Source organism: Serratia nevei (genome assembly GCF_024160145.1).
In the GTDB taxonomy this organism is placed as follows: domain Bacteria; phylum Pseudomonadota; class Gammaproteobacteria; order Enterobacterales; family Enterobacteriaceae; genus Serratia; species Serratia nevei_A.
On the sequence record NZ_JAMYWQ010000016.1, the window covers coordinates 1 to 57107 of the forward strand.

Genomic DNA, 57107 nt, shown 5'->3' on the forward strand with positions numbered 1-57107 from the left:
AGCAGGTGCGGACTTCATCGTGGCGCGGGTAACGCAGTGTTACCCATCAGACGCCGTATAGATTTAAGCAAGCCCATCATAAATCAAAATCGGTGTTGCAAAAACGGGGGTGACCATAGATTTTTTTTTTGCCTGCGAATTATCGGGTGGCTAAGCAAAATGTTTATTTCAGGTTAATAGGTTAACCAGGTGATTAACATCGGCGGGCGGCGTTGAAATAACGGCGGTTATTAAACTAAAGAAAGTCATTTTTTTATTTACCCTTGCCGCCGGCTGCGGGTATTTTATTTGCTTTAAGGAGAAAGCCATGACATGCCGTTATTGGGCTACGATATCGTTATTTTTGTTGAGCGGCTGCAGCGCGATTCAGCCGACGTCGACGTCACCAGACTGGTCTCAGCCGCAGCCGGCCACGCGAGAGCAGCGGCAGCGCATCATGGCGGGCGAGTCCGCCTCCTCGGTATTGCACGAAGGAAATGTCGGCATTGGCGGCACCTTCGATGGCTCGAAAATATTCGATCGTTAAGCCGCTAAATATATTCAGCCAAATTAACGCGCGCATTCTGCCGATATTGTCGGAGGGTTTACCTTTCCTGCGTTATTCTGCCGTAGTTCGACCATTCATTACGTTAACAGACAATTCGTTTTCCATATAGGGAGCCGCCGGTTTATTTCGGTGTAATCAAAGGAGTTGCCCATGACGAAGGACATGGCCGCGATCTTTCTCTTTCTCTTGCTGTTGCTGCCGCTGAGCCAAAGCGCCGATGCGGCGCGCTACGACAGGCCGTGTGACGGGATGTCGCCGGTGCTGTTTCAAAAGCGGCTGAAAGCGCTGGTGCAGGATCTGCGGCAGGAAATGAGCGAGGAAGCGCCGCCGGCAGAGCGCGATGCGGAAGAGCTGGCGCGGTTGGCGGAGTGCGGTATCGAGCCAGGCAAAGCGCCCGTCACCGGCGGGCAGCGCGCGCCCCGTTCAGCGGAAAAGCCGGCGGCATCGCCGAACGGTTGCTGAGCCGGCGTGCGCGCAGAGTAAACGATGTAAAAGGAGTCATTGATGAAAAGGATAGTGTTGGCCGGCGTGGCCCTGTGTTGCGCCAGCTTCGCGCAGGCGCGGGTGGATTTGGAATACCATGCGGCGGCGCCGAAGGACAGCAAGGTCACCGAGGAGTACCAGAAAAAGCGCGACGCATTGCGCCACAAGGTGTGGAATGTCGATAATCTGACGCTGGCCAACGAGCAGGCGATTGCGCGCGAACAGCAGCGCGAGGCGGCAGAGAGCGCCAAGCGGCAGCAGCATCACCTGGAACAGCAGCAGAAAAAGCAGCGCTGCCTGCGGATACACTCGAAAGATCCTCACCGCGAGGCGAAGTGTTACATGCACAGCTTCTAACCTTAACCGTCCGGGCGCCATCCGCGCCCGGCGTCGTTTAGGCCGGGCGGCAATGCTCCTTCAGCATGGCGATCGCGTCCGGTTTCAGCTGATACAGATAAACCGGTCGGCCGGTGGCGCCGTACAAAATACGGGTGGCGAGAATACCACTCTCCGCCAGGTAGATGAGGTACTTGCGGCAGGACACCCGCGAAATGCCGATGGCGTTGGCCAGGTTGTCGGTGGAGAATTCGCTGTCGTGCTGCTGTTCGATCCACTCGCACACCGTGCTCAGGGTGATGCTGGTCAGCCCTTTCGGCAGCTTCTTGCTCTCCTGGCCGCCGGGTTGGCGGCGCAGCAGGCTGTCGACGTCGGCCTGCGAAAACTCGCGCTGCGCCAGAATCTGCGACTGTTGTCGGTAGTGGCTCAGCGCCTCCTTGAAGCGGCTGAACTGGAACGGCTTGATCAGGTAATCCACCACGCCGTAGTGCAGCGCCTTTTGCACCGTATTCACGTCGCTGGCGGAGGAGATGATGATCACATCGGTCTTCTCGCCGAGCTCGCGCAGGCCGGGCAGCAGATCCAGCCCGTTCTCCTGCTGCATGTAGATATCCAGCAGCACCAGATCGATGCTGACGTCGGCATCGGCCAGCAGGGCGCGCGCCTGGCTCAGGGTGGCGACCGTCGCCTGGCAGTGAAAACCGCTGACCTGGCTCAGGTAGTATTTGTTCAGCTCTGCCACCATCGGGTCGTCGTCGACAATCAGTACGTTAATCATGGGTTCTGCTCTTGGCCTGATAGGGAAGGTGCACGAAAAATTGGGTCAGCTCGCCCGGTTCGGATTCGAAATCGATGCTGCCGCCCAGCTTCTCCAGATGGCTGCGGATCAGCGCCAGGCCAATGCCGCGTCCCGTTCCCTTGGTAGAAAATCCGTGTTCGAAGATGTGCGCGCCGATCGCCGGATCGATGCCGGGGCCGTCGTCGCTGACGATACAGTGTAATTGATCGTCGTGATGATGAAAGCTCAGGCCGATCTCGTGGCCCTCGACGCCGTCGATGGCGTCGATGGCGTTTTCGATCAGGTTGCCGAGCACGCTGATCAGCACGTGGGTGGTTTCCGCGTCGTCGGTTTCCGGCAGCAGGCTGGTTTCCTCGATGGTCAGCTCGATGCCGGCTTCGTGGGCGCGGCTGATCTTGCCGATGAAGAAGCCCGCCACTTCCGGCGAGTGGATCTTGCGCAGCAGCGCGCCGATCTCTTCCTGATAGTTGCTGGCGGTATTGATGATGTAGTTTTCCAACTGCTGGTAGGCCTTCATGTGCAGCATGCCGAGTATCACGTGCAGCTTGTTCATAAATTCGTGCGACTGCACCCGCAGCGCATCGGCGTAGTGCGCCATGCCGCTCAGGCGCTGCAGCAGGCGGCTGACCTCGGTCTTGTCGCGGAAGGTGGCGATGGCGCCGGTCACCTGGCCGTTGACGATCACCGGCACGGTATTGGTCAGCAGTTCGCTGCCGTTGAAGCCTATCTGCCTGTCGCGCAGCGGTTTGCCGCTGGCCAGCACCTCCGCCAGATGCAGCTGCGCCGGCCAATGCTTGCTGGCGGCTTCCAGCAGTAGGTTTTCCACCGGGCCGCTCTGGCGCAGCAGGCGCTTGGCTTCGTCGTTGACGATGGTGATGCGGGATTCATTATCGACCGCGATCACGCCTTCTTTAATCGATTGCAGCATGGCGTTGCGCTGTTCGAACAGGTTGGAGATTTCGTAAGGCTCGAAACCCAGCATGATGCGCTTGAGCGCGGAGACCAGGAAGAAGGTGCCCAGGCTGCCGACCAGCGCGGCGAAGGCGATGGTCCAATAGATGATCCAGCGGCTCTCCGCCACCACCCGCTGCACGGTGTCCAGCGCGATGCCGAGCGCCACCACGCCGATTTGCTGTTTCTGCGCGTCATACACCGGCACGAACACCCGCAGCGCCGGGGCCAGCGTGCCGCGGTTGATGGCGCTGTTGACGCTGCCTTGCAGCGCGGGCGCCAGATCGTCGCCGATAAAATGCTTGCCGATCAGCCAGGGTTTGGGGTGCGAATAGCGGATACCCTGCATATCCACCACCACCACGAACAGCAGCTCGTTTTGATGGCACACCTGCTCGGCGAAGCGCTGAATGGCGCCGCTTTGGTCGCGCTGCTGCAGGCCGTCGACCACCGTGCTGGAGAGCGCCAGCGTATTGGCGATGGCGATGGCTTTTTGCTGCAGCTGATCTTGCCCCTCGCGGCTCATCTGCACGAAAAACAGCGCGAACACCACCAGCAGCACCGAAGCGATGATGGCGGACACCATCAGCGTGATGGAGGTGCTCAGCTTGAGCGGCACCCGTTGTTTTGGCATGGCGGTTCTCCGAATGGCGATATCACGGCGTATTCTAGCGAGGAATGAGGCAAGCTGCAGTTACCGGCAGCAGGTTATAGCATGCTGCCGGGGAGCGGGGGGCTTATTTTAGTTACAAAAGCGGGTCACTGCTGGTGGTAGATCTCCAGCGCCTGTTGGCCGCTGGCGCCCTGGTGGATGATTGCCATCAACGCGCGCACCACCTGCGACGGATTGCTGTGTTGATAGACGTTGCGGCCGTAAACCATGCCGGAGGCGCCCTGGGCCATCAGCGCGGCGGATTTCTCCAGCACCGGCCCCAGCTCCCCCTTGCCGCCGCCGCGCACCAGCGTCGGGCAGCGCGCCGCTTCCACCACGCGGTGGAAGTCTTCCACCCGCTCGGTCGGATCGGCCTTGATGATGTCGGCGCCCAGCTCGCGCGCCAGCCGCACCAGCGGCACGATCTTCTCCACGTCGCCGAGCGAGCCGTAGGCGGCGCCCTGGCCGGCCGGGGCCATCACCAGCGGTTCGATCATCAGCGGCATGGCGTATTGATCGCAGGCGTGGCGCAGGCGGCCGATGTTCTCTACGCACTGGCGGAAAATGCCGGGCTCATCCGGGATCATATACAGATTGACCACCACCGCGGCGGCGTCCATTTGCAGCGCCGCGAGGATCGGCGCCTCCGGGTTGTGAAGCACCGCCCACATTTCGCGGTGGCGCGCGGCGTTATAGGCGTTGCCGACGTCGGTGCGCATCACCAGCGCCGGTTTTTCGCGCTGCGGCGCGCGCTGCAGCAGATCCGCCTGGCCGTAGTTGACCTGAATGGCGTCGGGGCGCGCGGCGATCAGGTTGCCCATCACCCGTTCGATATCTTCCAGGCCGATCAAGAAATCCGGTTCGTTGGCGATGCCGTGATCGATCGCCACATCCAGGCACTTGCCGTTGTTGAACAGGCGGTTCATCCGCACCTTACTGCTGAGCTGCATGTCAGGTCCTCCTGAGATAGGGATATGTCCATTATTATTGCCGAGTAAGGATGGTCGGGAAACGCGGAAACCGCAAACTGCGTGGCCGCTCGCAGTTTTTGCCGGCGCACGAAAGGGGGACCTTTCCCGGCGGCTTTCATTTCATTTGTTAGATCCGTGTCATGTTTTTGTTAATAAGCCATTCCAAAATGCATGTTTCGCTTGTTTGGGTTAAAAAGTTTCAATAACCTCAATTATGAAATAAACATTTAAAAACGCGCTAAAGGTGCCGTTTGCTGTGCCAGGGGTTTATTTCAATTGGTTGTTTTTAATCTGTTTTGAGATATTGATCACCATTTTTCCAATGGCCTTTATACGGCGATAACGCGGTAAATTCGCCGTATCAAAGGGATAACACCGACCGTATTGTTGTTTGAATGTAAAAAATATTTTTCATTAGCTGTCAACCAACAGACCTCTTCATTCTAACGATTAAAGGGTAACGAACATGAAGCTGAAGAAACTGATCGCCGCCTCGGTACTGATGTGCATGCTGCCGGCCAGCGTGTTGGCGAAAGACATCAAGATCGGCGTTTCCATGGCTTACTTCGATGACAACTTCCTCACCATTCTGCGCCAGTCGATGCAAAACAAAATGAAAGCCGACGGCAACGTCAGCGGCCAGTTCGAAGACGCCAAGGGCGACATCGCGCAGCAAATTCAACAAATCGAAAACTTCGTCAGCCAGGGCGTCGACGCCATCATCCTGAATCCGGTGGATACCCAGGGCGTCAAGCCGATGATCAAGCTGGCCGAGAAGGCCAAGATCCCGCTGGTGTTCGTCAACCGCAAGCCGGAAGTGGCGCTGCCGGCCAGCATGGCCTACGTCGGCTCCGACTCCAGGCTGGCCGGCAAGCTGCAGATGGAAGCGTTGGCCAAGCTGATGAACGGCAAGGGTAACGTGATGATCCTGATGGGCGAGCTGTCGAGCGAAGCCACGCGCGACCGCACCCGCGGCGTGGAAGAGGTGGCGGCCAACTATCCCGGCATCAAAATAGTCGACAAGCAAACCGCCAAGTTCTTCCGCAAAGAGGCGGTGGACGTCACCACCGACTGGATTTTGTCCGGCCAGCAGATAGACGCCATCGCCGCCAACAACGACGAAATGGCCATCGGCGCTATTTTGGCGCTGAAGCAGGCCAAGAAAGCCGGCGTGCTGGTGGCCGGCGTTGACGGCACCCCGGACGCGCTGGAGTTCATCAAGAAGGGCGATCTGGCGCTGAGCGTGTTCCAGGACGCCAAAGGCCAGGGCGAAGGCGCGGTGCAGACCGCCGTTCAACTGGTGAAAGGCGAGAAAGTGGAGAGCAACGTGCTGATCCCTTACCAGCTGATCACCCAGGCCAATTACCAGCAATTCGCCGATAAAAACAAAAAATAAGCCTTGAAGCCCGCCGCGGCGCCGGGTGTGGGGCGAGCGCGGCGGAAAACGTGGGTCAGTGCGGAGGTAGGCAGTATGTACCCTTATGTTCTTGAGGCCGAAGGCATCAGCAAGCAGTTCCCCGGCGTCAAAGCGCTGGATAAGGTCTCGATTAAAATCAAGCCCGGCAGCGTGCACGCGCTGATGGGGGAAAACGGCGCGGGCAAATCGACGCTGATGAAATGCCTGATCGGCATCTACCACCCGGACGAAGGTTCGATCAAAATCAAAGGCCGCCCGGTCGCCTTCAGCGACACGCTGCAGGCGCTGCATGCGGGCATTTCCATGATCCACCAGGAGCTGAACCTGGTGCCCGACATGACGGTGGCGGAAAACATCTGGCTGGGGCGCGAGCCGGCGCGGCTGGGGTTCGTCAACCACGAACAGCTGAACGAACAGACCCGCGAACTGCTGGCGCGGCTGAACATCAAACTGCAGCCGGACACGCTGGTGGGCGATCTGAGCATTGCCAACCAACAGATGGTGGAGATCGCCAAGGCAGTGTCCTACAACGCCGACGTGTTGATCATGGACGAACCGACCTCGGCGCTGACCGAAGGCGAAGTGGTGCACCTGTTCGCCATCATTCGCGAGCTGCGCGAGCAGGGCAAAGGCATCATTTATATCAGCCACAAGATGGACGAGATCTTCGCCATCACCGACGAAGTGAGCATCTTCCGCGACGGCACCTTCATCGCCTGCGACAAAACCGAAAACCTGACCAAGCAGTCGCTGATCACCATGATGGTGGGGCGCGAACTAACGCAGATGTTCCCCAAATTCAACAACAATATCGGCGAGGAAGTGCTGCGGGTGGCGGGGCTGCGCCGCAGCGGCTGGTTCGAGAACGTGTCGTTCAGCGTCAAGCGCGGTGAGATCCTCGGCGTCGCCGGGCTGGTGGGGGCCGGGCGCAGCGAAGTGATGGAAAGCCTGTTCGGCATGCACCCGGCGGACGGCGGCGAGATCTTTATCGAAGGCCAGGCGGTGAAGGTGGACTCCCCGGCGAAGGCGATCGAGAGCGGGCTGGCGTTCCTCACCGAAGACCGCAAGAAATCCGGCCTGTTTCTGGTGCTGTCGGTGGTCGAGAACATGAGCATCGTCAACCTGTCGGAATACATCGGCAAGAACGGTTTCGTCAGCCACGTGCAGATGGCCAAAGACTGCATGGATCAGATTAAAAAGCTCAACATCAAAACGCCGACCATGGATCAGATCATCAATAACCTCAGCGGCGGCAACCAGCAGAAGGTATTGATCGCGCGCTGGCTGCTGGCGCAGCCGAAAATCCTGATCCTCGACGAACCGACGCGCGGCATCGACGTGGGGGCGAAAGCGGAAATCTACCGCCTGATCAGCGAGCTGGCCAACCGCGGCGTCGCCATCATTCTGGTCTCCTCCGAGCTGCCGGAGATCCTCGGCATGAGCGACCGGGTGATGGTGATGCACGGCGGTCGCATCACCGGCATTTTGGACAAAGACGACGCGGACCAGGAGAAAATCCTGGCGCTGGCCTCAGAATAACGAAGGGTGAACATCATGAGTAACGTAAAGATTGAGAAGCCGCTCTCCGCCGATGCAACGGGCAAGGGAGGGCTGTTCTCCGGGCTGAGCGGCAAAATGCCGAAGGATACCGGCATCTTCATCGTGATGATCGGCATCGCGCTGATCTTCGAAATCCTCGGCTGGTATATGCGCGATCAGTCGTTCCTGCTGAACCCGAACCGCCTGCTGCTGATCGTGCTGCAGGTGGCGATCATCGGCATCATCGCGGTGGGTGTCACCCAGGTGATCATCACCACCGGCATCGATCTCTCCTCCGGCTCGCTGATTGCGCTGACGGCGGTGGTGGCGGCCAGCCTGGCGCAGACCCCGGACAGCATCTCGCCGATGTACCCGGGGCTGCTCGATCTGCCGGCGGCGATCCCGATCGGCGCGGGGATCGGGGTGGGCATCGTCTGCGGCTTTATCAACGGCTTCCTGATCACCCGCACCGGCATTCCGCCGTTCATCGCCACGCTGGGGATGATGGTGTCGGCGCGCGGCCTGGCGCAGTACTACACCAAGGGCAACCCGGTCAGCTTCCTGTCGGACGGCTTCACGTCAATCGGCCAGGGCGCGATGCCGGTGATCATCTTCCTGGTGATTGCGGTGATCTTCCATATCGCGCTCAAGCACACCCGCTACGGCAAATACATCTACGCCATCGGCGGCAACATGACCTCGGCGCGGGTCTCCGGCATCAACGTCAATAAGTACCTGGTGACGGTGTACACCATCGCCGGTGGCCTGGCGGGGTTGGCGGGCGTGGTGCTGGCGGCGCGCGTCAGCAGCGGCCAGTCGAGCATGGGGATGTCCTACGAGCTGGACGCCATCGCCGCAGCGGTGATCGGCGGCAGCAGCCTGATGGGCGGCGTCGGGCGCATCACCGGCACGCTGATCGGCGCGGTGATCCTCGGCCTTATTAAAAGCGGCTTCACCTTTATCGGCGTTGACTCTTACATTCAGGACATCATCAAAGGCGTGATTATCGTCGCCGCCGTGTCGATCGACATGCGGCGCAACCGCAAAAAACACTGATTGCCGTGAATGGCCGCCGGCGCCAGGGTTGGCCGGCGGCGTTTTTTTACCCGGAGCATCATCATGAGCGGACTGACGGTGTCGGCCAATCGGAAACAATACGCGAACCCTGAGTTAACCGTCAGATTCGCGTTGCCGGGGCGCTGCTTGCAGCGCCTTTTTTATTGGCGTCAGTTACATGTCCGCTTGTGGCCAGCGCGGCGCGGGATCTTGCCTCACACTGAGGATCTTTAAACCGCGTGAGGATGAACGATGAACGCATTAAACGGCAAGGTGGCGGCGATCGGCGGCGCCAGTTCGGGGATCGGCAGGGCGGCGGCGCTATTGTTCGCCCGCCAGGGCGCAGCGCTGGTGTTGGGCGCCCGGCGTGAACAGCTGCTGGCTGAGCTGGTGGAGGAGATTCGGCGCGAGGGCGGCCGGGCGCTCGCGGTGGCGGGCGACGTGCGCGATGAAGCCTTCGCCGAACGGCTGACGGCGGCGGCTGTCGATGAGTTCGGCGGACTGGATATCGCCTTCAACAACGCCGGCACCTTGGGGCCGCTGGGGCCATCGCTGGCGTTGAGTGCCTCAGAGTGGCGCGACGTGCTGGAAACCAACCTGTCCAGCGCCTACTATGGCGCCAAATATCAAATTCCCGCCATGCTGGCGCGCGGCGCGGGCTCGGTGATTTTTACCTCCACCTTCGTCGGCCATACCGCAGCGTTTCCCGGCACGGCGGCCTATGCGGCCGGCAAGTCGGGGCTGATCGGCCTGACGCAGGCGCTGGCGGTGGAATTCGGCGGGCGCGGCATTAGGGTGAACGCGCTGCTGCCGGGCGGCACCGATACGGCGATGGGCCGACAGATGAGCAATACCCCGGAGGCGCTGGCGCAGGTGGCCGATCTGCACGCGCTGAAGCGGCTGGCGATGCCGGAAGAGATCGCGCAGGCGGCGCTGTATCTGGCATCCGACGCCTCCTCATTCGTCACCGGCACCGCGATGCTGGTGGACGGCGGCGTGTCCATCCAGCGCGGCTGAGGCCACGGGTGCCGTGGCCTCAGCGGGCGTCAGAAAGCGGACAGGTGGCGGCGCACGATCTCGCGGCCGATCTCCAGCGAGGCGGTCGCCGCCGGAGAAGGGGCATTGCACACGTGCAGCGAGCGTTTACCCTGCACGAAGTGGAAGTCGTCCACCAACTTGCCGTCGGCGGTCAGCGCCTGAGCGCGCACGCCGGCCGGGCCGGGCCGAATATCCTGCTCCTGCAGCGCCGGGATCAGCCGACGGGCGTTCTCGGCAAAGCGGCGGCGCGACAGCGAACGGCGCATTTCCGCCAGCCCTTCGCCGAGGTAGTTGCCGGCGATTTTCCAAAAGCCGCGATAGCCGAGCACTTCGCTCAGATCGCGCAGGCTGAAGTCGCATTTGCGGTAGCCTTCGCGTTTGAAGGCCAGCACCGCATTGGGGCCGACGTCGCGTTTGCCGTTATACATGCGGGTAAAATGCACGCCGAGGAAAGGGAAATCCGGGTTGGGCACCGGGTAGATCAGATGGTTGACCAGGTGGTTTTTCGCGTCGTCCAACACATAGTATTCACCGCGGAACGGCACGATCTTCATGCCGGTTTCGTAACCGGCCAATTTGGCGATGCGATCGCTGAACAGCCCGGCGCAGTTGATCAGCAGCCGTCCCTCGAAGGTGTCGCCGGCGGCGGTGACGGTAACGCCGGCGGCGTGCTCGCGGATGGCCTCAACCTGATGGCCGTAGGCGATCTCGCCGCCGCGCCGCACAATGACCTCCGCCAGCCTGGCGGCCACCTCCGCGTAGTTGACGATGCCGGCGTCGGGCACCAGCAGCGCTTCAAGGCCATTGACGTGCGGTTCGCGCTCCCGCAGCTGCGCCTGTGACAGCCGGGTGACCTGCAGGCCGTTTTGCAGGCCGCGTTGATAGATGTTCTCCAGCCGCTCCAGTTCGTTTAGCTGGGTGGCGACGATCACCTTGCCGCATTGGTCGTGATACAGGTCGTGTTCGCGGCAGAAGGCGAACATGCTGCGGTTGCCCTGTTTTGCCAACCGCGCTTTCAGGCTGCCGGGCGTGTAGTAAATGCCGGAATGCACCACGTTGCTGTTGTGGCCGCTTTGGTGCGCCGCCGGGCCGCGTTCTTTTTCCAGGATCAGAATGCGCCGCTGCGGATCCGCTTCCTGCAGCGCATTCACCACGCCGAGCCCCACCAGGCCGGCACCGATCACGATCGCGTCGTACATCACGGCTCTTGCTCCTCGTTTTCCAGGCGGCGTAATTTGCCGCGTACGTTGTTCAGGTGGCTTTGCATGGCGGCGGTGGCCGCCGCCGCATCGCCGTCGCGAATGGCGATAAACACCCGCTCATGTTCGTCGATCACCCGCTGGCGCTCGGCCTGCCGCCCTAGGTTTTTGCTGAGCGAGTACACCAGCACCCCCAGATACAGCTCGTGCATGTTATCGAGGATCTGCACGAAAAACGGGTTATGCGAAGCCTGCATGATGGTGCGGTGGAACAGGTAGTCCTGCCGATAGCCGATCTGGCCGTCGTTCAGCGTACAGTGACGAAAGGCGAGGTGCGCCTGTTCGATCGCCTGCAACTCCTGTTCGGTACGGCGCTCGGCGGCCATGCGCGCCGCCTGCTGCTCCATGACCTCGCGCATTTCCAGCAGCGCTTCCACCTCGCGGCGGTCGGCTACCTCCATCACCAGCGGTTCGTATTTGCTCAGCAGCGAATGCTGTTCCACCCGGTGGCCGCCGCCCTGGCGTGAGGAGATGATGCCGCTGACCTCCAGCACGCCGAGCGCCTCGCGCACCGGTACCCGGCTGACGCCGAACGCGTCCGCCAACACGTTTTCCGACGGCAGCTTCTCGCCGACCGGAAAGGTGCCGTCGTTGATGCCGGCTTTCAGCTGCGCCAGCACCTGATGAGAGGCTTTCTGGCGCGTGACCTTGCGGATCATGACGCGCCTCCCGGCAGCGCGGCGCGCTGTTTATAGCGCAGCAGGTGCATGGCGGCGGCGGCGGCGATCAGGGCCGCACCGCCCAGATCGGTCATCAGGCCCGGTTTGATCAGTAAAATCGCCGCCGCGGTAAACAGCACCCGCTCCAGCCAGTGGGTCTTCATCAGCCAGAAATTGGCGCTCGCGATCGACAGGGCGTAGATCCCCACCAGCGCGCTGATCACCATATGCAGCACCGACAGCGGGTTGAGATCGTCACCCTGCATCAACAGCATCGGGTTGTAGACAAGAATGAACGGGATGATAAAGCCCGGCAGCGCCAGGCGCACCGCGTCCCACGAGGTTTGCATCGGATCGGCGCGGGCGATGCTGGCGGCGGTGTAGCTGGCCAGCGCCACCGGCGGCGTGATGTTGGACAACGCGCCGAACCAGAACACGAAGAAATGCGCCGCCAGCGGCAGCACGCCGGCTTTGATCAGGATCGGCGACACGGTGACCGCCACCACGATGTAGAGCGCGGTCGAGGGCAGCCCCATGCTGAGCACGATGCACACCAGCATCACCACCAGCAGGATCATCCACAGGGTGTTGTCGGTCATGGCGACGATGTTGAACGCCAGCGTGGAGCCGATGCCGGTCATGGTCACCACGCAGATGATCACGCCGATGGCGGCGCAGGCGATGGTGACCTGGATCGAGCCGCGCGCCGCGTCATTCAAGGCTAGCGCGATTTTTTTCGGCGTCATGCGCACCGAACTGTCGGGGGTGAGCCAGCTGGCGACGATGATGGCAATGATGCCGAGGAAGCCGGCATAGATCGGCGTTTTGCCCAGCAGCAGCGTGCCGATGACGATGACGAGCGGCAGCAGCAGCAGCCCGCGCGCCTTCAGCACCGCGCGCACCTGAGGAATGTTCTCCTTGTTGATGCCTTTCAGGCCCTGTTTTTTGGCTTCCAGATCGATGGCCATGATCAGCGCGGCGTAATAGAGCAGCGCCGGCACGATGGCGGCGATGACGATGGTGGTGTACGAGATGCCGAGGAAACCGGCCATGATAAACGCCGCCGCGCCCATGATAGGGGGCATGATCATGCCGCCGGTGGAGGCGGTGGCTTCCACGGCGCCGGCGAAACGGGGCGATAGCCCGATGCTTTTCATCAGCGGAATGGTGAAGGTGCCGGTGGTGGCGACGTTGGCCACCGCGCTGCCGCTCAATGAGCCGGTCAGTGCCGACGAGATCACCGCCACCTGGGCCGGGCCGCCGCGGCGGCGTCCGGCGGCGGCCAGCGCCAGATCGTTGAACAGCGCGGTTGCGCCGCTGACGCTGAGAAAGGCGCCGAACAGAATAAACACCACGATGGCCGTGGAGGCGGTGGACAGGGTGATGCCGAAAATCCCCTCGCCGGTCATGAACAGCCGATACAGCAGGCGTTCTACCGAGAACCCCCCGTGGCCGAAGATGCCCATGAAGTATTGCCCGAACAGCGCATAGAGGATAGCGAAGCTCGCCAGGCCGGGGATGAAATAGCCGGTGGTGCGCCGCGCGGCTTCGAACAGCACGCCGATACCGATCGCCGCCATCACATAGTCGGTGGCGTTGGGGATGCTCTTGCGCACCACGTGCAGATCGACGTAGTTAACGTAGAAATAGCCGTAGCTGACCAGCGTCAGGATGATGAACAGATAGTCCCAGCGGTTGAAGCTGCGGGTGGCGTACCGGGCCGAGAAGGGGAACAGGATAAAGCCCAGGATCAGAATGCCGCTCAGGAAAGTGGTGTTGCGGTAGAACTCCTGCGTGTTGGACAGCGCGTTGGCGTAGATGGCATAGGCGGAGATGGCGATCGCCAGGACGGTTGCCAGCTGCAAATAGATGCCGCTCAGCGGCCGGTTGCCGGCGCCGGCTTCTTTGTCCAGATCGACGGCGGGCTGCGGTGAAGAAGAGTGAGTGCTCATACGTCCTCCTGGATTAGGGGTTGGCGGCCAGCGCGGCAGCTTCCGGCGGGATCAGATAATCGGGGATCTCGACGCCGGCTTCGCGGTAGTAGCGATAGGCGCCGAGGTGCAGCGGCACGGAAACGCCTTTCAGCGCATTTTCCAGCGAGATGTATTTGGCCGAGCTGTGTACCTGGTGCACTTCCGGCAGGTTCTCGAACATCGTTTTGGTCAGGTCGTACACCAGCTTTTCATCGAGCCGGCTGAGGGCCACCAGAATATTGGGCTGCGCGATGGTGGCGATCGCCTTGGGCTGGCGCGGGTAGGTCTCCGCCTTGATGTCGAAGCGGAACCAGGAGTTGGCGATGGCGTTGATGCTGGCCAGCTGTTCGTCGGTGACTTCCAGGATGCGTGCCGGCACGCCGCTGGCATACATATCGGTGACGGCGGCGGCCGGCACCCCGGCGGGCAGGGCGCCGCCGTCCAGGCGCCCGTCGCGCATCGCGGAAACCGTGTCGCCGTAGCCGAGGTACTCCGCCGACAGCGACTTCTTGGTCAGGTTGACGCCCTGCAGGATGATCATTGTCGACTGTTCGGTGCCGCTGGCCTGCGGCCCGACGGAAAAGCGCGTGCCGGCGATATCGTTCAGCGTGCCGTCTTTCACCCGGCTTTCCAGCATCACGAAGTGTTCGACGTTGGGCCACAGCATGGAGATGGAGCGCAGATCGCCGTAGGCGCGGCCGTTGAAGTTGCGCACGCCCTGATAGGCTTCGACGGCGATCAGGCTTTGTAAAATCGCCAGCTGCGCCTCGTCTTTTTGCAGCAGGTCGATATTCTCGATCGAGCCGGCGGAGGATTGGCCGGTGACCTGTATCCCCTGGTGTTTCAGCCGGTTGCTCCAGACGTTGGCCAGCCCGACGCCCATCGGGTAGTAGGTGCCGCCGGTGGAGGCGGTGGCGACGGAGAGGAAGGTTTTATCGGCGTTTTCCGCTTTGCCGGCGATGGCCAGCAACGCGGCGCCGACCACGGCGCAGGTAACAAGCAACGTTTTGATTTTTCTATTTTTCATTATTTTCCCCAGCGGTTTTTTGAAACAAATAGAAAACATTTACGCAAACTTGTATACAACATGGCAGCTTTATTCACCTAAAGCGCAGTGCTTGATTTGTGATCTAAGTGGGCGAAAATTGAACGGTGCGGCAGAGGGCGGAAATGAAAAACCCGTGGCCGGGCGCCACGGGCATGCGGGGGAGGGTTACCAGCCTTTGACGGCGTCGCCCTTGTAGATGTCGGCGGCGCTGGCCGCCACTTCGTCGGTCTGATAGGCCTTGACCAGATCTTTCACTTTCTCGCTGTCTTTGTTGTCGATGCGGCTGGCGAAGATGTTGACGTACGGCGAGTTTTTGTCTTCGACAAACAGCCCGTCCTTGGCCGGCGACAGGCCGATCTGGCTGGAATAGTTGGTGTTGATGATCGCCAGCGTCACCTGTTGGTCGTCCAACGCGCGCGGCAGCTGCGGCGCTTCAATCTCGACGATCTTCAGCTTTTTCGGGTTGCCGACGATGTCCAGCGCGGTCGGCAACAGGCCGACGCCCTCTTTCAGGGTGATCAGCCCCTGTTTTTGCAACAGCAGCAGCGAGCGGCCCAGGTTGGTCGGATCGTTCGGTACCGCCACCTGTGCGCCGTCCGGCAGCTGGTTGAGTGCGGTTATCTTCTTCGAATAGCCGGCGATCGGGTAGACGAAGGTGTTGCCCACCGCCGCCAGCTTGTAGCCGCGCTCCTGCATCTGCTTGTCCAGATACGGCTTGTGCTGGAAGGCGTTGACGTCCAGATCGCCGTTGTTCAGCGCTTCGTTCGGCAACACGTAGTCGTTGAAGGTCACCACCTCCACGTCCAGATCGTATTTCTGCTTGGCGACCTTTTGCACCACTGCCCACAGCGACTGATCGATACCGGCGCTGATGCCGACCTTGATGTGGTGATCGTCCTGTGCCGTCGGGCCACAGGCGGTCAGCAGCAGCGTGCCGGCGGCGGCCAGCGCCAGGGTGAGGTTTTTCAGCGTAAATGTCATTTTCCCAGGGTCCTTGTCAACATTGCCTGCTAATTTTGGCGGGCAGAATAGTGGCAGTGACTGTAGGTAATCGCTGGGCTAAAACAAAATACTGATTCACTATGACTCATAGCGATTAGCTATGAGCGGCCGCCGCCAGGCGCGGTGCGGATTGTTTTGACGGCGAATCGGCGGGCTTATTATGATAGCCGTTGGCCCGCGAGGGCAGACTGGGTACTGAAACGAAGGAAAAGACAATGCGATTGAACACTTGGAGCAAGGCGCTGCTGCCGCTGGTGGTGTTGGCCTGCGTCTCGGCGACTCCGGTTCGGGCGGCGGAGAGCGATACCGGGCCGATCCCCAAACAGCTGCTGGGCAACTGGCGCGTCAGTAAAATTGTGCCGACCCAGACCACCGGCTGCTGGGATCAACAGCAGGCGCAGAGCCTGATCGGCGGCAAAATCAGCTACAAAGCGGATGCGTTCAGCTGGAACGGCACGGCGCTGAAAAGCGAAGGGGCCACCGTCAGCACCGTAGAAGCGCAGGAGTTTGTCGAGGACAATTCCGGCAGCAGCTCCTACATCGATTTCCCGATGCTGGGCATCAGCACGCCGTCGGTCGAACGCGTGGCCATTCAGCACGCGGATACCACTATCAAAGGCATTACCGATCAGGGCAGCGATGGGGTGCCCGGCGATAACGTGCTGGTGAAAGACGCCAACACGCTGATCCTGTCGCTGTGCAACGTCTGGTTTGAGGCGCAGCGCGAGAAGTAATTCCCCCTCAGCCCCGGTAACGGGGCTTTCCCACCCCCTTGCCGGCCATCATGCGCGCCATTTCTGAACTAAAATTAACCTTAACGATATGACCTTGGCGTGATATCGGAGCCTCGGCTCTACCGAGTCCATGACAGGAGGCGCTATGTGTTACCACCATATTGTCATCGCCACCGATCTGAGCGATGACGGCAAACGGCTGGTCGAAAAGGGGGCGCTGCTGGCGGAGGCGCTGCAGGCCAAACTCTCGCTGATCTATGTGGATGTTCACTACGACACCTACCACGCGGCGATCGGCTTTTCGGAGCGCAGCTATGACGGCGTGCCGTTCGAAGAGAAGATCCGCAAAGAGCTGGAGCCCACCACGCAAAACGTCAATTACCCGATCGCGGAGGTGATTATCGGGCGCGGCGGCTTCGTTGACGAACTGCGTACGGCAGTCGTGGATAAGAACATCGATCTGCTGGTGTTCGGCCATCACCACGATCTGTGGAGCAACCTGTTTTCTTCCACCCGCAATGCCATCAACCAGCTGAATATCGACGTGCTGGTGATCCCGATCCGTTCATAACTGCGGTTAATTTACGATTGTTCCTCTACAAACCACTCCGCGCCCCGGCGCGGAGTCTCGCTTTGCGGAAAAAATTCCTGCCCCGGCGTTTGCATAATACATAAGTGAATACTAATGTGTTTATATGAACGAAAATGACATTTTCAAAGCGTTGGCCGATCCGACCCGCCGCACCATCTTTGACAAACTCGCCGCCGGCAGTATGAACGCCAGCGCGTTGCGCGAAGGGCTGCCCATCAGCCAGTCGGCAATGTCGCAACACCTGGCGGTGCTGCGCAATGCCGGGCTGGTGCGCGAGGCGAAGCAGGGGCGCTGCGTCAATTATCAGGTCGACCCGGACGGGCTGGCGCAGATCGCCCAGTGGCTGGCGAAATACCGCGCCTGGTGGCCGGCGCGCATCGACGCGCTACAAACCTTGCTGAAGGACATGGATCAATGAACAAACGGGCTGAACCGCCGCCGCGCGATCGGCTGGTGTTGGAATATTCGCTCGATGCGCCGCCGGAAAAAGTGTGGCGAGCGCTCAGTATTCCCGAGCTGCGCGAGCAGTGGCTGCCGACGGGCGACCTGGCGCAGGCCGAGCCGCTGGCCACCACGCCGGGCGAGGCGGTGAGCTACCGTCTGCGCGACGACCAACCGCCGTTCCTCGAAAGCGTGGTGACGCTGCAGATTGTGCCGGATGCCGGCGGCGGCAGCCTGCTGCGGATTATTCACCAGCTTGACGCCGCCAACGACGGCCCGACGACGGTGATGTGCGCCGCCTGACGCGTTAAACGCATTTCCCTTTGTTGCCAACCCAGGAGTTCACCGATGCGTGAGAAGATGAGGCTCGTCCCGATGGTGGTGGAACAGACCAGCCGGGGAGAACGCGCCTTTGATATTTATTCGCGCCTGCTGCGCGATCGGATCGTGTTCCTCAACGGCGAAGTCAACGACGACATGGCCGAAATGCTGTGCGCCCAGCTGCTGTTTTTGGAGGCGGAAAACCCGGAAAAACCGATCCACCTGTATATCAACTCGCCGGGTGGAGCGATCACCAGCGGGCTGGCGATTTACGACACCATGCAGTACCTGCGCGCGCCGGTGCATACCCTGTGCATGGGCACCGCGCGTTCGATGGGGTCGTTCCTGCTGATGGCCGGCGAACCGGGGCACCGCATGGCGCTGCCCAACGCCAGCCTGCACGTGCACCAGCCGCTGGGCGGCTTTCAGGGGCAGGCCTCCGACATCTTGATCCACGCCGAAGAGATGCAGCGCACCAAAGACCGGGTGATCCGGCTGTACGCCCAACATTGCGGCCTGAGTGATGACGCGGTGGAGCAGGCGCTGGATCGCGATCGTTTCATGACCGCCGACGAAGCGGCGGCCTGGGGCTTGATCGATAAGGTGCTGCGGGAGCGGTAAACGTTGGGGGCCGATCATTGATTTTTGTCGGTCCTTCCTCAGGATATCCACATTCGTGTTAATGAAATAAATAATAAAAATGAGCGTGCCTTACCTGGAGTTATTTGATATTTAACTTGCTTATTAGTGATCTGTTTGATTGGTTAACCCTCGACCAAGCCACGCTGTTCATTTTTATCGCGACAGATGAAGCTTGGAACATTTCTTCTTTATATATCGTCTGTTTTAATTTTTCTTTAGCCTTATAATTCTAAGGTATATGTTCGTTTTTTCATTTGCCAACACCAGCGCCGATCACACATTTAGAAAAATAGTCTTGCCATTAACTTGTCTATACAACTATAGCTATGGCCGGGAAATATCAACATCAGACTTTCCGCCATAACATCATCGTTCCGATATCAGTGATGTCAGATGAGGGGTGCCAACCGTCCAGACATTATCAGGTCATTCTCATTAGCGGCCGTTTTTCGGAGTAATGTCATTGGGAATGGCTTGAAAACCTATGTGGGTGCGGCACGTTATGGTACGTATTTCAAAGAAGGCGGTGCGGAGCCCAATTTCCTAAACTCGAGCCTTGGCGAACAACGTGTTAATTGCGACGGGAATTCATAATGAAAAAGATGAGGTTGTTCCGCGGTTGGTATATGGTTGGCGCCGTGCATCTCTTGCTGGCGGTTATTTTCGGTGCCGCTTACTCATTCGGAGCATTTTTTACTGCATTACAGACGAACTTTGACGCAGGGCGTTTTTCTACCGCCTCAATCTTCTCGCTGACGGCGTTAATTTACTATGCCGTTGGGGTATTTTCCGGTGCCTGGAGCGATCGTACTTCGGTGAGGACGGTAACCGGCATCGGTATTTTACTGCTTTCTCTGGGATTCTTCGGCAGTAGCCTGCTGGCGTCGTCACTGACGGCGTTTTTGCTCACGTTTTGCCTGCTGGTTGGGGTTGGCGTCGGATTGGTTTACGTGCCGGCTGTTTCAACCATTCAACGTTGGTTCGTCGTTCATCGCAGTTCGGCTTCCGGCCTGGCGCTGGCCGGCACCGGCTTGGGAACGCTGGTGGGGCCGATGGTGGCCGGTGGGCTGATGCAACATTTGTCCTGGCAAAGCACTCTGCAAGTTTATGCCGCCGCTATCGCGGTGTTGGGGTTGGCTGCCGCCTTCATTTTACGAGGCCGGCCAGAGGACGTGGGCGAATATCCCGATGGGCTTCATTCCATTGAGGTGACCTCAATGCAGCGTCCAGGGTTCAGCGGTAGCGTCACGCTGCGAGAGGCCGCTGGCCGAGCCCGATTTTGGTGGTTTTTCATCGCGATATTTTTCGGTTCGATCGGGCTGTTTCTGGCGTTGGTTCATATTAATCCCTATGCGCTGCAACAGGGGCTGAATGCAACACAGGGCAATCTGCTCATCGGCTTGATCGGGGTAGGCAATATCGGCGGCCGTCTGGCGTTGGGGCGTATCGGCGACCGCATGGGCGCGCGACGCTTTTTGGTTATCGTAACGTTGAGTTTGGCCGTGTTGTGCGGCTTTTGGAGTGTGGCGCACAGCTTTACCGCGCTGGTGATTTTCGCGCTGTTGTTCGGTGCGGCCAACGGCGGTTGTATCGCGCTGTATCCAGCCGTGGCCAGTACATGGTTCGGCACCGCCAATCTGGGCGCCATTTTGGGGGCGTTGTATATCGCCGTGGGGATCGCCGCCGTGGGTGGAGGCAGCGCCGCCGGTTGGTTGTATGACCAATATCAGAGTTACACGCTCTCCATTGCGTTGGCCGGCATTGCGGCAGTGTTATCTGCCGGGAGTGTCGCCTTGGCCGCCGCCTACGGGACGCCTCATGACCGCCGACGAAGCGGCGGCCTGGATAAGGTGCTGCGGGAACGCTAAACGGCTCAGCGGGGCTCGGCAGCCTACGGCGTGCGCCAAACCCGTTCAAGCCCGAATTCAACCATCGCGAAATAGAGGCTGAAATAGCGCTCCGCCATGATAAAGAACGAGCTGTTGAGCTCGATCACCACGTTATTGGTGGTGGTCAGCAGGCCGGATTTTTCCGCCGCCTGCAGGATACGATTCACGTGCGCACGTGAGACGGAGCACGACTTGGCGATTTTTGCCGAGGAGAGCAGCAGAAAGGGGGAATCCTGCCGGATGCTTTCGATATGCAGCATCAGTAGCACCATGTGGCCGGCGTCCTTGCTGATAAACAGCCCGGATTGCGGCACCCGGTCGATCAGGTAGATCTCCTTAAGCATCAGCTGCCCGTAGGCGGCGAAAAAGGTGGGCAGAAAGCCGGGTGCCGCCAGCAGCGCCGCGATGGGCATCTGTGGCGCCAGCGCCTGATAGGGCCACGCCATGGAGGCGATCAGCGCCTGGGTTTCCGCCAGTGCGTGGGGTGTAGGCTTATAGCGCAGCTGGCGCTTGTCATGTTCGCAGGGTTTGACCTCCAGGCGGCGGCCGACCCGCAAAAAGAACAGAAAGGAGTCCAGGGAGTTCTCGCTGATCAGATTTTTTCCTTTAAAAAAGGCTTTGATGTCTTTCAGCCCGGCGGCAGGCAGGTGGTAGTAAATGGACAGGATGGTGGAACAAATGATGAACCGGCTGTTCCTGAAGATGATTTTGTAAAACAGCGGATGCTTCTTGTAGGTCTCTTTCAACAACTCCCCGTGTTTGACGATGGCGGCGTGGAACGCCGGTGACTGTCTGATGATGTTGGCCTGTTTCTCCAGGTGAAACTGTAGCTGGAATCTGCTTAGACTCATTTCCCTATTTCCTGTACTTAAAAAAATGTGCTGCTTTTTATCGTTATGGGTTTGCTGTGTATGACTTGACGATCTGTTGGCCCTGGTCGTTGATGAGGGTGGCCTGAACGGTGACCTGAGAAGGGAACGCCGGCGCCGCAACGCCGTCGAGGTGATAATCCCGCACGCTGAACGGCGCGGTCATCATGTCGCTTTCTTGCCGCACCGGGTAATCGCGCCTGTCGGTTTGCACGGCGATGCGGGCGAAAGAGAGATAGAACGCCGAACGGTTGTGACAGCGCAGCAGATAGCCACCCGGCGATTTTTGCAGCGTGAACGAAACGGCCTCGGCCGCGTTTTCGGCGTTCCCCGGCAGCGCTTTGGGGCGGTAGAAGATTTTCATCTGCGTGTTCATCGCCAGCGTCACGCGCGACGCCAGCGGTGGCGTGGTCGGCTGGCTGGGCGGGATCTCATACAGGTTAAGCCAGAACACCGACTCCCTGTCGGTGGGCAGGGCCGCGCCGGCAAACAGGATGCGCAGCCCTTTCAGCGCCGAAGGCGGCAGGGCGAATACGCTGGGCAGGGTGACAAACGGCGCGCGCGACAGTTCGGGGGCGGCGTTGACGTCGCCGTTATCGACCCAGGTTTGCGCCACGATCGGGTAGCCGTTGGTGTTGAGCAGCATCAGGGTCTTTTCCGTGTCGCCCTCGCGGAAGATCACCCGGGTGGCGGAGGCGATGATGCCTGCCTGCGCACCCATGGCCGCCAGCGCCAGCAGCAGGGCGCATCCTATTGTCAGATATTTCTTTCTCATCATTATTGCACCTTAACCCAGACGTAGGCCCTGGCGTCCACTTTGCCGGCGGTGACGGTTTGCCCGGGCAGCCGGGCGAGCGTGGCGGTGAGCTGGGTGGTGTAGTGGGTGAACCCCGCCGCGGTGCTGCCGCCGCCGCTGGCGCCGTTGAGTACCGGGTACCAGCCGGCGTCGTTGCCCTGTGGGCATTGCCCGGCGCTGCAACGCGCCCAGCCGACGAAGTTCATCGGCGCGCCGTTGCCGGCGTTGGCGAGCGCGATGCCTACGCCGGTGGCGACGCTGCTGTCGGTGCCGTAGCCGCTGGAGAGCAGGTAGCTCACGCCGCCGTTGGCGCTGACCAGCCCGAGCTGCTGCGCCGCGATATAGCTTTCATACGGCACCTGCAGGCCGAGGGCGGTGTTGTTGCTGCTGACGCCGGACACGGCGGCATTGTCGCATTCGATATTGAGGGTGAACTGCGCCTGAGAGGTTTGCCCGGCGGTCAGCTGGCTGACGGAAATGGTCGGCAGGATCACCAGCGGCGTGACGTTGCGCGCCACGCAGGTGGCGGTATAGGTCAAGGAGGAGATCGGTGCGGTGCCCATGCCCATCGCGTTCCAGCGCCCGGTGCCCCAGGTGGCGTAGTTGGTGGCGGAGTCGCTGCCGACAGGATCCGAGGCGATGCCGGGCCCCTGAAAGGTGACATAGCCGTTCGGCTGCGTGCAGGTATAGTTCGAATTGCCGGTGGTCGAGGCCATGCCCACCAGCGGGTTGCCGGCGCTGTAGCCACAGTAGTTGCTGGCGCCCGCGCCCGGCAGCGAGCTGATGCGGATCAGATCGGCACGGATGGCGCTGAAATCTTTCACTCGGACCTGAATTTTGCTGCCGACGGAGGCGTAGCGGGTAATCGGCGCCGACTGCCAGTAGCGGGTAAAAACCTTGCCGGAATCCAGATGGGTCAGGCGGATGCCGACGTAAGGGAAGTAGGTGGCGTAGTAGTTGGGGTTACCGTCCTGGGCGCCCAGATCGTAATAGCCGCCGACGCGATCGTCGCCGTTGGTGGCGAAGACTTCATAGATCTGCCCCGCGTCGCCGGCGTCGCATTCATACAGCACCTTGTTGGGATCCGGATAGCGCGTGCCGGAGGTGAGATCGAACACGCTGGTGCCGAGCGGCGTGCCGACGGGCTGCAGGTAAGTGCTGGTCAGATTGACCCGGCCCAGCGCCGTGCCCACCCCGCAGGGATCGCAACCGGAATCGATCGTGGGGGAGACCCGGGTGCATTGCGCCAGCGCGGCGGGCGCGCCGAACAGCGACAGGGTGAGCAGCGCCAGGGCGGCGATCGGGTAAAAAATGCGTTTCATCGTCTCTCCTGAAAATAAGTTTAACGGGCTAGCGGCACGGGGCGCTGAGCCGTTGAATCGGGCCGTCTTCACCGGCAGACAGGTGGTAACGCAGCGTGCACTGCTGGCCGGGGGCGTCGCCCCAGTTCAGCGTCAGTGCCCCGGCGCGCTTATCGCTACGCAGATACACCTGATTGGCCTGGCCGACCATGCCCACGCTGTTGCCTGCCGCGTCGAGGACGTTGGCGCCCATCGGGATCGGTGCGTTATCGGGCCGCCGGGCGGTGATCAGCAGCGCCTGGCCGCGCACGGTGTTGAAGCGCAGGCGCACCGTGGCACCGGCATAAGGAGCCACGCGCCGCTGGCCGTCTTCCAGTTCCGCTTTGTCGTTCATGCCCTCGGGATTCAGCGCGACGGTGTTGTAGTGATAGGGCACCAGCGACGGTGCCAGCGCGTAGCCGAAGCGATCGACGCGTGCGCCCTGGCCGTCCATCACCCGTGCGCCGCTGGCGCCGGGCGCCTCGATCAGGGCGAAGGTGTCGCCGACATACGGCCCTAATGTCACGCCGCCGCGGTGTGCCACCACCGCCCCCTGCAGCGACAGGGAGCCTTGTCGGTACTGGCGCGCGGTGGAGAACGAGCCGGTGACGTTGGCATAAGGCAGGCGGGTTTGCAGGTTGCCGCCCCAGATGCTTTGTTGGCGATCGTCGTCGGTGGTGAAGTTCAGGCCGTAGCTGACCGGCTGTTCGTCGCCGACGCTGCCCGACAGCGCAGCCTGATAGTTGCCCCCCTGGCCCTGGCTGTGGTTGGCCAGCAGCGAGACGCTGGGGGCGGAAGACGAATGCCCGAGCGGGAAGCTCAGCGACAGGGCGGTGACGGTCTGCGCGCTCTGCGCCAGCGGCGCGCTGTAGACGTTATCCAGCGGCCCGTAGCCGCGGTAGTCGCCGTTGCTGTAGCCCAGGCTGCGGGTGCGGGTGACGGAGAGGTTAAGCGCCACGCCGTTGCCGAAGGTTTTCCCCCAGCCCAGCTGGAGCTGATTGTCGCGGCCGCGCTGATCGCGGTAGTCCTGGGTAGAGCCGGACATCGTCAGGCTGCCGAACGCGCCCATCCCCTGATTGACGGCGACCTCGAAGCGCGAACGCTGGCGGTAGGAGTCGGACTGCCAGTTTTGGCCGGTAGTGGCGGCGCGCCGCACGCCGAGCACGTCGCTGAGATCGCGAAAGCCTTCGGTAGAGTAGCGATAGCCGGCGATGGATAAGGTCGTGTCCGTCGGGCTGAAGGTTCGGCTGTAAGAGAGGTGCAGCATCCAGCCGGAGGCGTTGCCGTCGGGCAGACTGGCGTGGGAATAGGTGGTGTCCATGCCGAAGGCGCCCAGCCAGCTGCTGTACACGCCGCCCAGCATCATCGCCTGATAGCCGTCCGCCAGCTGGTTGCCGAGGTTGAAGGTCAGGGCGTTGGTCAGGCCGTGCTGCCAGGTCACTTCGCTGAACAGATCGTTGTCGCCGACGTAGCGGGAACGGCCGACGATCGCGGAGTAGCGCGACTGGCCGGGGCGGATGGATTCCGGCACCGCGGCGAACGGTACGGTGAAGGTGCTGACGCTGCCGTCGGCTTCCGTCACCACCACGGTGAGATCGCCGGCGTAGTTGGTGGCGTACAGATCGTTGATGGCGAACGGCCCCGGTGCGACGGTGGTTTCATACAGCGTGCTTTTGCCCTGCAGCACCGTCACGCGCGCGTTGCTTTTTGCCACGCCGCGCACCACCGGCGCATAGCCGCGCTGCGAATCCGGCAGCATGCGGTCGTCCGAGCTGAGCTGAATGCCGCGAAAGCCCAGGCCGGAGAAGAAGTGCCCGTCGGTAAAGCCTTCGCCCAACAGCATTTCGCTGCGCCAGGGCAAGATCGCGCGCTGCACGTAGCGGCGGCTGGTGTCCAGATGGCCGCCGAACTCGCGATCGTAGCGGTAGCTGGACTGCTGGCGGTAGCGCCATAGCCCGAGGTTGAACCCGCCGTTCAGGTTGGCGTAGGTCGAGTCGAGATCGCGGGTTTGCCCCTGCCGGTAGCTGACGTGGTACTGGTTGAGGTTGTAATTGAAGAAGGCCATCGATTCGCCGCTGTCCAGGCTGGCGGGATTGACGCTGCCGCGCGGCTGGCCGTTCAACAGCGCCTGCGGAATGCCCAGATCCAGACGCAGCCGCGAAATATCGGCGTTCACCGCGATGTCTTTAAGATCCCGGCCGGGCAGCAGGCATGCCGTTTCGGCGGCCACCGGCGGATTTTTCAGCCCGAAGCGCGTTAGCTGCGGGCGATCGAAGCAGGGCAGCACCTGCTTGCCTGCGCGCACGAAGCGAATTTGGTCGCGCTCGAGAAACTGGCCGTTGAGGTACAGATCGATCTGATAGCTGCCGGGAGCGACGGCGTCCTGTTGGTTGAACTGGCTCAGGGCGCTGTTGCTCAGCACGCTGCCGCGCAGCAGCGCGGGATCGAAGGTATAGCCGTCGGCGGCGGCACAGCCCAGCGGTAGCGCCAGCAGCGCGCAACACCAGCGTGCGGGTAGCGGCGTCGCCTTGCGGATATCGAACATGAAAACCTCCCTGTCTGGTTTCAACGCGCGACGTTCAGGGTGCGTGAGATTTCCACCCCATAGTCATTGATGACGCGCAGTGCGACCTGCCGCACCTCCCCGTTCACCGGCCAACTGGCCTGCGAAAACGGCGGGATCAGTTCCGCCTGCGGGATGGCGATGCGCTTCGCGCCGCTGAGGATCTCGGCCTGGCTGACGTTGGCGTAGTAGCCGGTCGGGTTGTCGACGCGCAGCGCGTTACCGGCCTGGCGCAGGCTGAGCCGATCGATGACGTGGTTGGCGTCGCCGGCCAGCCCGGCGGGGCGATAGAACACCTTCAGCCGGTTGGTGACCAGCAGCAGCAGTTTGTTCTTGTCGCTGTCGGTCTGGCGCACTGCGGGCACCTGCAGGAAGTTGAGGTAGAACAGCGATTCGCGATCGCGCGGCAGCGGCTGGCCGACGAACGACAGCCGCACCATCTGCCCGCTGTGCGGATTCATGCGGAAGATCTGCGGCGAGGCGACAAAAGGTGCATCGGCGTTTTCCGGCGTGGATTTGGGGTTATTGATATCGAGCCAGATCTGCATCAGCGCCGGGGTGCCGTCGTCGTTGGTGAACTGCAGCGTTTTTTCCCGTGCCTCGGCGGGGTAGATCACGCGGTTGCCGAGCAGCGTCACGCTGGCCAGGGCGTGGGTGGCGGCACAACTCATCAGGCAAAGCGACAGGGCGGCCCATCGGCGGGCTGAGCGGGTTATCTGCGGCATAAATGTGAACCGATAAAGGGAGCGAGTCATTCAGCGCCGCCCGTAAAAGGACGGCGCTGGCATCAACAGGTATGGCGCCGGACGCCGGCTTATTTGTAGCTAATGGCGAACTGTGCGGTGGCGATCACGGAACCGGCCGCCACGCCGGTGTCTTCCGCGTAGTAGCGGGCCACCAGGCTCTGCGAGGTGGAGGTGGCGTCTTTCGCCAGCGTCATCGCCGACGTGGTGACGGTCGAACCGCTGGCGAAGGACAGCGGCGTGGTGGCGTCGCTGTCCAGCAGTTGAATGGACACTTTGGCCGCATCGCCCGCGTTGCCCAGGTTGCCGTTGGTGGTCGGGTTGTTGCCCGCCAGCACGGTTTTGATCGCCGTATCGCTGGTTGCCGCCGCACAGCCGGTCACGTTGACGGTAAAGGTGGTGTCGCCGGCGGTGGCGCCTTTGGTGGCGAGTTTGCTGGCGGCGACGGTCGGTAGCAGCACGACCGGGTTGGATTGGTTACCGTTAATATTTACCGAGCAGGTTTGCGTGCTGACTTCGCCTTTAAATTGCACCGTATTGGACGAAGCGGCCGCACAGGCGCCGGAGAGAGCCAGCATGGATAATGCGACTAATTTAACATTCATGTGAAATGCCCTTTAATTTACTTTAGAGAAAAGTTTTCCTGACAGTAATAAATTACTGACGTACGGTTGTGGATTAATCATGTTGCGCAATTGTTTTTTAAACGCGTCGGCAAACATGGATTTTCATCCTAACAAACTAAGAATTTTCCCTATAGATATTTTCAATCCGGCAATAAGACGATGATGTTGCCTGTTACATTTGTTTTCACTTTTTCTTATGTCATACAAAATGGAAAATAGATCTATATCATTGTGTTGCGATTTTATTGGATCACCAGTTTTTGTGATTGAAATAATTAGAAACATTCATGCCTTTTTTGCGTATTAATCAATGTGCTGGCGGTTACGTGATTATTTGAAAAACATGTTATCAAGATGTTTTATATCGGTGTGCTTTGCAGGCAAATTACCCCAAAAAAGAGCAGCGACAAGCCGCCTGAGGTGTGGAAGCATGCTTTCATGCTGATAAGGAGAATTAAAGTGAGAGTGATTTATATCGACGGTTCGCCGCTGTGCCGGCTGGGTATGAAAACATTATTGGGCGACGAAGTGATAACCTTATCCTCGCCCAATATGAATATCATTAAAAATATAAGCCCGGCGCCTGATTTAATTATTATGGAATTTCCTCAGGAGATTTACCGGTTCGAGGCGTATTTAAAATTCATCAATTATTCACGTGGTGAATATAATGATGTCCGGTTACTGTTCTTTATCGATAAAACCTCGCCGCTGATCCTGGCGTTTATCGCCGCGGCGCTGCCGGATGCGATTTTGCTTAAACGGGAAGCGCTACAGGTGGTGCGAGAGACCTGCGCAACGCTAGCCCTCCACCGGGAGGCGAGCGAGCGGCACGTAATGAACCGGCAGCGGGCGGCGGCAATCACGCCTGGCGAGGCGGCGGTGCTGTGTGAAACCGCCCGCACGGAAGATATCCGCCTGACCGCGCGGCGGTTGAACCTGCACCCGAAAACCGTTTATTCGCACCTCAATAACGCCGGCAAAAAGTTCGGCATTCGCAATCGCGTGGAACTGCTGAAGATGATTGCGCTGTTGTAGCGCGCCGTTAGCGGGTTTTGCCGACGGCCAGCCGCCATCGCGTCACCTCGTCGGCGCCCGGCCCGGCGGCTAACGCCAGGTTTTGCGGCGGCAGCGCTTCGCCGGTCACGGCATCTACCACGCGCAGGATGGCGGGGTGGCCGGTCGAGCGGTCAACCACGCGCAGCGGCGGCCCGGCCAGCTCGGACAGGTTCCATTTGTCGCCAATCTGGATCATCGCCATCACCACCAGCCCGAGATCTTTTCCCTTTTCCGTCGGCAGATACTCGTAGCGGTCAGGGCGCGTCTGGTATTGCCGCTTTTCGATAAGGCCGTTGCCTTCCAGCGCCCTGAGCCGATCGGCCAACGTATTGTTGGTGATACCGGTCGACTGGCGCAGATCGTCATAGCGCGCGAGCCCCAGCAACAGATCGCGCATGATGATGGCGCCCCAGCGATCGCCTATTGCCGACAGCACGTGGGCCACCGAACACGTCATGCCTTCAAACCCTTTTGCCTTCACCTTGTTTTCCTCCGTTTACCGCCCGCATGCGGATAATTTTATCGTCTCGCCTTGATAACTTCAATGATTGGAGTTATTACTCTTATTATTGGAGTTTGTGCTGACACAATGAAAAGAGAGGACAGTATGCAAAAAATCGCAGTGATCACCGGCGCTTCATCTGGGATCGGCGCTGTTTATGCCGACCGGCTGGCGAACATGGGATATGACCTGATCTTGGTGGCCCGCCGTCGGGACCGGCTGCAAGCGCTGGCGGAGCGCATCACCAGACAGCATTCGCGCAGGGTTGAGGTTTTTCCCGCCGATCTGGCGGATGAGCGGGATCTCGCCGCCGTAGCGGCGTTGTTCAGCGAGCAACCGGCGATCCGTTTTCTGGTTAACTGCGCCGGTAGCGGCGCCCTGGGCCCGACAACGGCGGTGGGGTCACAAGAGATGGACAGTATGTTGCGGGTCAATGTGCTGGCGCTGACCCGGCTTTCCCGAGCCGCGGCGCAGCGATTTGCGCAGGAACGGCAAGGAACGATTGTCAACATCGGCTCGGTGATGGCGATGATGCCGGCGAATGGCGCGGGGGCGTACAGTGGATCAAAAGCCTACGTGCTCAATTTCAGCCGGGCGTTGAGGCACGAACTGGCCGGTTTCGGCGTCAACGTTCAGGTGGTGATGCCGGGGCCGGTGCGCTCGGAATTCTTTGGCGAGAAGCCGGCGCCGTTCCCCGAAACCCTGTTTATGACGCCGGAGACGCTGGTGGACAGCGCGCTTAAGGCGCTGGAACAGGGGGAGTGGGTTTGCTTCCCGACGTTGCAGGATAACGAGGTATGGCAACGTTTTGATGCCGTGCGCGGCGAACTGGCGCAGGCGCTGATACAAACCGGGCGGCCTGCCGATCGTTACGCCTGATACCGCGGCGGCGTTCATCGCTGTTGACACACAAACCGAGGAAAACGCTATGCCAATGTGGCAAATTTATCATCCGGCACACGCTCTTGATGCCGAAGAGAAACAGGCGATCGCGAGCAAGATCACGGCGATGTACGAGAGCTTCTTACCACGTTTTTACGTCAACGTATTTTTTCACAGTATGCCACCAGGCTCGGTTTACCTTGGCGGCGAACCGACAGAGGATTTCGTGCGGGTGACCATCGACCATATCGCGCGCGCCATGAAAGACGACGCGCAGCAGCAACAGTTTCTGGCGGGCTGCAACCCTATATTGCGGCGCACGGGCTGCGTTGGGAACTGCACGTGGACGAAACGCCGTTCTCGCTGTGGACTATCGAAGGGTTGAAGCCCCCGTTGCCGGGGACGGCGGCGGGAGAGAAATGGCGCAGCGAGAACCGGCCTTCGGTGTGGGAGGGGGAAGATTGGCTCGCTTGTGATGAAGGGGACCAAAATTAACGCAGAGACTTGGACTCTATGACTGAAGAAACCGCCTGTGAACGACGAACGAAGGGCCATCATGCCGAATTTGATAAAACCAAGGGGACGTATGGGATGAACCGTGAAATGGTACCTACACCCATGGAGGTGAAAAACGCAGAACGCAGGGCTTTTGCCGCTGGGAATGGATGACCTGTGATGATCGGCCGGTGACGGCTGGTTTCAGGCTGCCGGTTTCGCCAACAGCAAAAGCTCGATTTCACCAAATCGTGGGATGACGTCGTGGTGGCGGGCGGATTGCTCGAAGAAACGAGCTCTCATCCGTTTCCTACTTCAAGATGGAAACGGCTGAGACGGACTACAAACGGCGAGAACTTATTCGACTTTGCTGCGGTGTAATTGGAAGGTCCCATGTCATCCGATGCCATCTTTGTATCCCGACACGCGGCGGGAAATCATCGACATTGCATGCGAGCTTGAACAGTAAGCTTCGCGCTGGTGGGAATTCAATAATTAATCGGTATGTGAAGGCCAGCACTGCGCTTTTTTGGCGTGCTAAGAAAAAGCCAAGCGTACCAGCAAGTGTGAACGGCTTGGGGCATTTGGGATAACCAATGCGGTATGTCACGGCAATAAGGGGCCGTACCAGCACGTATTCGATGGATTTCAACCCGCGCCCAAGTGTATGTCTGTTGTCATATACTTATCATCATCCATTATACCTCTCTCCTTCAAATTCTCGCTATGCCTTCAGGATGCCAGTCTACGGTCATGATAGTTTTCACCGATTCTTTGCCCTGAGGGAATACACTGCCTTCAGCGATTTCAATCGCAAAGACCTGGTATTTTTAGGGGGTACTAGAGATAAATCTTAGGAGCGCTATCTTGTTTCCAAATACGGGCTGAACAAAAAAACGATAGTGATGGACTATGCGCAGCATTAACTATGCCATGACTATCCGAGGTCACAAAGGCTGAGTCTCTTGATCTAAGCTAGCATTATAGAGATTAAAGAGTACTGCGGTATAACTCACGTCTTGGATATTAAATGCTGAATTATCCTTGTATATCTCGCCATTAACTTAGAATAGTCTTATTTAACAATCTAAATGTTTCCTTCTGAATGATTTATTTTAATTATTATTGTCTGGGATTGAATATGTGTGAGATTAAAGTTTGTAAGAATCCAGCTTAACCGAACTATTCACTTCTGGATATTTTTCGAAATTCTTATCATGCCTCTAAGGAGAGTACCATGCGCAAAAGCCGATTGGATGAAATAGTAACCTGTGATATCAAAGAGATGAAAAAATTGAGGGTGAAAATCTCCGCTTCAAAAAGATTTTTTCTGACTTTGATTTCGAAAAAATAGAGGGGTTAGAGTCCGAGCATGATATTGCTCAAGGCATGATTTGTTGGAGTGAAAAGCTGTTTTAGCTAGGGTTTATAGGCGGGGCGGGGTAATTGTTGTGATTAATGTATGTGATTCTTAATGTTCTTCTGGATATTTCCCTCTGGTATTTATTTAAATATCATTGCATTAATCTCCATTCTCGCAACAAAGTGATAAATTTATTAAATTCATATTGACTTGAACGGTTGACACAAGCTTGCGAGCTATGTAAGCATTAATTTGCATTATCCAGTACACGAGGCGAGAAAAGGAATGAACCGTCACGAAGGAATGTATCGTTACAGTTGTATGCTGAATGCTGCGCAGAGGAAATCACTGCTTGGAATCTATAACACTCAACATAACAGCCTGTTGGATTATGCCACATTAAATCTGAGAATTGATAGCGCCATTAAAATATCAAATGCTGATGGTTGGTGAGGAAACCGTCGTTAGTTACCAGCAGGTATGGCTGGGATTTCATCAGCATGAAACTCAACATGGATAAATATGGGGAAGTTTTATGATTGCTATCGCCAGACTGATTTTTATGGGAATTTTCATAGTGCTGAGCAGCATTGTGGTATTGTTTGTCTGCCTTTTTCGGCCTCGTAATATCATGAACGTTCACTTTGCTGCTCGCCTTTACAGCAAAATCTCTTGGTTGCTTGGGGTTAAAATCATTGTCACCGGTAGAGGAAATATTCCTTCAGGCAGTTGTGTCTACGTTGCCAATCATCAAAGCAACTATGATATTTTCTTCCTTACCGCTGCTGTACCCCCTGGGGCCGTGAGTATTGGAAAAAAAAGCATCCTCTATTTTCCTTTTTTTGGTCTCATTTATTGGCTGTCCGGCAACATATTTATCGAACGCGGAAATAAGATTAAGGCGATGCAGGCGCTGAAAAAAACCAAAGAAAGGATGCTGAAGGAAAATATGTCCGTCTGGTTATTCCCAGAAGGAACGCGTAACTATGGTAAAGGCCTAAGGCCTTTCAAAACTGGTGCTTTCCATCTTGCCCGTAATGCCGGGTTGCCTCTAGTCCCGGTTAGTGCCAGCAATTATTATGGCAGTTTCAAGCTTAACAAGATTGATAACGGAGAAGTCATCATCAAATTTTTACCGCCGGTGCCGCACGAAATCATTGCTACGTTGCCTGTTCGTGAAGTTGTTGCCACTGTATATGCGCAAATGAGCACAGAAATTGAAACGTTGGATAAAGAGCTCATTCCCTCGGGTGAGGATTTTTTAAGGTAGAGGAAAGATGAGCTTCTGGTCGATTCCGTCTCGCTGAAAATCCTGTTTAACTTTTTTATCAATCTGCCAGTTAATACTGGCAGGCGCTATTGGTAGGTTTGACCGACTTGATCTTCATGTCTGTGAGCAGATTTTCGGGCATTGTTAGACCCTACTGCGGGGAAAAGTACCCCACGGTTGAATACGAGTACCCCCAACGCTACCCCTAAATTTTTCAGAACTCGATGATCAATAGGAACACTCAGTAGGCCGTATCGTTTGATAGTCCCTTGAGTTAAGGGGGTAACCAGTCCGCTGAGTGCTATTGAACGCTACTGAGTTCGGAAAAAATCGTCAGACGTTGAACAGGAAGTCTGAAAAGCCACCGGCCGGGAAGCCCCGTCTTTACTAGCTCTCCACTGAGGAAGAGGGTTGTCGAGGCTTCGGCACTTTCGGAAAGTACCCCCGGTTGTACCCCCAAAGTGAATGCGTGGGGGTATCGCATGTAGCAACGAAATCATAAACCAGTATGACCCGACCCGCTAAGCCGTTGGTGCGCACCAAAAGAATGGGGTATGCGCCATACCGCATTGTTGCCCGACAAATCGTGGTGGCTCAGGTGAGATGAATGGCGTCGGCCCTGTGGGGCCTATTTCTGGAGCGAACGCCATGCAAGACACCCCATCCCATTCTTCGGCCCATGAATTCACTACGCCAGCAGCCCTGATGCTAGACCCATGCCTGACGCCGTTGGATCGCAATGGCTGGCAAGTGCTGCGCATGCTCAAGGGGGCTGATGGCCTGAGCCAGCTCACGAGCTATAACCAGTTGCGACGCTACCTGACCACCGTTCCCCTGGGGCAGCGTGCAGGCTTTGAAACAGCCGCACGCACCCTGCTGGTGCTACGCCTGACCGGGTGGATTAGTCTTGTTGGCCAGCGGCGCGACCCTCTGTCCGGGAGCGTTCTCTGCGAACTCTTCGTGGCTCATGACGCTCCTGCACGGTTCCAGCAGGCATGCACCTTGGACGCAGGGTATGTGGAACTGGTCCAGCGGGCTTGCGAATCCGGAAATGCCATGGTTGAACGTGTCGCCAACCATATCCTGGCCGCCGCCCGGCACGATGCCGAGGCAATGGCACTCATGCCTCCGATGTTGCTCAAGCAACTGCAGCACTTGCCTCCTGATATGCTCGCCGCCGCCGTGCCAGACGAGCAAGATGATGATGAGCCGCCGACATCGGGCGGCACTGCTGGGACGCTGTCCCATGAGGACGCCGATGATGCCCTAGCGTCGCCGCTCGCCACCTCACCGAAGGATGAGGGCGCTGTTCCATCCGGTCTGCCGCAGACCACGGCTGTGCAAGATAAGTGTGGCCCACCAGTACGTACGTATAAGTATTTAAATAAAAAAGAAGTACGTACGTACCGCGCGCGCGAGCAAGAAAACACCCAACCGGCAGCAGCCGGCACCCTGCGTTTGCCGTCGTGCCTGAGCAAGATGGCACCAGACCAGCACCGCGATGTGCAAGTGGCCTTGCGGCGCTTGCCAGGTGAGGACCAGCAAGCCGTTCTGGACGAGTTGGAAGCCCGTGTGCAGCTGGGGACTGTGCGCAACGTCGTGGCCTATCTGTTCGGGCTGGTACGGCGCGTGTTGGCAGGGGAATTCCGTTTGTGGGCAGCGAAGAAACCCGCCAGCCCTGAGCCTGCCGAGCAGCCTGCCGTCAAGACCCCTTCGGCCGCGCCACCTGCTCGGCCTGCGCTGTCTACTGAGCCTGCACGGGAATACACGCCTGCTGCGCCTGAGGTGGCACAGGCGCATCTTGCTCGGTTGCGCAGGCTGATGGGGCTACCAGCACGGGCCGGTGACCTGGTTGCTGAAATGTTCCTGCAGGACCGTCTCTTGCAGTCAAACTCTGCGTAGGCGGGCCGCCTGAACTGCAGCAGCGGTGTGAAGCTGCTGGGCTCGTAGGTAGACGGTGCGGATGAGTTCAGGCTGCTCGTTCCAGCCGTAGTAGTCTGCCTGTTCCTAAGGAGCATCTATTGTTTGCCGCACCCAAATATCAATGAGAATCTTGTTTTCATCAAAACCCCAATATATTGTTTTGTCCAAACTGGTGTAGGGAGTATTCTCATAACTACCAATATAATACTTTATATGTGCAGCCCCCACATTCCTAGGCTTATCTTTGGTGTAGTCACTTGGTTGGTATCTATAGCCTTTTGACTCATTTGAATCGCATCGCAACTTCAGACTTTCGCAGTGCTTTATCACATCCGCCCAACTCGTTCCGAGTGGCGTATGCTTTAAAACCTGGGCCAGTATTTCTTCATTTGAGTCTTTAATATTATATGAATAATTACCCTGTCCGCAGGCAGTCATGACAAAAACCGCAAAACAAAAAATAATCTTCTTCATGGCATTGGAGGCTCAAACCGTTCAGAGGGAACTGGGAATTCATATCCAGGAGTTCTTGTGCCAGACGGTGGAACGTTGAAACCAGATGAGCGAAGAATTCCCGAGATAAAGCTATTTGAATTGTGCTCATTTACATTACCAAGAAAAAGAGTGTAGGGCAATGTTTGCTCATTATAATTTTCGACTCTCTGCATCAGTTCATATATGGCAGAGTCTTCGTTACCCTTGAATTTTTCAGGAATTGCCAGCACTGATGGGTTGTTGCACCCTAGTGAAACATCCTTATCTCTATTGAAGCCACCAAGCAAATCTCCTCCAAATCCTTGCGTTGGCCCAGCACCTATAGTTATATACGGATCACCATTAGCCCTAGCCAAAAATTCAGGGCTTTTTTCATAAGCCGCTTTGTTTTTTGGCAAAATTACGATTTTTGAATGGTGATTTCCAAATGCGACGGGATGATTGCAGTAAACGATATCCAATCCGGTTGGGTCGGTAATTAAAATGGGGTTTCCCATTGAATAGGAGTAGCTATTAATCCCTCCTTCAAATCCTATAGGATCTTGATTGATATATCCGCCAAGCTGTGAATCGTAGTACCTGTGCCGGTTGTAGTGCAGCCCCGTATCCCCATCCTCATGCTGCCCCGGCAACCGGATCGGCTGATACAGCTTCTTGGGGTTGTGCTCCTGCTGCACATTTCCCCAGGCGTCCAGCGCTGCCGCCCATTCAACCTCGCCTTCCTGGCTGATGAGCGCCTGGGGCGTGCCCAGGTGGTCGCAGAGATAGTGCCGCACCTCGATCTCTTTGGCCAGGCGCGCCTGGTTCTCCGCCCGGTCCTGCTGCAGGAGCGCGAACTGCTTGGCTATCAACTCGCGCATATCCTGCGTCATATAACGCTCGGCATTGCCCATGATCTGCTTTTGCGTGGCAGCCAGGTCGCGCAGCATGGGCTCCAGCTTGTCGCGCACCATGGGATGCAGGTTGTGCCCCATGATTTCTTCGTTCAGCAGGGGAGCGGGCTTTTCAGCCTCACTTGTAGACTATATGGTTCAGCTTGCTCCAATTTTTTGAGAGTAGCCCTATATACAATCTTTAAAAATAGAGCATGCACTCATGAAATACGCCCCCATAAAAATCACAGGGCAAACGACAATAAAAATCAATGCATCACTAATTCTTTTAAAGAAAATAAAACAACAAACGCAAAACCAAAAAATTGAGAATGCTATATTAATAACTTCCAAGTTTCTTGCCAAAAAAACAGAATTCCCATGATATGCAAAATAATATGAGAGCAGAAAAAAAATCCACAGGGACGCGCCGTATAATAAAATTGATAAAAAATTCTTCTTCATACAGCCATCTCCACACATCCAATTGAAGTGTCTCAACTCTTAATTTTCATTGGACTATTTAGAATGCATCAATTTCTCGGCGAAAATATATATCAAGCAATTTATCCGAGCTATCGAACCCCCAGCTGACCGACGCTGTTTCAGTAAAAATAAAGAATGCTCGCTCCCATAAAATCGCATCAATGGATGATACTCCTATCTTCCCACCATTTCGGCTATCGTAATAACCAAAATTCGTATGAAGCGTGCATTTAATTTCGCGTGTGCTGCAAAACTTTAAAACATCATCCCTTGAAGTCCCAATCGGGGTTAATCTAACAATATCACTCTTGTTAGAAAATTGATTTTTAGAACCAAAACCAAAGTAAAATATGAGTGCAACGAAAGAAAATATAATCAATAAGAAGATGTATTTTTTCATTTCCCAAACCATCCTGCTGGCAGCGGATTATTATAGCCTGGAGCAGTTTCACCAGTCCCCCCCGGAGCAGCCCTATATGCAATCTTTAAAAATAGAGCATGCACTCATGAAATACACCCCCATAAAAACCACAGGACAAACGACAATAAAAATCAATGCATCACTAACTCTTTTAAAGAAAATAAAATAACAAACACAAAACAAAAAAAATTGAGAACGCTATATTAATAGCTTCCAAGTTTCTTGCCAAAAACACAGAGCCCCCATGATATGCAAAATAATATGAGAGCAAAAAACAAATCCACAGCGACGCGCCGTATAATAAAATTGATAAAAAATTCTTCTTCATACAGCCATCTCCACATATCCAATTGAAGTGTCTCAACTCTTAATTGGCATTGGATTATTTAGAATGCATCAATTTCTCGGCGAAAATATATATCAAGCAATTTATCCGAGCTATCAAACCCCCATCTAACCGTAGCAGTTTCAGTGAAAATAAAGAGTTTTCGCTCCCATAAAACTGCATTAATAGACGCAACCCCTATTGACGCCCCATTTCGGCCATCATAATAGCCATGATTCGCATAAAACTTGCATTCAATTTCGTGTGCGCTGCAAAACTTTAAAACATCATCCCTCGAAGCTCCAATCGGGGTTAATCTAACAATGTCATCCCTGTTAGAAAATTGATTTTTAGAACCCAATTTAAAGTAAAGCATGGGTGCGGCGAAAAAAATTACAATCAATAAAAAGATATATTTTTTCATTTTCCAAACCATCCTGCTGGCAGCGGATTATTATAGCCTGGAGTGGTTGCACCAGTCTCCCCCGGAGCAGGCATGTTAAACCCTGCTGCCTGGCCAAGTCCAGAGATAAAACTGTTTGAGTTAAATCCACAAAATCCTCCGCAGCCTCCCACCGGAATCAAGGTATAGAATGCTTTATTTTCATTATATTTTTCAGACAACCTAAACAACTCAGCTATGGCTTCATCCTCATTCTTGTAAGCACAAGGTATCGCAAGTTTTTTGGAGTTTTCGTTCGGCTCGGATACATCCTTTGATCTATTATCCCCGTATTCCAGCATAGCCCAGGAATTAGGACCGGCCCCTATAGTTGCATACCTTTGACCGAGAGAATTCACATTGAAAAATCTTAGGTCATTGGCATAAGCAGCTTGATTGATTGGTGTTATTATCAATTTCGAATGATATGCACCGAGTGCGACTTCATGATTTGCATATACGATATCCAACCCGAGCGGATCCTTCGATTGCAAGGGCTTGCTTGTGTAGCTGCTCATATTTGCCCCGCCAAGAAGACCAATAGGGTCCTGATTGACGTAGTTGCCCAGCTTCGCGTCATAGTAGCGATACCGGTTGTAATACAGCCCGGTATCTCCATCCTCATGCTGCCCCGGCAATCGGATCGGCTGATGCAGCTTCTTGGGGTTGTGCTCCTGCTACACATTCCCCCAGGCGTCCAGCGCTGCGGCCCACTCGATCTCGCCTTCCTGGCTGATGAGCGCCTGGGGCGTGCCCAGGTGGTCGCAAAGATAGTGCCGCACCTCGATCTCTTTGGCCAGGCGCGCCTGGTTCTCCGCCCGGTCTTGCCGCAAGAGCGCGAACTGGCTGGCGATCAACTCGCGCATATCCTGCGTCATATAACGCTCGGCATTGCCCATGATCTGCTTTTGCGTGGCTGCCAGGTCGCGCAGCATGGGCTCCAGCTTGTCGCGAACCATGGGATGCAGGTTGTGCCCCATGATTTCCTCCACCAGCGTCGGGGCGGCTTTCTCGGGGGCGGCGGGCCGCCTGAGCTGCAGCAGCGGCGTGAAGCTGCCGGGCTCGTAGACGATGTGGAGAGTTCGGGCTGCGGGTTGCTCTTTCTTTAATATCCGCTAACAGCCGTTAATACGTCGTTGCTTTGCCTTGTCGTACTACCTGCGGCTTCGAGCCTCGTCTCAACCGCCAATCTTTGATTTACTGGGTTGTATTAGCGCCTCTAAGGGTAAAGCAGTCACTTCCCATGCAACATGAATAAAACTTCACCACTTTTCTTGGAGATGTGCATTTCTAGCAGGCCACCCTTACCATAGGTTGATTTTCCTCGACTGCCTCTAATAATCCACTTATCTCCATCAAGCTCAACCAAAAGAGGAATTTGTTCTTCTATTCGTTTGCGACCATATACCTCTGAAGCAATGATGAGTCCTATTTCTCTCGCAATCTCCTCGGTTGGAACAAAACCATCTTTAGGAACATACCCTTTTGAAAATGCTGAGCCGCTTAATGTCATGATTACCACCATAAGAAAATATAGTATCTTCTTCATTTCAATGTATCTCCAATGGTTCTGACCTTTCCGGTGGCCGGGTCATAAACCTTAATCTTTCCTCCAGGCGTACCTAGGTACCCCGGAACGTTTTCGGCATCGTTGCCCCGAGTATCAACGGATGAGAAATTCTCATTATCATAACCGGGATCATTTGCACCATGGGTATGGTAGTCACCAGCATTTTTCTTTCCAGCTGGACAGCTTCCCACAAACGTCTGATCCAAAGTTCCTGGTATCGGAGCAGTATAAGTATATGTTCCATCTTTATTTTTGCATATTCTACCGCCGTATTCTCTACCCTCAGAAATAGAGGTTTTATTAATGTCTTTGATGGCGCGCCTTCCGGCATCATCCCTGTTTTTAAAGGTATCTCCAGGCTTCAGGCCTTCAGGGTCAACATAGCTTAATGGATTATTGTCGACGTAAAAATTTTTATTTACCCCTCCAAGAAGACCAATAGGATCTTGGTTGATATACCCCCCCAGCCTAGCGTCATAGTACCGATACCGGTTGTAATACAGCCCCGTCCCTTCATCCTCATGCTGCCCCGGCAGCCGGATCGGCTGATGCAGCTGCTTGGGGTTGTACTCCTGCTGCACATTGCCCCAGGCGTCCAGGCTCGCCGCCCACTCGATCTCGCCCACCAGGCTGAGGAGCGCCTGGGGCGTGCCCAGATGGTCGCACAGGTAGTGCCGCACCTCGATGCGTTGGCTGCGGTAGGCCTGGTAGGCCTCGGTCTGCGCTTGCAGGCCCTTGAGCTGCTCCAGCATGAGGGCCTGCGCGTCGGCGGGCATGCCGATCTGCCGCACCTTCTCTTGCAGCTGGGCGCTGGTGGCCGCCAGATCGGCGAGCATGGGGCGCAGGGCATCCTGCACGATGCCTGCGGGCACGCTGTCCAGCAGGGCCTGTATGGGGGCGGGCTCGGGCTTCTCGATAGCCCGCAGTTGCAGCAGCGGCGTGAAGCTGCCGGGCTCGTAGACGGTGTGCAGGAGTTCGCGCTGCTCGCTGCCGGAGCGGTAGCGCTCGGTGTGCACCAGCCGGTCGCCGTCCCAGCCGTAGTAGTCCGCCTGTCCGGCGCTACCGCTGCCGCTGCTGTATTTGACCAGCCTGCGGCCAAAGGCATCGTAGCGGTAGCGCTGGTGGCGCAGACTCTCACCCTCCTCAATGTGAATCTCGGTCAGCTGGTTGGCACTGTCATACGCCAGCACCATGCGCCGGCCGCTGGCGCCGTCGCGGCCTGTGTCCCAGCATTCCGTGCGGTTGCCCCGGCTGTCGTAGCGGTAGTGCAGCCGTGCGCCTTGGCTGCCCGGGTCTTCGCTGTTGCTGTAGTTGCCTATACGATTACCGGCCCAGTACAGCGCGGCGCTGCCGGGCTGTCCATCTGGAGCAGCCGCGCCGTGCAGCACGTTGTAGTGCGGCTCCATCCAATGTGGTTGGGCCTGGTGAGGTTCGCCTGGCGTGGTGAAGCGGGCCTGATCGTGGGCGCGCTGCTGCGCCCGCTGGCGGTCGATGGTGGTGAGCTGGCCGGTGGGCTCGGTGGTTGACGCGGGAGCCTGCGGGATGCCTCCGGGCAGGCGGTTGCCCGCCGCATCGAAGCGCCATTGCTGCTGCGTGCCCTGCGGGCCCTGGGCACCGATGAGGCGGCCGGCCATGTCGTAGGCAAAGCGGCTGGTGCCCGCAGGCGTCTCGATGCCGACCATCTGCCCCAGGCTGTCGTAGTGGTAATGGCGCGAGGTGAGCGCGCCGACCAGGGCTTGCGGCGGGCGCACCTGGCGGGCAGCGTAGGCAGACTGGGCGGGCGCGTCCAGCATGTCGGCAGGCATGGCCGCGGGCAGGCCCGCCAGCCGCATGGCCCGCAGCCGCCCCACTTCGTCCCATTCGAGCTGGCGGGTGAGCTGCTGCGCCGGGGGCTGCATGTCGGCAGTACCGATATCCTGGCTCCACAGGCGCTTCGTTTCGCGGTGCAGCGCATCGCGCTCGATGTTCACCAGAATGTGCTCCTCCCAGGTGAGGCCGTGCAGGTGGCCCGCACCATAGAGCAGGTAGCCGACTTCGCCCAGGTCTTGCAGCTGGCTGGCCAGTCGGTTGCCCAGGGCGTCAAGCCGGTGGCTGATGCGGTGCTCGAATTCGATCTCGGGCTCGCCACCAGCGGCCGTGGCGCTGTACAGGCGCTGCACTTCACCAATCACCCGGCCCGCGCTGTCGCGCTCGACGATGGCCTGGCTTTGGAGCCGCGCGTGTGCTTCGCCCTGGCCCTCGGCGGCGGTGTCTAGCGCCCATACGCTGGCTTGCTCCAGTTCGCCCACCCGGCTCCATTGGTAGCGGTGGAGGGTGGCGGGGGCTTCGCCCGCAGCCGGCAGGTGCCTCGCGGTCAGCCGCCCGGCAGCGCTCCACTCGTAGCGGGTGGTGTGTCCGGGCTGGCCTTGGTCGTTGGCCCAGCCGTCGCTCGATTGGCTCAGTTGCCCGGCCGCGTCGTACTGGTAGCTTTGCACCCGGGCGTCGAAGCCGGTTTCCTGGGTGAGCCGGTCCATGGCGTCCCAGGCGAAGTGGGTGTGTTCGCCGTTCTCGTTGGTGAGCTGGGTGAGTCGCCCGGCGCTGTCGTAGGCGAATGCCAGGCTGTTGCCAGCGTGGCTGCGGCGTACCAGGCGGCCCCAGAGGTCGTACTCCATGCTGACCGATGCCGCGGTGGTGCTGGGGGATGCGCTGTTGTGGCGGCCTGCCTGTACCTGGCTGACCCGGCCCTGGTCGTCGTACTGGTAGCGCTCGATGCTCTCGTCGGGATGGTGCACGGCCAGCAACTGGCCCCGGTCGTTGTACTGCCAGCTGGTGCGCTCGCCCTGCGCGTTGGTGGTGGCTGTGCTCTGGCCCCAGCGGTTGTATTCGTAGAGGGTGGTGTAGTCGGAGCAGTCGGTGTAGCTGGCGAGCTGCCCGGTAGGGGTGTAGGCCAGCCGCTTGCTGCCGCCGCTGGCGTCGGTGATGTGGATGGGTTTGTCGGCGTTGAGCCGGTCCAGCGCCAGCTCGGGATACTTGAGGGTTTCCTCGCTGCCGTCACCTCCGGTGAGGCGGGTGAGCCGGTGGTGGTGGTCGTAGTGGTAGCGGGTGGTGCGGCCGGCGGCGTCGGTGGCGCTTTGCAGCAGGCCGGTGGTGTCGTCATAGCGGTATTGGCTGGTGCTGCCGTCCGGGCCCTGGGTGCCCAGCAGCTGGCCTGCCGGGCTGACCTGCAGGTACGTTTTGTAGCCCAGTGGGTCAACCATGCCGCTCAGGTGCCCGTAGGGGGTATAGGCGTAGCGCAGCATGCTGCCATCGGCCCGCGTGTGCTCAACCAGGCGCGCGAGGCCCGCCTCCCCCTGGAAGAGGTAGGCCTGCACGCGGCCGAGGCTGTCGGTGACCTGGCAGCTGTAGCGCGGCTGGCCATCCAGCTCGGGCAGGGTCCGGTAGTCGAACCGGTAGTCCAGGCCCTGCTGGTTGCGCTGCTCGATCACTTTGCCTCCAGGCTCGTCGCGGTCGTAGGCGTAGTGGTGTTCGGGACCATCGCGTTCCTGGTGGAACGCCATGAGGTGGTTGCGCCAGCCAAAGCGGCGCACCTGTTCGCCATGGCGGTCGTGCACGCTGATGAGGTCGCCTTCGGCGTCGTAGCCGTAGCGCACGAGCGGCATCGGCTTGGCGGCCTTCGTGCCCTGGTTGAGCAGCGGGTGAACGGGGTCGCTCACGAGATCAATGCCGCTCAGGCGCAGGCCGCTGTCGGCCTGCCAGAAGTGGCCCGAGGCGTAGTGCCGGGCTTCTCGCGCGGCATGGTTTTGCACGTAGCGCAATTGGTATTGGCGGCCCACGCCGTCTTCGATGGTGGTGATGCGCGGCGGGCCGTCGCTGTTGGTCCAGCGGTAGCGCTGCGAGCGGCCCAGGCGGTCGAGGACGCCGAGCAATACCCATTGTTCGCTGGGGGCAGGCAGCGCCTCGGCTGCGGGGGCTGGCTGGGCTTGCAGGGCCTTGCGTGCGGTTTCTATGGCCTGCCAGTTGACGGGCGCGAAGATCCAGATCTGGCCGCCCTGGCCGCTGGCCGCAAAGATGAGGTGGGCGCTGCAGGCGAGGTCGCGGCGCACCCAGGCAAAGCGGCCGCTCCACCACGCGGGGGCCTGCTGGGGCGCTGCGGTGTTTGCCGCAGTGGGCTCGTCGGCCGCTTCCGCGCTCGCGCCGGATTCGGCGGCGAACCGTGCCGCGCCGCTTATACCGGCCAGCTCCTGCGCCAGCCCGCCCGGCTGCATGCCGGTGCGCAGCAGCCAGATATCTTCGCTGGGGCTGTGGATCGATTCGCCCACCGGCAGGGCGTCGAAGGTGATGGTGCGGCCCTGGCTGTCGTGCAGCAAGGTGGCGCCGGGCAGCACGGTGAGGCGCAGTTGCAGCGGCGTGCCCCAGCCGTAGCCGAGCATGCCGCAGTGGCCGCCTTGTTCAGCATTGACGTAGCTGCTGTACTGGCGCTGCCAGGTCAGCGGCATGGCGCCCGGCAGCGCAAAGTCCAGATCGGCCGCGCCCGACAGCACCTTGGCGCCGAGCTGGGGATTGACAGGGCTGCCGACCTTGACGCCTCCGGGGCAGACGGAGCAGGCCACGCCGCCCTGGCTGCCGATGAGGACGGTGCGCGAGCCGGTGATGATTTTGCCGCCTTTGACGCTGTCGCTGATGCGCGCTGCTGGTTTGCCGCTCATGGTGTTTTCCTCTCTTGGTATTCGGTGATGCGGTAACTACGGTAGGGCGGGATGCGCCGTCAGCAGTTTTTCTTGATCAGATTCGCCAGGGCCTGGATCTGCTCTCGAGTGATATGCACGTTGGAGGAGCCGCAGGCGAATACGACCTCTTCGATGGCGTTCAGCACGATCTTTTGGGCAGTCAAATGGTATGTTTCCTCGACCTTCACGGTGTCGCTCTTGAGCGTGGTGGTGCGCGGGCCCTTGACTACCTCGGTCTTGTCCACGCCGCTGATTTCGATGCGCTTGCCGCCCACGATGGAGCTGTGCAGCAGGCCCACGTTCTCCGAGTGCACCAGCCCTACGTTGAAGGTGGACAGCAGGCCGACTTTCTCCATGCGCATCTGGCCGACCGTGATGCTCCATTTCTTCTTGATGTGGTCGGTTTCGTTCTGGTCGATGGTTTTCTTGCGGCTCTGGTGCACCGTCAGCGTCTCGTCGAGGTCGACTTCTTCCGTGCGCCAGCCATGCACGTTGATCTTCTCGTTGCGATCCACCACCTCCGTGCGGTCGCGGTGGATGGTGCTGAACTCGTCGCGGTCGATGGTCTTGCGCCTGTCGTTGCCCACCCACTTGTCTTCGTCGTGTTCGACCTCGGTGAGCTGGTCTTTCTGCGCGTGCAGCCACAACTGTTCTTCGCCGGCCTTGTCCTCGAAGCGCAGCGCGTTGGCCGTGCCGGGGCTGTCCTTCATGCCGTCGCCCGGCGTGCCGCCTTTGCTGCTGCGCGTCTTGATGCCGCTCTGGGTCTTGTTCGCCGGTAACTGCCACGGCGGCATCTGCATCGCGTTGTAGACGCTGCCGGTGATGATGGGATAGTCCGGGTCGCCGTTCAGAAAATCGACGATGACTTCCTGCCCGATGCGCGGGATGTGCATGGTGCCGTAGTTGGCTCCGGCCCAGGTCTGCGATACGCGAATCCAGCAACTGCTGTTTTCGTCCATCTGGCCGTAGCGGTCCCATTGGAACTGCACCTTCACGCGGCCGTACTGGTCGGTATAGATTTCTTCGCCTGCCGGGCCGGTGACGACGGCGGTTTGCGAGCCGATCGCACTGGGTTTGGGCGTCACCCGCTGGCTGCGGTAGGGCACCCGCTTGGGCACGGCCGTGAAACTGATGCGGTATGTGGTCGGGTTATCGGTGCCCGCACGCTTGCCGCCGCCCGATCCTCCGGCACCATCGCTGCGGCGCACGTTCTCCGTAAACTGGTATTGCGTCGATTCGATCAGGTAGTCCTGGTTCTGATCGTCGCGCGGGTATTTGTGGAAGGTGAAGAAGTAGCCTGGCGCGATATTGCGGGCATTGCCTTCGCCCTGCACCAGCTCGCGCTGGGCCTGCTGCTGCTCGATGCGGATGCGGGCGTAGTTCTCGCCATCGCCCATGTCGGTATAGCCGCCCGGCCAGTCGTAAATCTCCCGGCTGTCTTCGGCATGGCCTGCGGGCTGCTGCTGGCGCGTGGTAAGGTCGGCCTTGGGTTTCTCAAAATCGTAGTCGTCGGCCTCGAAATGGCCCGAGGCAATGTCTTCGGCAAACGACCAACCGTCGATGAAATCTTCATCCTTCACATGGGCGGCGCGGTCGCCCGAATAATAGGGAATGGTGCTGGGGCCGGGCAGAGGCCCATGGCTGCCGATATCGTCGGCCAGCACCAGGGTATGGCTGCCGTTGCTGTGGGTAAAGTAGTAGTGCGAACCTTCTAGTTCCATCAGGCGCGAGACGAAATTGAAGTCGCTCTCGCCGTGCTGGACGATATAGGGCCATTCCCTGTAGGTTCCGGTCAGTTTGTCCTCGATGGGGAAACCGTATTTACCCAGCACTTCCTTGACGATATCGGGGACTTTCTTGAACTGGAATATCTTGAAGTCGGTGCGGCGCGTGGCATGCCACAACCAGGGACGCAGCACCGCGTCATAGGCATAGAAATCTCCGTCTTTTCCGCTGTAGGTGAATTGGGTCACCTGCCCCGACAGAAACCGCTGGCCGCTGCCGCCGATTTCGGTGGTCAGGTCCACCTCGATACTCATGTCCTTGCCGAGCAGGGATTTGGCGGAGATGGATGCGGACTCGCTGATGAGCCGTACCCGAAACTCGTACAGCTGGGAGATTTTTTCCTTCCCGGCCAGCGCGCGAAACTCCAGTTGCTCGCCCAATGGGCTGTGCGCGATGAACGTTCGATTCCCCATTTTGCCTCCCTCTGGCCACCGCGAAGGTGCGCCAGTCCATCCCTGTTGTTTCAACTATTGAGTGATATTTCCGGTCACTGAAATCAACAGTTCCGGGTTGCTCTGCGCCGCATCTTAGGGGCGCAAGGGCTGGGCGGAGCTTAAAAACCTTATGGTTTGGTTGAATTAACTATCAATAACCAAAGTTCAATCCGTTTAACCTATTTAATCGAGGGGAAGTGGTTTTCCTGATGTCCGCCTTTGTCCGTGGCGGGCTCGCAAGGTCAAGGTTCGGGCATGCCTTCGCGGCCTGCGGCCTTGACCAAGAGGCGCTGCCTCTTGGAACTCCGTTCTCGCCGAAGGGCAAGGGTGCAGGGGTAAAGGCCCCCTGCACCCCGCCATGAGGCTGGGTCGCTGCGCGGGCGTCAATGGTGCGCTGCGCCGGGTGCTCGCCTGCGGCTGCGCGCCCGCCATTGACCCCCGCTACGCTCAACAAATCAAGCTGCCCGCTTTGGGTGGGCAATGGGGGGCCATTGCACGGCCAAAGCGGGTAGCCGGCAAGCCCCGCAGGGGCGCGTCAGCAGGGGCGCCGCAAGCTGGCCCAGGTCCATTGCGCTGCTGCCGCAGGGCCTTTTGCACGGTCCCCAGCAACGCGAAGGGCCGTCACTGCACACCGCAGTGACGGCCCCCCACCTCCCGCGCGAAATATGGGCTTGGGCACGTTCCTATTGTTTGCGGCATGCGTGACGATGCCCACCTACACTGGGCCTGCACGACGCCAAGTCCGATGGGCTTTGTACATCGGCATCCCCAACGGCGCAGGTTCCTGCAAGCGTCTCCCTACCCAGGGCGGAACCCTCCCCAGGCATGCCCAGGCTCCCCCGCATGCCGCTCCTACCCACGGAGCAGAGCCATTTTTCTCCGGCTGTTCTCGTCATTCCTGCGCCCACGGCGCGCTATTCCTGTGGCCACGTTTCGAGTGCAACGCTCGCTGGCCGGTCTTACCCATCTCACTCACTCAAAGGAGGTTTTTGTCACCGCTATCCGCATTGCGTTGTCTTGCTGTTCCTCCGTCCCACCTCCCCGCAGGGAGTGCGACGGACGCCTCATGAGAGGCAAACCGGTGTTCTGAGCACCATGCCCTTGTCCTTCGGGAGCCTCGCCTGGCGAGCCGGCAATTTCACTTACCTGTTGTTTCTCAGAGATCACGATTTGAATTTGCACGGCCAGGAGGGCGAATGGATGACTTGACCTACTCTCTGCGCCAACTGTGTCGGCGCAACCGCGACGGCAGCCACAACACGCAGGCCGACCGCCTGCGCGGGCTGACGCTGGTGGCACGGCAGTTGGAGGAAGGCGGGTTTCGGCGGATGACGGCGACTTCTCTCAAGGGCAAGCATGTCGATGCGCTGGTCGAGCGCTGGCAGGCCGAGGGGCTGTCTGCCGGTACCCTGAAAAACCGCATGGCGCATTTGCGCTGGTGGGCAGAGAAGGTGGGCAAGGCCGGTGTCATTCCGGCCGACAATACGCGGCTCGGCATTCCGGAGCGGCAGCATGTCACCAATGCCGATAAGTCGAAGACGTTGGGGGATGCACTCGATGGCGTGCGCGATGCGCATGTGCGGATGAGCCTGCAATTGCAGCAGGCTTTCGGGCTGCGGCGCGAGGAGTCCATCAAGTTCCAGCCGGGCTATGCGGACCGGGGCGACCATATCGCGCTGAAAGGCAGTTGGACCAAGGGCGGGCGCGAGCGCACGGTGCCGGTCACCACGGCCGAGCAGCGGCACGTGCTGGACCTGGCGCACCAGGTGGCCGGTGCGGGGTCGCTGATCCCGGCGCACAAGAATTTCATCCAGCAGCGCCACACCTATGACGGGCAGTGCAAAGCGGCCGGCCTGAGCCATATGCATGGGCTGCGGCATCGGTACGCGCAGGATCGCTATGAGGCGCTGACGGGGTGGAAAGCGCCGGCCGCTGGCGGGCCTTCGGCGCGGTCGCTGACGCCGGCGCAGCGCGCGCTAGACACGCAGGCGCGGCAGGCGATTAGCCGCGAGCTGGGGCATGAGCGGACGCAGATTACGGCGGTTTATCTTGGGAGGTAGTGCTTTCCGTCAAGGCTTGATAGCCCAAATTTTGAAGCGTCAGCGGTGCTGCACTACCGGGCACGCGACGGACGAAATGCAGGCTGAGATTTCCCGGCTTTGACCGACGTTTTGTCGCGCCTTGTAAAAGTGCCTGGTACCTTCTTCTTCGGAATCGGCACCAGGCGCTCAACACCGTTGTGGCGAAGAATCAGCCGTATGCGATGCCTCCAATCTCGCGCAGATAATCCGCCCACTCCTGCATCAACTGTTTTCTGTCGGCCAGCAGCAGGGCCTTGTTGTAAGTGGCCCGCACCCTATTGCTTTCCACGTGGGCCAGTTGTCGCTCGATGGCATCAGGACGATAGCCATGTTCGTTGGCCCAGGTTGAGAAAGTTGTACGCCAGCAGTGCGGCGTTGCCCTGGGGCCCAGGTTCATGTCGCGCATGGCATAGGTCAAGCGATTGGGGGTCGTAAAACCCTTGCCGCTGCGATGCGGGAACAGGTAGCGCCCGGTTCCTGAAATCTGCTTGATCTGGTGAAGTACTTCGATCGCCGAATCTGAGAGAGGGCAGATATGGTCGCGCCTCGCCTTCATCTTGGCGGCAGGGCGACGCCATAGGTTGTCCACAAAATCGAACTCGTCCCATTCGGCATCCGCCGCCTCACCGGGGCGGCAGGCGGTCAGCGCGATGAACTTGAGGCACAGAACGGTTTCCGGGTAGCCGCGATAGCTCTGCAACTTGTGATAGAAGGCCTGGACCTGCTCACGGGTCATGACGGCCTTGCTTTGGCTCACTGGCATGCGCAACAGGCCGCGCAATCCGGGAATCGGATTGCTTTCTGCCAAGCCACGGACCACTGCAAACTCAAACAGTGCCGACAGGTCGCCTTTCACATGAATGCCCGCCCAGGCCCCGTGCGCCTTGCACGCTTCCAGAATGGGACGAATCAGGTTCGGACCGATTTCATCCATGCTCAAGCCGTCCAGCTTGGGGGCCAGATACTTCCTTATCCGCGACTCTTTCGTGCGGTACGAACTGACGGCAAACACCGGCTTGATATCGGCTAGATAGGCTTTGGTCACCTTGGCAAAGGTGCCGTCCTTTTCCCGCCTGAGCGCCTCGGCCTCTTCGATATTGCGACGTTTGACGTCCTGGCGATCACGGGACGGATGAATCCCTTGCTTGATAAGCGAACGTGCAGTATCCCGTGCAGCCCGAGCCTGAGCGAGGCTGACTTTGGGAAAGGTGCCGATGGCGAAGAGGTTCTCCTTCCCCTCGATCCGGTACTTCCACCGCCAGCGTTTTCCGCCAGACGGTGTGATTTGAAGGAACAGGCCGCCCCCATCTGAGAGCTTGTAGGTGCGCTCGGTCGGTTTGGCTGATTTGACTTTGAGGTCTGTTAGCAAGTTTTCGGGCATATCTCATCTCCCGAGCGGGGAAAAAAGTACCCCCACTCTTGAACTCAGATACCCCCAAAAGTACCCCCAGCTTTTCTGGACCTCAGCAAACAATAGGAATTCTCAGTGGACCCTATTGTTTGCCTCAACTCTATGATTCAAAAGAGTTTTATTGTCCAGGGAGTGCTCTTAAGCTCCACTGAAATCCAGCCCGAAACCGTCAGACGTTAAACAAGAAGTTCATCACGTCGCCGTCTTTGACGATGTAGTCTTTACCTTCGGAACGCATTTTGCCGGCCTCTTTGGCGCCTTGTTCACCCTTGTAGGTGATGAAGTCGTCATAAGAGATGGTTTGCGCGCGGATAAAGCCTTTCTCGAAGTCGGTGTGGATCTTGCCGGCCGCCTGCGGGGCGGTGGCGCCGACCGGGATGGTCCAGGCGCGTACTTCTTTCACGCCGGCGGTGAAGTAGGTCTGCAGGTTCAGCAGTTCATAACCGGCGCGGATCACGCGGTTCAGGCCCGGCTCTTCCAGGCCCAGTTCGGCCATGAACTCGTCGCGCTCTTCGTCTTCCAGCTCGGCGATGTCGGATTCCACCGCGGCGCACACGGCAACCACCACGGAGCCTTCGGCGTCGGCGATTTTACGCACGGTGTCCAGGTACGGGTTGTTCTCGAAGCCGTCTTCGTTGACGTTGGCGATGTACATGGTCGGCTTCAGCGTCAGGAAGCTCAGGTATTTGATCGCCGCTTTGTCTTCTGCGGTCAGATCCAGCGCGCGCAGCATGCCGGCGTTTTCCAGGTGCGGCAGGCATTTCTCCAGCGCCGCCAGCTCGGCCTTGGCGTCTTTGTCGCCGCCTTTGGCTTTCTTCTGCACGCGGTGGATGGCGCGCTCGCAGGTGTCCAGGTCAGACAGCGCCAGCTCGGTGTTGATGACGTCGATGTCTTCGGCCGGATCGACCTTGTTGTTGACGTGGATGATGTTGTCGTTCTCGAAGCAGCGCACCACGTGGCCGATGGCTTCGGTTTCGCGGATGTTGGTCAGGAACTGGTTGCCCAGGCCTTCACCCTTGGACGCGCCTTTCACCAGGCCGGCGATGTCGACGAATTCCATGGTGGTCGGCAGAATGCGCTGCGGCTTGACGATCTCGGCCAGCTTATCCAGACGCGGATCGGGCATCGGCACCACACCGGTGTTCGGTTCAATGGTGCAGAACGGGAAGTTGGCTGCTTCAATGCCCGCTTTGGTCAACGCGTTGAACAGGGTGGATTTGCCTACGTTAGGCAGGCCGACGATACCGCATTTGAATCCCATGTTGTAATCACCTTAAATATCTTAACTATCAGCCGGTTAGGTTTAACCGGCTGCATAAAGGGCAAAATAATGCCGCTATTATACACGTAATGGGCGTTTATCTCGATCAGACTTGCTTGGCCGGGGCGAGCGCAGCGCGGGCGACCGGTTTTTGATTGAGATTTGGATCACATTTACCCATACTGGCCGTTCTGATTAACCGACAGGAAACGCGCCGGATGTATTTCTTGCCTACGCCACCCTGAGCTGTGCCCGCCTGCAGTCTGCCGCCCCTTGCGGCCCCTCCTGCCCGCTACGCGGGGAGATGATGTCATCTGTCATAAGTGAATAATGCATGTTTAACCTGAGTAACGTCAGGATCGCGGACGTTAAAAATGAAGTCCTGGCGGGCTTTGTGGTGGCGGTTTCGATGATCCCCGAGGCGGTCGGCTTTTCGCTGGTCGCCGGTCTTTCACCGATCGTCGGTTTGCATACCGCGTTTATTATCGGCCTGGTCACGGCGCTGTTCGGCGGCAAGCCGGGCATGGTTTCCGGCGCCGCCGGCTCCATTGTGGTGGTGTTGATGAGCCTGGCGGCGCAGTACGGCATGGGCTACGTGCTGTGGGCCACGCTGTTTGCCGGGGCGATTCAAATCCTGATCGGCGCCTTCCGGCTGGGCAAGTTCATTCGTCTGGTGCCGCTGCCGGCGATCCACGGCTTCGTTAACGGTCTGGCGATCGTCATCATGCTGGCGCAGCTGAAGATGATCGCCGGGCAGGGGCCGCTGATGTACGGCCTGGTGGCGCTGGCGATTGCGGTGGTGGTGCTGTTCCCGCGCCTGACCAAAGCCATTCCGTCTTCGCTGGCGGCGCTGCTGGTGGTTTCGGCGTTGGCGATCGGCCTCAATCTGCACACGCTGCGGGTGGGCGATCTGGCGGACATTTCCGGCGCGCTGCCGCACTTTAGCCTGCCGACGGCGCCGCTCACGCTGGAGATGGTACGGGTGGTGTTGCCCTATGCGGTGGTGATCGCCCTGGTCGGTTTGATTGAATCGCTGCTGACCATGACGGTGCTGGATGAAATGGGCGGCAAGAAGGGGAACGGCAACCGCGAAAGCATCGCGCAGGGCGCCGGTAACGCGGTATGCGGCCTGTTCGGCTGCTTCGCCGGCTGCGCGATGATCGGCCAGTCGATCATCAACTTCACCTCGGGCGGGCGCGGGCGTATCTCCGGCACGGTGGGCGCCATCCTGCTGATTCTGTTCGTGGTCAGCCTGTCGCGCTATATCGGCCTGCTGCCGGTGGCGGCGCTGGCCGGGGTGATGCTGGTAGTGTGTTACAACACTTTCGAGTGGAGCTCGCTGCGCCGTTTGCGCCGCATGCCGAAGGCGGACGCGCTGGTGATGCTCGCCGTCACGCTGATCACCATCTTTACCGATCTGGCGGTGGCGGTGATCAGCGGGGTGATTATCTCGGCGCTGGTGTTCGCCTGGCAGCAGGCGCGCATCCGTGTGCGCCAGCGGCAGGTGACGGGCGAGGTGGCGGTGTATCAGCTCGATGGCCCACTGTTCTTCGGCTCTACCGCCGCTTTCGCCGAGCTGTTTGACCCGCAGAGCGATCCGCAGAACGTGGTGCTGGATTTTGCCGGCACCCGGGTGATGGATTCCAGCGGCGTAGAGGCGATCGATAAGCTGACGGCGCGTTATCTGGCGGCCGGGAAAAGCATTCGGCTGCGCCACCTGAGCGGTGACTGCGTGCGCTTGCTCAAGCGCGCCGGGCCGTTCTGCAGCCATGAGCTGGACGATCCGCAGTATTACGTGGCGGAAGAGGGCTTCACCGCCGATGACTGCCGCGTGAGCGAGGAGACCTTCAACCCGCGCGGTTAGAAGCAGGCAGCGGGCAGGGCGCCCGCTGCGGCAAGGTTCAGGCCTGCGCCTTGAAGCTGTGCAGGCGCTGAACGGTTTTTTCCAGCCCGTCCTTCATCAGCATTTCGGTGCAGCGCAGCGACTCGTCGATCGCTTCGTCAATCATCTTCTGCTCGCTGGCCGGCGGCTTGCCGAGCACGAAGCCCACCACCTTGTTCTTGTCACCCGGATGGCCGATGCCGATGCGCAGGCGATAGAAGTTCGGGTTGTTGCCGAACTTGTTCTGGATGTCCTTCAGGCCGTTGTGGCCGCCGTTGCCACCGCCGAGCTTGATTTTGGCCACGCCGGGCGGCAGATCCAGTTCGTCGTGCGCCACCAGGATCTCGTTCGGTTCGATGCGGTAGAAGTTGGCCATCGCCAGCACCGCTTTGCCGCTCAGGTTCATGAAGGTGGTCGGCACCAGCAGGCGCACGTCGTTGCCCGCCAGGTTCAAGCGGGCGGTGTAGCCGAAGAACTTGCTCTCTTCTTTCAACTGCTGATTGTGGCGCTGGGCCAGCAGATCGACGTACCAGGCGCCGGCGTTGTGGCGCGTCTGGGCGTATTCCGCGCCCGGGTTGGCCAGGCCGACTATCAATTTAATACTGCTCACTGGGAGATTCGCTATGATCAGGGTAATGGAAAGGGCCTTAGTCTACCTGCCGGGGCGGCGAATGACAAAATTCGATCTGCGCCGGTGCCTTAGGTAAGAAAGACGAATGATTCATTAGCTGAATAATTCAATTTGTCCGCTAATTTTCAGCGGCGTGTTAAGAAGTGTCAATAATTCTTTACCATTTGTGATCGCCTCCGCAATCCCCTTGCCGTAACAAGGACTATACTTAACTTATCAAAGTGGGTTAACAAGTTGCAGCGTTATCCCGGTTGGCACATGGCAATCATGGAGGTGGCATATGAAACGTAGAAACGCGGACAGAATGGGCAACTTTTTTATGGGGCTGGGCCTGGTCGTGATGATCGGTGGCGTTGGATACTCCATTATTGCTGAAGTATCCCAGTTCGATTTACCGCAATTTTTCGCCCACGGCGCCATCATGAGTATCTTCGTCGGCGCGCTGTTGTGGCTGGTGGGCGCGCGTATCGGCGGCCGCGAGCAGGTGGCGGATCGCTACTGGTGGGTAAAACACTTTGATAAACGGTGCCGTAACGACCAACATCGTTCGTCGCATTGATTAAAAAATCAGAAGGGAAGCGAGAGCAGGGCAAGGGAATATCTGCCGTGCATTAAGGTTTGAGGTCATGTTGGACTACGAGTAGAAAACCCGTTGTTGCTCACGCACCAACGGGTTTTTCTTTTGCTGCTGTCGGGCTCGTTATCTTTCCGGCACGGTGGGCGCCGCACCGGAAAGACGACGAATCAATGCTCGAACATCGCAGAGATCGACTCTTCGTTGCTGATGCGGCGGATGGCTTCAGCCAGCATGCCGGACAGGGTCAGAGTGCGAACGTTTTTCAGTGCCTTGATTTCCGGCGACAGCGGAATGGTGTCGCAGACGATCACTTCATCAATCACCGAGTTCTTGATGTTGTCCACGGCGTTGCCGGAGAAGATCGGGTGCGTCGCGTAGGCGAATACGCGCTTGGCACCGCGTTCTTTCAACGCTTCAGCCGCTTTACACAAGGTACCGCCGGTGTCGATCATGTCGTCGACCAGCACGCAGTCGCGGCCTGCCACGTCACCGATGATGTGCATCACCTGAGACACGTTCGCGCGCGGGCGGCGTTTGTCGATGATGGCCATGTCGGTGTCGTTCAGCAGTTTGGCGATGGCGCGGGCACGCACTACGCCGCCGATGTCCGGGGAAACCACGATCGGGTTTTCCAGGTTCTGCTGCAGCATGTCTTCCAGCAGGATCGGGCTGCCGAACACGTTGTCTACCGGTACGTCGAAGAAGCCTTGAATCTGCTCAGCATGCAGATCCACCGTCAGAACGCGGTCAACCCCTACGCTGGAGAGGAAATCGGCAACCACCTTGGCGGTGATCGGCACACGCGCGGAACGCACGCGGCGATCCTGGCGGGCATAGCCGAAGTAAGGGATAACGGCGGTAATGCGACCTGCGGAGGCGCGACGCAGGGCGTCGACCATCACAACCAGTTCCATCAGGTTGTCGTTGGTCGGGGCACAGGTGGACTGGATGATGAAAATATCACCGCCGCGTACATTTTCGTTGATTTGCACGCTCACTTCGCCGTCGCTAAAACGACCTACAGCGGCGTCACCAAGGCTGGTGTACAAACGGTTGGCAATACGTTGTGCTAGTTCCGGGGTGGCGTTACCAGCAAAAAGCTTCATATCAGGCACGAGAAGAACCTCAGGCTTGCGTCCAGAGAAGATATTGTCATGCGACATCGCCAAGGGGCAGTCGGCGATGCCGGCGCAATATACATACGGGTATGTAAAACTAAAATTGAGACCGCAGGCAGCGCAGGGATAACAGGGCCAGGTGTGCATGACCCTGCGCAGCGAAACGTTGAGCTACGACTCAAACCGCCCGGAACGAATGCGATGTAGTGGGGAGACGTTAACGCCGCGCGCTACAAAACCACGCAACCACTCCGGGGCTTGATTTAACACCTGACGGGCGGCGATTTCTGTGTCGAATTCAGCAAACACACAAGCACCTGTGCCAGTCAGGCGTGACGGGGCGTATTCTAACAGCCATGAAAGAAGCTGTTCAACCTCGCGAAAACGTTTTCTTGCGATCGGTTCGCAATCATTTGCGTACGGCGCCTGCAACAGCTCACTTAAGGAGCGAACCGGGGTGTCTCTTTTCAATTCGGCGTCGCCGAAGATAACCGGCGTCGGGATGCCGACGCCGGGATGCGCCACCAGATACCATTTTTCCTGCGGCTCGGCCGGCTGCAGGCGCTCGCCGATGCCTTCGGCGAAGGCGGCGTGGCCGCGCACGAACACCGGCACGTCGGCGCCGAGGCTGAGCCCCAGCGCTGCCAGTTGGTCGTCGTCAAGACCGCAGCGCCACAGTTCGTTGAGCGCCACCAGCACGGTGGCGGCGTTGGAGGAGCCGCCGCCCAAACCGCCGCCCATCGGCAGGCGCTTGTCGATGCTGATGTCGGCGCCGCGCGGTGCGGTGTGCAGGCCGCGTTCATCGCAATAGCGTTGCAGCAAGCGGGCGGCGCGCACGATCAGGTTCTGCTCGTCCGGCACGCCGTCGACCGGCGTCAGCAGATGAATACGCTCGTCCTGGCGCGGGTCAATGGTCAGGGTGTCGCCGTAGTCCAAGAACTGGAACAGCGTCTGCAGCAGGTGATAGCCGTCCTCACGACGGCCGGTGATGTACAAAAACAGGTTGAGTTTCGCGGGGGAGGGCCACTGGCGGATCATTTGAGCGTCCAGTTATCCATTTTCAGCTTGATGCGTTGGTCGCCCTGTTGCAGTTCCAGGCGGTTCGGCAGCGTCGGCTGCACGTCATTGCTGTAGCCCTGGTAATCCACTTTCCAGGTCTGGCCGCCTTGCTGGTAAGTCAGCTTGCTCAGGCGATATTGGTCATCCAGCGCAAAATCGCTGGCTTCGCCCGGCAGGCCAAGCATCCACTGGCGCAGGTTATTCAGCGGGATCGCCATGCCGGTCAGCTTGCGGATCATCTCTTCCGGGTTGTCGCTGACATAGCGTTTGCCCTGGTTGTCGGTCAGCTGCACCACGTTTTTCTGCACGTTGAGATCCATTTCCGTGCTGCCCAGCGGGTTGGTCAGCAACAGGCGGTAACGCTCCGGCGAGAACTGCTGCCAGAAGAAGCGGGCGTAGACTTTTTTCTGATCAGACAAGTAGGCGAAGGAGCCGCGGGTCTGATAGGTACTGAGCTGTTGCACCGCCTGCTCATGAGCGCGCCACTGCGGTGAAGTCGGGCTGGTGGCCGGGCCGGTCGGCTTGGTGGTGGTACAGGCGGCCAGCACCAGGCTGGCCAGCGGGATCAGACGGAGCAAACTAACTTTGCGTATTGGCATAACTTTATCTTGTCCTTTTGTCCTTGCGGGCATGTGCGACGAAACCCGGATTCAGCGCTCACGCTAACGGGGCGGCGGCGGCGCGTCAATTTTTTGCTGCATCGCGTTGAATCTTGCCGCTTTTACCGGCGCAATGCCAACCCGATACGCGCGTCGGGGTCGCCGTTAAGAT

The 57107-nt window shown here is 58.7% G+C and carries 51 protein-coding genes and 1 pseudogene; 22 read left to right on the forward strand and 30 right to left on the reverse strand.

Going from position 1 to position 57107, the window contains the following annotated elements; translation table 11 throughout:
* Positions 1–307: 307 nt before the first annotated feature.
* From M6G53_RS12730 to M6G53_RS12740, 3 genes are all read left to right on the forward strand, one after another.
* A complete protein-coding gene (locus tag M6G53_RS12730) occupies positions 308–526 on the forward strand; it encodes a YdgH/BhsA/McbA family protein (RefSeq protein WP_253331910.1) in 219 nt (72 codons plus the stop codon).
* 171 nt (positions 527–697) lie between these two features.
* Positions 698–1009, forward strand: coding sequence for a hypothetical protein (locus tag M6G53_RS12735; protein ID WP_253331912.1), 312 nt, complete (start codon positions 698–700; stop codon positions 1007–1009).
* A gap of 42 nt (positions 1010–1051) precedes the next feature.
* Positions 1052–1387 (forward strand): hypothetical protein, encoded by a 336-nt coding sequence (locus tag M6G53_RS12740; RefSeq protein WP_253331914.1) that lies wholly within the window; start codon positions 1052–1054, stop codon positions 1385–1387.
* 37 nt (positions 1388–1424) lie between these two features.
* Here M6G53_RS12740 and dcuR read toward each other — a convergent pair whose 3' ends face one another.
* The 3 genes from dcuR to M6G53_RS12755 all read right to left on the reverse strand — a co-directional run bounded on the left by dcuR (position 1425) and on the right by M6G53_RS12755 (position 4718).
* The gene (dcuR, locus tag M6G53_RS12745; RefSeq protein ID WP_253331917.1) at positions 1425–2144 is read right to left on the reverse strand and encodes a two-component system response regulator DcuR; all 720 of its coding nucleotides are present in this window, start codon (positions 2142–2144) and stop codon (positions 1425–1427) included.
* On the reverse strand, positions 2137–3750 hold the full coding sequence (locus M6G53_RS12750; RefSeq protein WP_253331918.1) for a sensor histidine kinase: 1614 nt from the start codon (positions 3748–3750) through the stop codon (positions 2137–2139). Before M6G53_RS12750 ends, dcuR begins: the two co-directional genes overlap by 8 nt.
* 125 nt (positions 3751–3875) lie before the next feature.
* Positions 3876–4718 carry a class I fructose-bisphosphate aldolase gene (locus M6G53_RS12755; protein ID WP_047727766.1) on the reverse strand — a complete coding sequence of 281 codons (843 nt, stop codon included), beginning with the start codon at positions 4716–4718 and terminating at the stop codon, positions 3876–3878.
* Between the two features lie 487 nt (positions 4719–5205).
* Between M6G53_RS12755 and M6G53_RS12760 the strand changes: the two genes are divergently transcribed.
* From M6G53_RS12760 to M6G53_RS12775, 4 genes are all read left to right on the forward strand, one after another.
* Entirely contained in the window at positions 5206–6135 is a 930-nt protein-coding gene (locus M6G53_RS12760) for a sugar ABC transporter substrate-binding protein (protein ID WP_253331920.1), read from the forward strand.
* Positions 6136–6210: 75 nt separating this feature from the next.
* Positions 6211–7695, forward strand: coding sequence for a sugar ABC transporter ATP-binding protein (locus M6G53_RS12765; protein WP_253331922.1), 1485 nt, complete (start codon positions 6211–6213; stop codon positions 7693–7695).
* Positions 7696–7710: 15 nt separating this feature from the next.
* Positions 7711–8751 carry an ABC transporter permease gene (locus tag M6G53_RS12770; protein ID WP_253331924.1) on the forward strand — a complete coding sequence of 347 codons (1041 nt, stop codon included), beginning with the start codon at positions 7711–7713 and terminating at the stop codon, positions 8749–8751.
* Positions 8752–9003: 252 nt separating this feature from the next.
* Entirely contained in the window at positions 9004–9768 is a 765-nt protein-coding gene (locus M6G53_RS12775; RefSeq protein ID WP_253331926.1) for an SDR family oxidoreductase, read from the forward strand.
* A 29-nt stretch (positions 9769–9797) separates the two neighbouring features.
* Here M6G53_RS12775 and lhgO read toward each other — a convergent pair whose 3' ends face one another.
* The 5 genes from lhgO to metQ form a co-directional block, all read right to left on the reverse strand.
* A complete protein-coding gene (gene lhgO / locus M6G53_RS12780) occupies positions 9798–10988 on the reverse strand; it encodes an L-2-hydroxyglutarate oxidase (RefSeq protein ID WP_253331928.1) in 1191 nt (396 codons plus the stop codon).
* Positions 10988–11707, reverse strand: coding sequence for a FadR/GntR family transcriptional regulator (locus M6G53_RS12785; RefSeq protein WP_253331930.1), 720 nt, complete (start codon positions 11705–11707; stop codon positions 10988–10990). The genes lhgO and M6G53_RS12785 overlap by 1 nt, the downstream gene beginning before the upstream one ends.
* Positions 11704–13659 carry a TRAP transporter permease gene (locus M6G53_RS12790; protein ID WP_253331931.1) on the reverse strand — a complete coding sequence of 652 codons (1956 nt, stop codon included), beginning with the start codon at positions 13657–13659 and terminating at the stop codon, positions 11704–11706. Before M6G53_RS12790 ends, M6G53_RS12785 begins: the two co-directional genes overlap by 4 nt.
* A 13-nt stretch (positions 13660–13672) precedes the next feature.
* Entirely contained in the window at positions 13673–14707 is a 1035-nt protein-coding gene (locus M6G53_RS12795; protein ID WP_253331933.1) for a TAXI family TRAP transporter solute-binding subunit, read from the reverse strand.
* A 186-nt stretch (positions 14708–14893) separates the two neighbouring features.
* Positions 14894–15709, reverse strand: coding sequence for a methionine ABC transporter substrate-binding lipoprotein MetQ (gene metQ / locus M6G53_RS12800; protein ID WP_253331935.1), 816 nt, complete (start codon positions 15707–15709; stop codon positions 14894–14896).
* A 236-nt stretch (positions 15710–15945) separates the two neighbouring features.
* Here metQ and M6G53_RS12805 point away from each other — a divergent pair, with 236 nt between their 5' ends.
* The 6 genes from M6G53_RS12805 to M6G53_RS12830 all read left to right on the forward strand — a co-directional run bounded on the left by M6G53_RS12805 (position 15946) and on the right by M6G53_RS12830 (position 20328).
* Positions 15946–16464 (forward strand): hypothetical protein, encoded by a 519-nt coding sequence (locus tag M6G53_RS12805; protein ID WP_253331937.1) that lies wholly within the window; start codon positions 15946–15948, stop codon positions 16462–16464.
* A 145-nt stretch (positions 16465–16609) separates the two neighbouring features.
* Positions 16610–17035, forward strand: coding sequence for a universal stress protein (locus tag M6G53_RS12810; protein WP_015377548.1), 426 nt, complete (start codon positions 16610–16612; stop codon positions 17033–17035).
* A gap of 124 nt (positions 17036–17159) precedes the next feature.
* Positions 17160–17474 (forward strand): ArsR/SmtB family transcription factor, encoded by a 315-nt coding sequence (locus tag M6G53_RS12815; protein ID WP_047727753.1) that lies wholly within the window; start codon positions 17160–17162, stop codon positions 17472–17474.
* Positions 17471–17800: an SRPBCC family protein gene (locus tag M6G53_RS12820; RefSeq protein WP_253331939.1), complete on the forward strand. Its 330-nt coding sequence runs from the start codon at positions 17471–17473 to the stop codon at positions 17798–17800. Before M6G53_RS12815 ends, M6G53_RS12820 begins: the two co-directional genes overlap by 4 nt.
* Positions 17801–17845: 45 nt before the next feature.
* Positions 17846–18439, forward strand: a complete 594-nt coding sequence (locus tag M6G53_RS12825; RefSeq protein WP_301286206.1) for an ATP-dependent Clp protease proteolytic subunit — start codon at positions 17846–17848, stop codon at positions 18437–18439.
* Between the two features lie 614 nt (positions 18440–19053).
* A complete protein-coding gene (locus M6G53_RS12830) occupies positions 19054–20328 on the forward strand; it encodes an MFS transporter (RefSeq protein WP_253331941.1) in 1275 nt (424 codons plus the stop codon).
* Positions 20329–20351: 23 nt separating this feature from the next.
* On the opposite strand, the gene M6G53_RS12835 is transcribed toward M6G53_RS12830, so the two are convergent.
* The 6 genes from M6G53_RS12835 to M6G53_RS12860 form a co-directional block, all read right to left on the reverse strand.
* On the reverse strand, positions 20352–21200 hold the full coding sequence (locus M6G53_RS12835; RefSeq protein WP_253331943.1) for a hypothetical protein: 849 nt from the start codon (positions 21198–21200) through the stop codon (positions 20352–20354).
* A gap of 43 nt (positions 21201–21243) precedes the next feature.
* Entirely contained in the window at positions 21244–21996 is a 753-nt protein-coding gene (locus tag M6G53_RS12840) for a fimbrial biogenesis chaperone (protein WP_253331945.1), read from the reverse strand.
* Positions 21996–23336 carry a fimbrial protein gene (locus tag M6G53_RS12845; protein ID WP_253331947.1) on the reverse strand — a complete coding sequence of 447 codons (1341 nt, stop codon included), beginning with the start codon at positions 23334–23336 and terminating at the stop codon, positions 21996–21998. The genes M6G53_RS12840 and M6G53_RS12845 overlap by 1 nt, the downstream gene beginning before the upstream one ends.
* A gap of 28 nt (positions 23337–23364) precedes the next feature.
* A complete protein-coding gene (locus M6G53_RS12850) occupies positions 23365–25899 on the reverse strand; it encodes a fimbria/pilus outer membrane usher protein (protein WP_253331949.1) in 2535 nt (844 codons plus the stop codon).
* A gap of 20 nt (positions 25900–25919) precedes the next feature.
* The gene (locus M6G53_RS12855) at positions 25920–26642 is read right to left on the reverse strand and encodes a fimbrial biogenesis chaperone (protein ID WP_253331951.1); all 723 of its coding nucleotides are present in this window, start codon (positions 26640–26642) and stop codon (positions 25920–25922) included.
* An 89-nt stretch (positions 26643–26731) separates the two neighbouring features.
* On the reverse strand, positions 26732–27265 hold the full coding sequence (locus M6G53_RS12860; protein ID WP_253331953.1) for a fimbrial protein: 534 nt from the start codon (positions 27263–27265) through the stop codon (positions 26732–26734).
* A gap of 375 nt (positions 27266–27640) precedes the next feature.
* Here M6G53_RS12860 and M6G53_RS12865 point away from each other — a divergent pair, with 375 nt between their 5' ends.
* Positions 27641–28324: a helix-turn-helix transcriptional regulator gene (locus tag M6G53_RS12865; protein WP_253331955.1), complete on the forward strand. Its 684-nt coding sequence runs from the start codon at positions 27641–27643 to the stop codon at positions 28322–28324.
* A gap of 7 nt (positions 28325–28331) precedes the next feature.
* Here the strand turns inward: M6G53_RS12865 and M6G53_RS12870 are convergent, their stop codons facing one another.
* Positions 28332–28826, reverse strand: a complete 495-nt coding sequence (locus tag M6G53_RS12870) for a winged helix-turn-helix transcriptional regulator (protein ID WP_253331956.1) — start codon at positions 28824–28826, stop codon at positions 28332–28334.
* 126 nt (positions 28827–28952) lie between these two features.
* Here M6G53_RS12870 and M6G53_RS12875 point away from each other — a divergent pair, with 126 nt between their 5' ends.
* The 4 genes and pseudogenes from M6G53_RS12875 (at position 28953) to M6G53_RS12890 (ending at position 34759) form a co-directional block, all read left to right on the forward strand.
* On the forward strand, positions 28953–29726 hold the full coding sequence (locus M6G53_RS12875; RefSeq protein WP_253331958.1) for an SDR family NAD(P)-dependent oxidoreductase: 774 nt from the start codon (positions 28953–28955) through the stop codon (positions 29724–29726).
* 55 nt (positions 29727–29781) lie between these two features.
* Positions 29782–30224, forward strand: a pseudogene (locus M6G53_RS12880) (tautomerase family protein).
* Between the two features lie 1898 nt (positions 30225–32122).
* Entirely contained in the window at positions 32123–32857 is a 735-nt protein-coding gene (locus tag M6G53_RS12885; RefSeq protein WP_253331962.1) for a 1-acylglycerol-3-phosphate O-acyltransferase, read from the forward strand.
* A 648-nt stretch (positions 32858–33505) separates the two neighbouring features.
* Positions 33506–34759, forward strand: a complete 1254-nt coding sequence (locus M6G53_RS12890) for an STY4528 family pathogenicity island replication protein (protein WP_253331965.1) — start codon at positions 33506–33508, stop codon at positions 34757–34759.
* Between the two features lie 105 nt (positions 34760–34864).
* On the opposite strand, the gene M6G53_RS12895 is transcribed toward M6G53_RS12890, so the two are convergent.
* Entirely contained in the window at positions 34865–35254 is a 390-nt protein-coding gene (locus M6G53_RS12895; protein WP_253331967.1) for a hypothetical protein, read from the reverse strand.
* Positions 35251–36249 (reverse strand): RHS repeat-associated core domain-containing protein, encoded by a 999-nt coding sequence (locus tag M6G53_RS12900; RefSeq protein ID WP_253331969.1) that lies wholly within the window; start codon positions 36247–36249, stop codon positions 35251–35253. Before M6G53_RS12900 ends, M6G53_RS12895 begins: the two co-directional genes overlap by 4 nt.
* 121 nt (positions 36250–36370) lie before the next feature.
* Between M6G53_RS12900 and M6G53_RS12905 the strand changes: the two genes are divergently transcribed.
* Positions 36371–36532 (forward strand): hypothetical protein, encoded by a 162-nt coding sequence (locus M6G53_RS12905; protein WP_253331971.1) that lies wholly within the window; start codon positions 36371–36373, stop codon positions 36530–36532.
* A 138-nt stretch (positions 36533–36670) separates the two neighbouring features.
* Here M6G53_RS12905 and M6G53_RS12910 read toward each other — a convergent pair whose 3' ends face one another.
* The 7 genes from M6G53_RS12910 to M6G53_RS12940 all read right to left on the reverse strand — a co-directional run bounded on the left by M6G53_RS12910 (position 36671) and on the right by M6G53_RS12940 (position 46295).
* Complete coding sequence (locus tag M6G53_RS12910) at positions 36671–37033, reverse strand: hypothetical protein (RefSeq protein WP_253331973.1); 363 nt, start codon at positions 37031–37033, stop codon at positions 36671–36673.
* Between the two features lie 407 nt (positions 37034–37440).
* On the reverse strand, positions 37441–37803 hold the full coding sequence (locus tag M6G53_RS12915; RefSeq protein ID WP_253331975.1) for a hypothetical protein: 363 nt from the start codon (positions 37801–37803) through the stop codon (positions 37441–37443).
* Positions 37800–38477 (reverse strand): RHS repeat domain-containing protein, encoded by a 678-nt coding sequence (locus tag M6G53_RS12920; protein ID WP_301286210.1) that lies wholly within the window; start codon positions 38475–38477, stop codon positions 37800–37802. The genes M6G53_RS12915 and M6G53_RS12920 overlap by 4 nt, the downstream gene beginning before the upstream one ends.
* Positions 38478–38498: 21 nt before the next feature.
* Entirely contained in the window at positions 38499–38801 is a 303-nt protein-coding gene (locus tag M6G53_RS12925; RefSeq protein WP_253331979.1) for an RHS domain-containing protein, read from the reverse strand.
* 254 nt (positions 38802–39055) lie between these two features.
* Positions 39056–39370: an NTF2 fold immunity protein gene (locus M6G53_RS12930; RefSeq protein ID WP_253331981.1), complete on the reverse strand. Its 315-nt coding sequence runs from the start codon at positions 39368–39370 to the stop codon at positions 39056–39058.
* Complete coding sequence (locus M6G53_RS12935) at positions 39367–44076, reverse strand: DUF4329 domain-containing protein (protein ID WP_253331983.1); 4710 nt, start codon at positions 44074–44076, stop codon at positions 39367–39369. Before M6G53_RS12935 ends, M6G53_RS12930 begins: the two co-directional genes overlap by 4 nt.
* Before the next feature lie 59 nt (positions 44077–44135).
* Complete coding sequence (locus M6G53_RS12940) at positions 44136–46295, reverse strand: type VI secretion system Vgr family protein (RefSeq protein WP_253331985.1); 2160 nt, start codon at positions 46293–46295, stop codon at positions 44136–44138.
* Between the two features lie 1217 nt (positions 46296–47512).
* Here M6G53_RS12940 and M6G53_RS12945 point away from each other — a divergent pair.
* Positions 47513–48376, forward strand: coding sequence for a phage integrase N-terminal domain-containing protein (locus M6G53_RS12945; RefSeq protein ID WP_253331987.1), 864 nt, complete (start codon positions 47513–47515; stop codon positions 48374–48376).
* A 190-nt stretch (positions 48377–48566) separates the two neighbouring features.
* Here M6G53_RS12945 and M6G53_RS12950 read toward each other — a convergent pair whose 3' ends face one another.
* Together M6G53_RS12950 and ychF are read right to left on the reverse strand one after the other, a co-directional pair.
* Entirely contained in the window at positions 48567–49778 is a 1212-nt protein-coding gene (locus M6G53_RS12950; protein WP_253331989.1) for a tyrosine-type recombinase/integrase, read from the reverse strand.
* Positions 49779–49977: 199 nt separating this feature from the next.
* Entirely contained in the window at positions 49978–51069 is a 1092-nt protein-coding gene (gene ychF, locus M6G53_RS12955) for a redox-regulated ATPase YchF (protein WP_033633304.1), read from the reverse strand.
* Positions 51070–51403: 334 nt separating this feature from the next.
* Here ychF and M6G53_RS12960 point away from each other — a divergent pair, with 334 nt between their 5' ends.
* The gene (locus M6G53_RS12960) at positions 51404–52933 is read left to right on the forward strand and encodes a SulP family inorganic anion transporter (RefSeq protein WP_253331991.1); all 1530 of its coding nucleotides are present in this window, start codon (positions 51404–51406) and stop codon (positions 52931–52933) included.
* Between the two features lie 37 nt (positions 52934–52970).
* Here M6G53_RS12960 and pth read toward each other — a convergent pair whose 3' ends face one another.
* A complete protein-coding gene (gene pth, locus M6G53_RS12965; protein ID WP_004941053.1) occupies positions 52971–53561 on the reverse strand; it encodes an aminoacyl-tRNA hydrolase in 591 nt (196 codons plus the stop codon).
* A gap of 301 nt (positions 53562–53862) precedes the next feature.
* Here pth and ychH point away from each other — a divergent pair, with 301 nt between their 5' ends.
* Positions 53863–54141: a stress-induced protein YchH gene (gene ychH / locus M6G53_RS12970; protein ID WP_025160276.1), complete on the forward strand. Its 279-nt coding sequence runs from the start codon at positions 53863–53865 to the stop codon at positions 54139–54141.
* Positions 54142–54326: 185 nt separating this feature from the next.
* On the opposite strand, the gene prs is transcribed toward ychH, so the two are convergent.
* From prs to lolB, 3 genes are all read right to left on the reverse strand, one after another.
* Complete coding sequence (gene prs / locus M6G53_RS12975) at positions 54327–55274, reverse strand: ribose-phosphate diphosphokinase (RefSeq protein WP_004941061.1); 948 nt, start codon at positions 55272–55274, stop codon at positions 54327–54329.
* 174 nt (positions 55275–55448) lie between these two features.
* A complete protein-coding gene (gene ispE / locus M6G53_RS12980; RefSeq protein ID WP_253331993.1) occupies positions 55449–56315 on the reverse strand; it encodes a 4-(cytidine 5'-diphospho)-2-C-methyl-D-erythritol kinase in 867 nt (288 codons plus the stop codon).
* Positions 56312–56935, reverse strand: coding sequence for a lipoprotein insertase outer membrane protein LolB (gene lolB / locus M6G53_RS12985; protein WP_060659645.1), 624 nt, complete (start codon positions 56933–56935; stop codon positions 56312–56314). Before lolB ends, ispE begins: the two co-directional genes overlap by 4 nt.
* Between the last annotated feature and the right edge of the window lie 172 nt (positions 56936–57107).

Coding starts and splice junctions, on each gene's coding strand:
- ispE (WP_253331993.1), bottom strand. CDS start 56,315: ATGATCCGCCAGTGGCCCTCCCCCGCGAAACTCAACCTGTTTTTGTAC.
- M6G53_RS12755 (WP_047727766.1), bottom strand. CDS start 4,718: ATGCAGCTCAGCAGTAAGGTGCGGATGAACCGCCTGTTCAACAACGGC.
- M6G53_RS12875 (WP_253331958.1), top strand. CDS start 28,953: ATGCAAAAAATCGCAGTGATCACCGGCGCTTCATCTGGGATCGGCGCT.
- M6G53_RS12865 (WP_253331955.1), top strand. CDS start 27,641: ATGTTTTATATCGGTGTGCTTTGCAGGCAAATTACCCCAAAAAAGAGC.
- M6G53_RS12825 (WP_301286206.1), top strand. CDS start 17,846: ATGCGTGAGAAGATGAGGCTCGTCCCGATGGTGGTGGAACAGACCAGC.
- M6G53_RS12815 (WP_047727753.1), top strand. CDS start 17,160: ATGAACGAAAATGACATTTTCAAAGCGTTGGCCGATCCGACCCGCCGC.
- M6G53_RS12750 (WP_253331918.1), bottom strand. CDS start 3,750: ATGCCAAAACAACGGGTGCCGCTCAAGCTGAGCACCTCCATCACGCTG.
- M6G53_RS12760 (WP_253331920.1), top strand. CDS start 5,206: ATGAAGCTGAAGAAACTGATCGCCGCCTCGGTACTGATGTGCATGCTG.
- M6G53_RS12730 (WP_253331910.1), top strand. CDS start 308: ATGACATGCCGTTATTGGGCTACGATATCGTTATTTTTGTTGAGCGGC.
- M6G53_RS12820 (WP_253331939.1), top strand. CDS start 17,471: ATGAACAAACGGGCTGAACCGCCGCCGCGCGATCGGCTGGTGTTGGAA.
- M6G53_RS12775 (WP_253331926.1), top strand. CDS start 9,004: ATGAACGCATTAAACGGCAAGGTGGCGGCGATCGGCGGCGCCAGTTCG.
- dcuR (WP_253331917.1), bottom strand. CDS start 2,144: ATGATTAACGTACTGATTGTCGACGACGACCCGATGGTGGCAGAGCTG.
- M6G53_RS12945 (WP_253331987.1), top strand. CDS start 47,513: ATGGATGACTTGACCTACTCTCTGCGCCAACTGTGTCGGCGCAACCGC.
- M6G53_RS12785 (WP_253331930.1), bottom strand. CDS start 11,707: ATGATCCGCAAGGTCACGCGCCAGAAAGCCTCTCATCAGGTGCTGGCG.
- M6G53_RS12935 (WP_253331983.1), bottom strand. CDS start 44,076: ATGAGCGGCAAACCAGCAGCGCGCATCAGCGACAGCGTCAAAGGCGGC.
- M6G53_RS12845 (WP_253331947.1), bottom strand. CDS start 23,336: ATGAAACGCATTTTTTACCCGATCGCCGCCCTGGCGCTGCTCACCCTG.
- M6G53_RS12740 (WP_253331914.1), top strand. CDS start 1,052: ATGAAAAGGATAGTGTTGGCCGGCGTGGCCCTGTGTTGCGCCAGCTTC.
- M6G53_RS12915 (WP_253331975.1), bottom strand. CDS start 37,803: ATGAAAAAATATATCTTTTTATTGATTGTAATTTTTTTCGCCGCACCC.
- M6G53_RS12805 (WP_253331937.1), top strand. CDS start 15,946: ATGCGATTGAACACTTGGAGCAAGGCGCTGCTGCCGCTGGTGGTGTTG.
- M6G53_RS12910 (WP_253331973.1), bottom strand. CDS start 37,033: ATGAAAAAATACATCTTCTTATTGATTATATTTTCTTTCGTTGCACTC.
- M6G53_RS12900 (WP_253331969.1), bottom strand. CDS start 36,249: ATGGGGCACAACCTGCATCCCATGGTGCGCGACAAGCTGGAGCCCATG.
- M6G53_RS12960 (WP_253331991.1), top strand. CDS start 51,404: ATGTTTAACCTGAGTAACGTCAGGATCGCGGACGTTAAAAATGAAGTC.
- M6G53_RS12905 (WP_253331971.1), top strand. CDS start 36,371: ATGAAATACGCCCCCATAAAAATCACAGGGCAAACGACAATAAAAATC.
- lhgO (WP_253331928.1), bottom strand. CDS start 10,988: ATGTACGACGCGATCGTGATCGGTGCCGGCCTGGTGGGGCTCGGCGTG.
- M6G53_RS12925 (WP_253331979.1), bottom strand. CDS start 38,801: ATGGGGCACAACCTGCATCCCATGGTTCGCGACAAGCTGGAGCCCATG.
- M6G53_RS12810 (WP_015377548.1), top strand. CDS start 16,610: ATGTGTTACCACCATATTGTCATCGCCACCGATCTGAGCGATGACGGC.
- M6G53_RS12895 (WP_253331967.1), bottom strand. CDS start 35,254: ATGAAGAAGATTATTTTTTGTTTTGCGGTTTTTGTCATGACTGCCTGC.
- M6G53_RS12840 (WP_253331945.1), bottom strand. CDS start 21,996: ATGATGAGAAAGAAATATCTGACAATAGGATGCGCCCTGCTGCTGGCG.
- M6G53_RS12790 (WP_253331931.1), bottom strand. CDS start 13,659: ATGAGCACTCACTCTTCTTCACCGCAGCCCGCCGTCGATCTGGACAAA.
- metQ (WP_253331935.1), bottom strand. CDS start 15,709: ATGACATTTACGCTGAAAAACCTCACCCTGGCGCTGGCCGCCGCCGGC.
- ychH (WP_025160276.1), top strand. CDS start 53,863: ATGAAACGTAGAAACGCGGACAGAATGGGCAACTTTTTTATGGGGCTG.
- M6G53_RS12860 (WP_253331953.1), bottom strand. CDS start 27,265: ATGAATGTTAAATTAGTCGCATTATCCATGCTGGCTCTCTCCGGCGCC.
- M6G53_RS12950 (WP_253331989.1), bottom strand. CDS start 49,778: ATGCCCGAAAACTTGCTAACAGACCTCAAAGTCAAATCAGCCAAACCG.
- M6G53_RS12765 (WP_253331922.1), top strand. CDS start 6,211: ATGTACCCTTATGTTCTTGAGGCCGAAGGCATCAGCAAGCAGTTCCCC.
- ychF (WP_033633304.1), bottom strand. CDS start 51,069: ATGGGATTCAAATGCGGTATCGTCGGCCTGCCTAACGTAGGCAAATCC.
- M6G53_RS12885 (WP_253331962.1), top strand. CDS start 32,123: ATGATTGCTATCGCCAGACTGATTTTTATGGGAATTTTCATAGTGCTG.
- M6G53_RS12890 (WP_253331965.1), top strand. CDS start 33,506: ATGCAAGACACCCCATCCCATTCTTCGGCCCATGAATTCACTACGCCA.
- M6G53_RS12850 (WP_253331949.1), bottom strand. CDS start 25,899: ATGTTCGATATCCGCAAGGCGACGCCGCTACCCGCACGCTGGTGTTGC.
- M6G53_RS12795 (WP_253331933.1), bottom strand. CDS start 14,707: ATGAAAAATAGAAAAATCAAAACGTTGCTTGTTACCTGCGCCGTGGTC.
- M6G53_RS12735 (WP_253331912.1), top strand. CDS start 698: ATGACGAAGGACATGGCCGCGATCTTTCTCTTTCTCTTGCTGTTGCTG.
- lolB (WP_060659645.1), bottom strand. CDS start 56,935: ATGCCAATACGCAAAGTTAGTTTGCTCCGTCTGATCCCGCTGGCCAGC.
- M6G53_RS12770 (WP_253331924.1), top strand. CDS start 7,711: ATGAGTAACGTAAAGATTGAGAAGCCGCTCTCCGCCGATGCAACGGGC.
- M6G53_RS12855 (WP_253331951.1), bottom strand. CDS start 26,642: ATGCCGCAGATAACCCGCTCAGCCCGCCGATGGGCCGCCCTGTCGCTT.
- M6G53_RS12835 (WP_253331943.1), bottom strand. CDS start 21,200: ATGAGTCTAAGCAGATTCCAGCTACAGTTTCACCTGGAGAAACAGGCC.
- M6G53_RS12830 (WP_253331941.1), top strand. CDS start 19,054: ATGAAAAAGATGAGGTTGTTCCGCGGTTGGTATATGGTTGGCGCCGTG.
- M6G53_RS12930 (WP_253331981.1), bottom strand. CDS start 39,370: ATGAAGAAGATACTATATTTTCTTATGGTGGTAATCATGACATTAAGC.
- M6G53_RS12940 (WP_253331985.1), bottom strand. CDS start 46,295: ATGGGGAATCGAACGTTCATCGCGCACAGCCCATTGGGCGAGCAACTG.